This window comes from Paenibacillus sp. FSL R5-0914, assembly GCF_038004525.1.
Lineage (GTDB): Bacteria > Bacillota > Bacilli > Paenibacillales > Paenibacillaceae > Paenibacillus_AQ.
Genome location: NZ_JBBORH010000006.1, coordinates 57,672 through 102,759, shown reverse-complemented (window position 1 = coordinate 102,759; position 45,088 = coordinate 57,672). Strand labels below are relative to the sequence as shown.

The 45,088-nt window shown below is 42.8% G+C and carries 41 protein-coding genes (1 of these 41 running past the window's edge); 10 read left to right on the top strand and 31 right to left on the bottom strand.

Annotated features, from left to right (window positions below; genetic code table 11):
* Window positions 1–248 precede the first annotated feature (248 nt).
* The 5 genes from MKX60_RS31455 to MKX60_RS31435 all read right to left on the bottom strand — a co-directional run bounded on the left by MKX60_RS31455 (window position 249) and on the right by MKX60_RS31435 (window position 4,449).
* The gene (locus tag MKX60_RS31455; protein ID WP_076286188.1) at window positions 249–428 is read right to left on the bottom strand and encodes a hypothetical protein; all 180 of its coding nucleotides are present in this window, start codon (window positions 426–428) and stop codon (window positions 249–251) included.
* Window positions 429–453: 25 nt separating this feature from the next.
* Window positions 454–1,920 (bottom strand): amidase family protein, encoded by a 1,467-nt coding sequence (locus MKX60_RS31450; protein WP_341062089.1) that lies wholly within the window; start codon window positions 1,918–1,920, stop codon window positions 454–456.
* Window positions 1,921–2,154: 234 nt separating this feature from the next.
* Window positions 2,155–2,604 (bottom strand): hypothetical protein, encoded by a 450-nt coding sequence (locus MKX60_RS31445; protein ID WP_341062086.1) that lies wholly within the window; start codon window positions 2,602–2,604, stop codon window positions 2,155–2,157.
* 243 nt (window positions 2,605–2,847) lie between these two features.
* The gene (locus MKX60_RS31440) at window positions 2,848–3,330 is read right to left on the bottom strand and encodes an NUDIX hydrolase (protein ID WP_341062085.1); all 483 of its coding nucleotides are present in this window, start codon (window positions 3,328–3,330) and stop codon (window positions 2,848–2,850) included.
* A gap of 126 nt (window positions 3,331–3,456) precedes the next feature.
* Window positions 3,457–4,449: a phosphotransferase enzyme family protein gene (locus MKX60_RS31435; protein WP_341062083.1), complete on the bottom strand. Its 993-nt coding sequence runs from the start codon at window positions 4,447–4,449 to the stop codon at window positions 3,457–3,459.
* A 667-nt stretch (window positions 4,450–5,116) separates the two neighbouring features.
* On the opposite strand from MKX60_RS31435, the gene rsgA reads away from it, so the two are divergent.
* Both rsgA and MKX60_RS31425 read left to right on the top strand, forming a co-directional pair.
* Window positions 5,117–6,190, top strand: coding sequence for a ribosome small subunit-dependent GTPase A (gene rsgA, locus MKX60_RS31430; protein ID WP_341062082.1), 1,074 nt, complete (start codon window positions 5,117–5,119; stop codon window positions 6,188–6,190).
* Complete coding sequence (locus MKX60_RS31425; protein ID WP_341062081.1) at window positions 6,187–7,203, top strand: phosphotransferase; 1,017 nt, start codon at window positions 6,187–6,189, stop codon at window positions 7,201–7,203. Before rsgA ends, MKX60_RS31425 begins: the two co-directional genes overlap by 4 nt.
* A 188-nt stretch (window positions 7,204–7,391) precedes the next feature.
* Here the strand turns inward: MKX60_RS31425 and MKX60_RS31420 are convergent, their stop codons facing one another.
* The 9 genes from MKX60_RS31420 to MKX60_RS31380 form a co-directional block, all read right to left on the bottom strand.
* Window positions 7,392–7,775 (bottom strand): aminoglycoside adenylyltransferase domain-containing protein, encoded by a 384-nt coding sequence (locus tag MKX60_RS31420; RefSeq protein WP_341062079.1) that lies wholly within the window; start codon window positions 7,773–7,775, stop codon window positions 7,392–7,394.
* 432 nt (window positions 7,776–8,207) lie between these two features.
* Complete coding sequence (locus MKX60_RS31415) at window positions 8,208–9,008, bottom strand: aminoglycoside 6-adenylyltransferase (RefSeq protein ID WP_341062078.1); 801 nt, start codon at window positions 9,006–9,008, stop codon at window positions 8,208–8,210.
* Window positions 9,009–9,101: 93 nt separating this feature from the next.
* Window positions 9,102–9,959, bottom strand: coding sequence for a GNAT family N-acetyltransferase (locus MKX60_RS31410; protein WP_341062077.1), 858 nt, complete (start codon window positions 9,957–9,959; stop codon window positions 9,102–9,104).
* A 124-nt stretch (window positions 9,960–10,083) separates the two neighbouring features.
* The gene (locus MKX60_RS31405) at window positions 10,084–10,605 is read right to left on the bottom strand and encodes a phosphotransferase-like protein (protein ID WP_076286196.1); all 522 of its coding nucleotides are present in this window, start codon (window positions 10,603–10,605) and stop codon (window positions 10,084–10,086) included.
* A 216-nt stretch (window positions 10,606–10,821) separates the two neighbouring features.
* Window positions 10,822–11,271 (bottom strand): DUF1569 domain-containing protein, encoded by a 450-nt coding sequence (locus tag MKX60_RS31400; protein WP_042189271.1) that lies wholly within the window; start codon window positions 11,269–11,271, stop codon window positions 10,822–10,824.
* A gap of 241 nt (window positions 11,272–11,512) precedes the next feature.
* Entirely contained in the window at window positions 11,513–11,923 is a 411-nt protein-coding gene (locus MKX60_RS31395) for a hypothetical protein (RefSeq protein WP_218640896.1), read from the bottom strand.
* 573 nt (window positions 11,924–12,496) lie between these two features.
* Window positions 12,497–13,978, bottom strand: coding sequence for a DUF4179 domain-containing protein (locus tag MKX60_RS31390; RefSeq protein WP_341062074.1), 1,482 nt, complete (start codon window positions 13,976–13,978; stop codon window positions 12,497–12,499).
* Window positions 13,971–14,540, bottom strand: coding sequence for an RNA polymerase sigma factor (locus MKX60_RS31385; protein ID WP_341062073.1), 570 nt, complete (start codon window positions 14,538–14,540; stop codon window positions 13,971–13,973). Before MKX60_RS31385 ends, MKX60_RS31390 begins: the two co-directional genes overlap by 8 nt.
* Window positions 14,541–15,008: 468 nt before the next feature.
* On the bottom strand, window positions 15,009–16,628 hold the full coding sequence (locus tag MKX60_RS31380; RefSeq protein WP_076286200.1) for an RNA polymerase sigma factor: 1,620 nt from the start codon (window positions 16,626–16,628) through the stop codon (window positions 15,009–15,011).
* 259 nt (window positions 16,629–16,887) lie between these two features.
* On the opposite strand from MKX60_RS31380, the gene MKX60_RS31375 reads away from it, so the two are divergent.
* Window positions 16,888–17,640, top strand: a complete 753-nt coding sequence (locus MKX60_RS31375) for a YdcF family protein (protein ID WP_076286201.1) — start codon at window positions 16,888–16,890, stop codon at window positions 17,638–17,640.
* Here the strand turns inward: MKX60_RS31375 and ybaK are convergent.
* The 5 genes from ybaK to MKX60_RS31350 all read right to left on the bottom strand — a co-directional run bounded on the left by ybaK (window position 17,629) and on the right by MKX60_RS31350 (window position 20,495).
* Entirely contained in the window at window positions 17,629–18,102 is a 474-nt protein-coding gene (gene ybaK, locus MKX60_RS31370) for a Cys-tRNA(Pro) deacylase (protein WP_076286202.1), read from the bottom strand. The two genes, MKX60_RS31375 and ybaK, sit on opposite strands and share 12 nt — an antisense overlap.
* Before the next feature lie 96 nt (window positions 18,103–18,198).
* Window positions 18,199–18,450: a YolD-like family protein gene (locus MKX60_RS31365; RefSeq protein WP_042189285.1), complete on the bottom strand. Its 252-nt coding sequence runs from the start codon at window positions 18,448–18,450 to the stop codon at window positions 18,199–18,201.
* Between the two features lie 86 nt (window positions 18,451–18,536).
* Window positions 18,537–19,355 carry an SPL family radical SAM protein gene (locus MKX60_RS31360; protein WP_341062070.1) on the bottom strand — a complete coding sequence of 273 codons (819 nt, stop codon included), beginning with the start codon at window positions 19,353–19,355 and terminating at the stop codon, window positions 18,537–18,539.
* Entirely contained in the window at window positions 19,352–19,885 is a 534-nt protein-coding gene (locus tag MKX60_RS31355; RefSeq protein WP_076300618.1) for a methylated-DNA--[protein]-cysteine S-methyltransferase, read from the bottom strand. Before MKX60_RS31355 ends, MKX60_RS31360 begins: the two co-directional genes overlap by 4 nt.
* Complete coding sequence (locus MKX60_RS31350; protein ID WP_341062069.1) at window positions 19,875–20,495, bottom strand: bifunctional transcriptional activator/DNA repair enzyme AdaA; 621 nt, start codon at window positions 20,493–20,495, stop codon at window positions 19,875–19,877. The genes MKX60_RS31355 and MKX60_RS31350 overlap by 11 nt, the downstream gene beginning before the upstream one ends.
* Window positions 20,496–20,707: 212 nt before the next feature.
* Between MKX60_RS31350 and MKX60_RS31345 the strand changes: the two genes are divergently transcribed.
* Window positions 20,708–21,247, top strand: a complete 540-nt coding sequence (locus MKX60_RS31345) for a MerR family transcriptional regulator (protein WP_076286206.1) — start codon at window positions 20,708–20,710, stop codon at window positions 21,245–21,247.
* A gap of 107 nt (window positions 21,248–21,354) precedes the next feature.
* On the opposite strand, the gene aspA is transcribed toward MKX60_RS31345, so the two are convergent.
* Window positions 21,355–22,779: an aspartate ammonia-lyase gene (aspA, locus tag MKX60_RS31340; protein ID WP_042128747.1), complete on the bottom strand. Its 1,425-nt coding sequence runs from the start codon at window positions 22,777–22,779 to the stop codon at window positions 21,355–21,357.
* Between the two features lie 297 nt (window positions 22,780–23,076).
* On the bottom strand, window positions 23,077–24,753 hold the full coding sequence (locus tag MKX60_RS31335) for a hypothetical protein (protein WP_341062068.1): 1,677 nt from the start codon (window positions 24,751–24,753) through the stop codon (window positions 23,077–23,079).
* A gap of 235 nt (window positions 24,754–24,988) precedes the next feature.
* On the opposite strand from MKX60_RS31335, the gene kduI reads away from it, so the two are divergent.
* The 3 genes from kduI to kduD all read left to right on the top strand — a co-directional run bounded on the left by kduI (window position 24,989) and on the right by kduD (window position 27,512).
* Window positions 24,989–25,822, top strand: a complete 834-nt coding sequence (gene kduI, locus MKX60_RS31330; protein ID WP_076300614.1) for a 5-dehydro-4-deoxy-D-glucuronate isomerase — start codon at window positions 24,989–24,991, stop codon at window positions 25,820–25,822.
* Window positions 25,823–25,954: 132 nt separating this feature from the next.
* Window positions 25,955–26,710: a DeoR/GlpR family DNA-binding transcription regulator gene (locus MKX60_RS31325; RefSeq protein WP_076286209.1), complete on the top strand. Its 756-nt coding sequence runs from the start codon at window positions 25,955–25,957 to the stop codon at window positions 26,708–26,710.
* A 43-nt stretch (window positions 26,711–26,753) separates the two neighbouring features.
* Window positions 26,754–27,512, top strand: coding sequence for a 2-dehydro-3-deoxy-D-gluconate 5-dehydrogenase KduD (gene kduD, locus MKX60_RS31320; protein ID WP_042189303.1), 759 nt, complete (start codon window positions 26,754–26,756; stop codon window positions 27,510–27,512).
* A 45-nt stretch (window positions 27,513–27,557) separates the two neighbouring features.
* Here the strand turns inward: kduD and MKX60_RS31315 are convergent, their stop codons facing one another.
* Both MKX60_RS31315 and MKX60_RS31310 read right to left on the bottom strand, forming a co-directional pair.
* Window positions 27,558–27,992, bottom strand: a complete 435-nt coding sequence (locus tag MKX60_RS31315) for a DUF5301 domain-containing protein (RefSeq protein WP_076300612.1) — start codon at window positions 27,990–27,992, stop codon at window positions 27,558–27,560.
* Between the two features lie 5 nt (window positions 27,993–27,997).
* On the bottom strand, window positions 27,998–28,519 hold the full coding sequence (locus MKX60_RS31310) for a hypothetical protein (protein ID WP_341062067.1): 522 nt from the start codon (window positions 28,517–28,519) through the stop codon (window positions 27,998–28,000).
* Between the two features lie 142 nt (window positions 28,520–28,661).
* Between MKX60_RS31310 and MKX60_RS31305 the strand changes: the two genes are divergently transcribed.
* A complete protein-coding gene (locus tag MKX60_RS31305) occupies window positions 28,662–29,312 on the top strand; it encodes an NUDIX hydrolase (RefSeq protein WP_341062066.1) in 651 nt (216 codons plus the stop codon).
* On the top strand, window positions 29,309–29,854 hold the full coding sequence (locus MKX60_RS31300) for a GNAT family N-acetyltransferase (RefSeq protein WP_076286213.1): 546 nt from the start codon (window positions 29,309–29,311) through the stop codon (window positions 29,852–29,854). Before MKX60_RS31305 ends, MKX60_RS31300 begins: the two co-directional genes overlap by 4 nt.
* 44 nt (window positions 29,855–29,898) lie before the next feature.
* Here MKX60_RS31300 and MKX60_RS31295 read toward each other — a convergent pair whose 3' ends face one another.
* Window positions 29,899–31,974: a beta-galactosidase gene (locus tag MKX60_RS31295; protein WP_341062065.1), complete on the bottom strand. Its 2,076-nt coding sequence runs from the start codon at window positions 31,972–31,974 to the stop codon at window positions 29,899–29,901.
* 183 nt (window positions 31,975–32,157) lie between these two features.
* Here MKX60_RS31295 and MKX60_RS31290 point away from each other — a divergent pair, with 183 nt between their 5' ends.
* Window positions 32,158–33,027, top strand: coding sequence for an AraC family transcriptional regulator (locus MKX60_RS31290; protein WP_341062088.1), 870 nt, complete (start codon window positions 32,158–32,160; stop codon window positions 33,025–33,027).
* A gap of 49 nt (window positions 33,028–33,076) precedes the next feature.
* Here the strand turns inward: MKX60_RS31290 and MKX60_RS31285 are convergent, their stop codons facing one another.
* The 7 genes from MKX60_RS31285 to MKX60_RS31255 form a co-directional block, all read right to left on the bottom strand.
* Complete coding sequence (locus tag MKX60_RS31285) at window positions 33,077–33,628, bottom strand: NADAR family protein (RefSeq protein WP_341062063.1); 552 nt, start codon at window positions 33,626–33,628, stop codon at window positions 33,077–33,079.
* A complete protein-coding gene (locus MKX60_RS31280; RefSeq protein ID WP_341062062.1) occupies window positions 33,625–34,518 on the bottom strand; it encodes an NUDIX hydrolase in 894 nt (297 codons plus the stop codon). Before MKX60_RS31280 ends, MKX60_RS31285 begins: the two co-directional genes overlap by 4 nt.
* A gap of 27 nt (window positions 34,519–34,545) precedes the next feature.
* On the bottom strand, window positions 34,546–35,556 hold the full coding sequence (locus tag MKX60_RS31275; RefSeq protein ID WP_341062061.1) for an AAA family ATPase: 1,011 nt from the start codon (window positions 35,554–35,556) through the stop codon (window positions 34,546–34,548).
* Window positions 35,553–36,230, bottom strand: coding sequence for a nicotinamide riboside transporter PnuC (gene pnuC / locus MKX60_RS31270; RefSeq protein ID WP_256721747.1), 678 nt, complete (start codon window positions 36,228–36,230; stop codon window positions 35,553–35,555). The genes MKX60_RS31275 and pnuC overlap by 4 nt, the downstream gene beginning before the upstream one ends.
* Window positions 36,231–36,630: 400 nt before the next feature.
* Window positions 36,631–38,046, bottom strand: a complete 1,416-nt coding sequence (locus MKX60_RS31265) for an alpha-L-fucosidase (RefSeq protein WP_341062060.1) — start codon at window positions 38,044–38,046, stop codon at window positions 36,631–36,633.
* Window positions 38,047–38,133: 87 nt separating this feature from the next.
* Window positions 38,134–43,578 carry a glycoside hydrolase domain-containing protein gene (locus tag MKX60_RS31260; protein ID WP_341062059.1) on the bottom strand — a complete coding sequence of 1,815 codons (5,445 nt, stop codon included), beginning with the start codon at window positions 43,576–43,578 and terminating at the stop codon, window positions 38,134–38,136.
* A 174-nt stretch (window positions 43,579–43,752) separates the two neighbouring features.
* Window positions 43,753–45,088, bottom strand: the 3' portion of a protein-coding gene (locus tag MKX60_RS31255) for a cache domain-containing sensor histidine kinase (RefSeq protein WP_341062057.1). The gene runs 380 nt beyond the window's last position; the window shows 1,336 of its 1,716 coding nt (coding positions 381–1,716); its start codon lies off the right edge, out of view — the gene reads right to left on this strand; it ends in the stop codon at window positions 43,753–43,755.

Sequence of the window (45,088 nt, the reverse complement as noted above, 5' to 3'; positions counted from 1 at the left end):
CTTCACTTGCTTCGATGACAGCTGAGGGAATTGTCTGCCGATCAGCGTCCGCGCCTGCTCTTCGTTAACCTCCCACTCCGCATCCCATACATTCGTTCCTCCCATGAATTGTCTGCCTCCTCGTTCCTTACGTTATTTAGATGTTTACATTCCCTGGAAGTTACGTATAACTGCCCGTTAGTTCAATGATAAAAGCAGGATACCTAGCTCCTGCTCTTCAATTTGTATTATTCAACTATCGTGTCCCGTTAGTTCAACAACTTTTTCATTTGAGCATATACAAATGCGTCAATCGATCTTCTATCTGGGTCATAAACCCTGGATGCTTTTAATTCATCATCGCTCAATGTTTTTATGTATTCGTTCAGTTGATATTGTTCTTCAAAATCTAAGGAACCGCTCTGAGTTACCAGAGACCATATCCACATTATTTTCACCTCTGTCTCGTACCCGTTAGTTAAATACAGGCTTTTTGCGATGTTTCGTTATTTGTTCAAAAGAATAAGCTATACGAATTAAAGTAGGTTCGGTAAATGCTTTTCCGGCAAAAGTAACGCCGAATGGTCTGCCATCCGCCCCATACCCCGCGGGGATAGCAATCGATGGATAACCAGCTTTGGCACATATATCCGCTCCAATATAAGCAGGAAACATGATCGCATCTAACTGATGACTATTTATCGCATAATCAATTCCTTCGTTCTGGGCTAGATATAAATCCATAAGTGATTCCAAGATATAGTCCTTATTTTTCAACGGCTCGGTTAAGCCCTCCCGGAATTTCAACATATCTTGACCGTATTTTAGAGCTTCGTCAGCATGCTTTTCATTCCAATCGATAAGCTCGGACAATGAATGAATCGGCATGTGTGCCGGAAGGCGCTGCAAATAATTTTCCACCCCATGTTTGAATTCAAAATTCATCTTGTTCCACTGCCATGGCCCATGGAACGAAGGAATCTCGATATTTTCTACCACTGTGGCTCCTGCTTTTTTCAATTCGGAGACTGCTTGATCAAATAACTCCTTATTATATTCACCAGACTCACGTACGTAATCCGGTACTTCACAAAAGACCCCAATCCTCGCTACTTGTAGTCTTTCCTTGTCCAAAAATGCAGTGTAATCTTGTATACCATGGTCATTACGCCAGGTTGCTGGATCGTGCTCATCCCTCCCAACCAATGCACTAAGCAGAGCTGCCGCATCTGAAACCGTCCTTGCCATCGGCCCTGCTGTATCTTGTGAATAAGAGAAAGGAATAATTCCTGAGCGGCTGATTAAGCCGACGGTCGGTTTAATGCCGACGATAGACATTTGTATGGCCGGACTTAGAATTGAAGCAGAAGTTTCTGTGCCTATCGCCGCCCCCGCAAAGCTCATGGCAGCTGCAGCTGCCGACCCAGTACTGGATCCGCCTACGAAAAAATCACCATACGGGTGCGCGACCTGCCCTCCCTTTGAACTATAACCCGCCCACATCGTCGAGGAAATACCATTGGCCCATTCTGTCATGTTCGTCTTTCCTAATATGATGGCCCCGGATTCTCTTAGTCGGCTAATCAGGAAAGCATCCTTCGAACTTACATGCTGCGCCAGTGCCAAGGCCCCCGCACTAGTGCGCATCTTGTCACTGGTCTCGATATTATCCTTCACGAGAATCGGAATGCCATGAAGAGGTCCTCTACTCCCCTTGCGCTGACGTTCTATGTCGAGTGCTTCGGCAATGAAAATGGCATCGGGGTTAATTTCCATAATGGAATTTATGTGGGGACCATCCTGATCATATTTTGCGATACGTGATAAATAGCAGAACACTAATTCTTTTGAAGTCAATCTACCTTGCTCCATCGCGTTTTGTAATTCGTATATACTTGCTTCTTCTACGTCAAAGTGATTCAGCTTAAAGGGATCTTTCATATTCATGTACACGACCCATCACAAGTTTTATATTGTTTATTACGTTCAATAGTATCACGTTGTGAAGACATCACTACCAGGATAGAACAAATATAATAAAACTATCCTGCCCGTTAGCGTAATGATGATCTGTCATCTATGGTACGGTTCTACTTAATGGGGCGGCGAATTAATTTCATAAAGCACCCTCAATGCTTATAATATTCTAGCAAGTGATCTTGCTTGTGCAGAGTGTTAATGCCCACGGATGTCAAGATCACTTAATGGATAGTTACTACTGCCCCAAGTATAAACAATATAATAGTTAATTAGTTTTTCATCTGCTTTCAATGCTTTGAATTTCAAGTTACCATTAAGAAAATCAATGTTATTACTCACTTGTTTTTCAACGATATAACTCCACTCATTCTCGCGATACTTTGAATAAAAATGATTTAATTCTTCTAAAGTTAGTTCCGATTTGATTAAAATAGCGCCAAAAAATTGCATTCCATTTCCATTCCCAATTAATTTTCCAGCTGATGATAAATCATCTATCAATTCAGTTTTGTCTGGCAAAGATACTTCTACTAGATCTTTTTTTATGGAATATGCAATATAATTGTTAATAAATGGAGTGGATACGACTAGTAAAACAAGAGCACCTACTGCAATTATTAAAATGATTATGAATGTTTTCTTCAAGTTAACACCTCTCTCAAAAAATATAAATATCCTACCGAACCACACAGGTTCAATACACTTAGAAACCCCTTTTTTATTACGCTATGACAGTATAGACGTTAGACATTTTTTAAATTTCAATTTAATGGTATATAATCCAATATCAATATTTCTGTTACTCAGCTAACCTGCCCGTTAGTTGAACAAATAAAAAACGGCTGCCGAAGCAACCGCTATTGCACTAACGTGTCCCGCTAGGTTAAATCAAGCCCCTTTAAAAGCCAATAAATCTTTTGTGTTAATATGTTTAATATCAGAAATTTGCCCACTTGTAAGCATCTCATAAAGACCGTCAGGAACAAGTTTATACTGAAGGTTTTCTTCAAAATCATCTAAGTTCTTCCAAACAGCTATAAACTTTTTTTCCCCCTCAATCCCTTCAAATTCATTCTTGTTATAGTTATCCATTCGACTAAAGCTCGCTTCATAAATAAAATCATATTCATGTCCAATTTCTCCATACCAAGGGAAGATGTGCTCGATAATCCCTATCAATTTTGGTTCAATAATATCAATATTAATTTCCTCTTTTACTTCTCGTATTACAGCTGATTTGCTATCTTCCCCATACTCAATCGTGCCACCAACTGGGCGAAATATAATGATACCATCTTCTTCCGGGAATTGTTCAAGTAATATTGATTCTCTTCTTTTAATAATGCAAAGTGAACAAGCTCTATATCGCAAATTTTTCACTCCTCATAGTATCTTATTTTTCAAATATATTCCATATAAGCTTTGCGTTATCCTGCCCGTTAGTTGAGAAACAGCAGCCCATCAACTTGGCTGCCGTTTATTCATGTTATTGCTCTTTTAAGTTATAAAATTTAAAATATCATCGGGTTCAATTAGTGAAATATTGTTTTCCATATTATATCGGGCACGCTTCAAGAACTCCCTAGACCAACCATCGAGTGCTTCAATATTTCCGTTTCGATAGAGAGCTGAGTAAAGGATAGCTTGTCTCAAATCCATAAATAGTAGTAAGTCTCTTAATAATCTTATATCAATCGTATTTTCCTTTTCGTAACCTTCCAAGAACGAAATTAGATACCTTTTCACAAAAGTTGAAACATCTTCATCAGGACTAGGCACTGCAATACCATAGAATAAGTTAATAGAAATATCTTGCGTGAACCATCCGTATTGACATTCATCAAAGTCAAATACAGTGATGCTTCCATTTGGTTGAACTGTATAGTTACCAAAGCAAAAATCACCATGAATAAGTCCGAAATTTTCACTATCACGTGATAATTTATGGATACTCTGCATCAAGGATTCAAAATGAGCGATTACAAGGCTCTGGGAAGAAGGAATATATGTTATGAATTCTTGAAGATAACTATTTTCATGCCAGTCGTATCGTGTTATCTCGGCTGTACTAGGAACATATTTTTTAGCTAGTGCGTGCATTCTCCCTGCAATTTCTCCCAATTTATTAAACTCTTCATTTTGAGATATTTCATCACTCCATGAGGCACCAAGCCCTTTTTGGAATGCTACAACAAAAAAACCATCCATCTTTTCAATTAGCTCGCCGTTACTTGATTTCACTGGAGTGGATACTGGAACACCGTTTTTCGCAAGATATTGTATCCATTCTAATTCACCATGTATAAGCTCCAGCGTCCTGTGAGATTCATGTATTATCCGAATGATGAGATTACGTGCTTTGTTTTTACTACCATAGGTAAAGTTTTGATTCTTCCCCAATAAAATTAACTCTTCAGGTATGAACCCATACCTTTTTGCTGCTTCAACTACAATCTTATCCGTAAAAAAGGCTTCAATTGTTGGATTCATATTTCACCTCATTATTTTTAATTCAAAGTGTTATCTCCATTCTAGTTCATTCTCTATTAGCACTTCTTTCCTCGAAGATTTTTCACGATAGTATTTTCCATTTTTCTACCTATTTCCATATATGCATAAAAAGAAGATAGACATTAGGTTTTATTTGTAAATAACTGCCACGTAACCTGCCGATTAGTTCAATGATTAATTACTAGTATTCAATGAGTTTCTTGTCAATTCCTGCAATTTCGCCGATCTTTCATATACCCTCCCATAGATTATTGACTTAACATCAGTAGGTACTTTCTTTCGTACTCCACTACGATTTGGAGAAAAGTAAGAATTGATTTTTTTTCCAAAATAGGTTATTTTATAGACAGCTTAGCGATAAGCAAGTTCCTGACACGAAGGGAGATGTGTTTTAGTGGCAACTACTTATATGGTGGTTTGGTCTTAAAACTTAATAGTTGGCATACACGAAAAAAGCGGGGAAACTCCCCTATTATTTGGTATGCCATCCAAAGTAACCTTTCGTGAATATTGCTGTTTGCAAGATACGATGAAGGTCGTGTCTTTTTCGCGTCCTGATGCCGCGTGACAGCAGCTTCTTTAGAGGCTGCTTGTCCGTGGCATTTTTGCGTCCAAAAACAACATTAAAGGAGCTAACAAAAAAACTATGATGAATTTGAAAACCTATGGCTACACAGAAATAGAAGCAATCCCCGACGGATTATTGCCCGGCAGGGTGACGGAGCTTCGGCGCGAGCGCTTCACGGTCATGACCGAGCGCGGCGACGTAACGGCGGTGCTCAAAGGAGCATTCTATCACAGCGTGGAAACACGCGTAGATTTTCCATGCGTCGGAGATTTCGTCTTGCTGCAATACAACGAGAGCGGAGATTCGCTCATCGTTACGGTACTGCCCCGCCGTTCCAAGTTCTCACGCGCAGATTACTCAGGGCATGCCGTAGGCTACGCCAAAACCGTGCGGGAACAGGTCGTTGCAACCAACTTTGACTATGTGTTTATTCTTTCTTCTTTGAATTGGGATTTCAACGTTACCCGCCTCATGCGGTACCTGACACAAGTCAGACAGAGCGGAAGTCAGCCAGTCGTCATTCTGACCAAGGCTGATCTCGTTGAAGATTATAATCTCCCGCTCGCAGAAGTTACACAAAGCATCCCTGATGTGCCAGTTCATGTGGTCTGCAGTCATACTGGCCTGGGGCTGAACGAACTCGCCCCCTACTTGATGCCTGGTAAAACAGTCGTCTTTCTCGGCATGTCCGGCGTCGGTAAATCATCTCTGCTCAATGCATTGATAGAACAGGACGTAATGAGGGTTCAGGCGATCCGAGAGGTTGATAGCCGGGGGCGGCATACGACAACGCACCGTCAGCTGTTCATGCTCCCCTCCGGTACGATGGTCATCGATACGCCGGGAATGCGTGAGCTTGGGCTTTTTGATGCCGGCGAAGGCATACGTGCAAGCTTTACCGATGTGGAGGAATGGTTCCCGCAATGCCGGTTTGCAGATTGCCGCCATCAGGGCGAGCCGGGCTGTGCCGTTCTCGCCGCGCTTGCCGACGGTTCGTTGCCGCGTGAACGGTGGGAGTATTATGTTGCCCAGCAGCATGAGCACAAGTATGTCCAGGATAAAACAAGCTACCTCATCGACAAGAGGGCTCGAAATAAAACGATAGCTATGTCAAGCAAGCAAACGAAGAAAAACGGAGGATGGAAGAAATGAATATTAAATTTGAAACGCTGATCTATGCCTTAAGCCGACAGTTCAAGAAGGATATTATCTCGGCTGACTGCCAAACTATGCCGTTACAGGGCGGAACTGTGGGAAATGTGCACCTGGTAAACGGGATCGCCGAAACCGCGGATGGTGAAAAAATGCCGTACCGTATCGTGCTGAAAATTCAAAAGAAATGGGAACGTTACAACGATCCGGATTCCTGGCGCCGGGAATATGATCTCTATATGTCTGACTTGGGAATGACGTTCTCGGATATCTTCCGCTGGCCAACATGTTACCATGCGGAGATGAATACCGAAGAAAATGAATTCCAGCTGTGGCTGGAATATATCGATGGCGTAACCGGTTTAGACTTAACCGGTGACATGTATGAACAGGCGGCGCTGGAGTTAGGACGCTATCAAGGCAAGCTGTATGCGGAAAAGCCCGCTGTGCTGCAGAGCCTGACAAACCTGAGTCATGCGGATCTCATGAAGAATACGTATCTGCATTACCGGTCGTGGCCAGTCGTCTACGATTATATACGCTCGGAGGACTGTGAATTCCCGCAGCACATGCGGCAAATGCTCATCGACATCGATGAGCACGCAGATGAGATACTCGCCCGCATCGAGCAATTGCCCCTAGTGCTATGCCACCGGGACTTCTGGGTGACCAATCTGATCTATGCCGACGGGAAAATCGCGCTCATCGACTGGGATACATGCGGATGGGGCTACATGGGTGAGGATCTCGCAAGCTTGATTGCGGATGAAGCGGATATCGATCACATGGTCGAATACTACCAACGATGTGTCCCTGCGTATTACAAAGGTTTTTCGGAGTATGCAGATGCATCCCCTATCGCCGATCATTGCGTCTTCGAATTGATCCTTCTCATATTCGGGTACAGGCTTGTAGAGTGGTATCTCCACACAGAGGACGATGACGAGAAAACAAAGTGTCTTCATACGCTCCAAAAAATCCATGAAATGAAGAGCAGCCCTGCGCAGGGTTGACTCTAAAAAAAGAACTCCGAAACCCCTTGAATATAGTGGGTTTTCGGAGTTTCTTTCATTACTTTCATTCGGTCGATCGACAATGGAAATAAAGTTCTAGACTGTCGCTATTTCACTTAACTAACGTGTTCTGTTAGCGAAAAATCTATTATTAACAGTCTTTTTTATAGGACTAAAAAGATTCTAGTTTAATGAATTGTTGTTTCGAGAACTCTGTCCAGATCATTTGATGCTTCAATAATGGCTGGCTCCAAATTACTCAACCATTCGGAATACTCTAAACGTGTTACCATGGATGGATCCTTCCTTAGCTCCTTGCATCTCTTCAAATTCTCTTTCCATCCGCTACTAAGATGTAAAAGCCCCCAGTCTGCTGCATGGCTTTTAGACAAGATGACACCTTCCTGCCACCAAGCAATAAATTTAGAAGCTAATAAGAGCCAGTCGACGGAATATAGACTATTCCCCTTGCCAAACTTCCGCATGCAATTGGCATATTCCATAAAAAAACTAATGAACTCTTCCTTCGAGTACGATGGAATATTGTCTAGATGGGACTCACCATACAACAAGATACTCTGCTCCTTAATCGTGTACAGGGTGAACAGGTCTAATTTATTTTCCGTCCAGACGGATTCGCGCTTTGTTCCCCACCATAAGCCACTGCCCTTTTCACCATTCAGCATATTAATCGTAAGAAAGGCATCCTCAAGCATATCGGTATAGAGGTTGGGGATTTGTCTATCGACGGATCTTCTAAGAAGGGATGATCTATAATTGGATCTTTGTTTGTTTAAAAGTTCGATTTCATTTTGGTTAAGGTCCTCTCCAATTACGACGAGAAAATCTAAATCCCCGTATCCACAAATATGGACAAAGATTGCTCAAGTGTTTCGTCTTCAAATGATTGGATAAACAATTCAATCGCTCCATTTTGAATTTCTATTTTTAGTAGGGTTCCCGTAGTTATGTATCTGCGATCACTCACAATAACCCAGTAATGCTTATGAGTTGGTATCCGCTAAATTCTCGCTTTCTTTAGATTGTAATAGCATGACATGAGCCTCTGCTACGGCATTACGAAACAACTTGTCTATCAATTCGATGCGATCTACTATATCTTCTACGGTTCTTACACCATATAGCTTTTCCAAGGTTAGTACCACTTCGACAGGAAAATCCCGAGACGCATGAACCAAGAAGCTGTCAGATTGGAATGGTGTATAGATTATCCGAAGTACATCTACAAGTGGATTCACAACAAACTTATGATAGTAAATCAACGACTCTAAAAAAAGTCCGCGTTTTGTATATTTGACAGCTCGGTTCCTTTGACTGTAAATACCCTGAGCACGTATCAATTGTGATTGAAGTTGTGAATGGTGAGTCGTGTGATCAACGTTTTGATACTTCACGATACCTGTCTTATCTATCAATATAACTGGTACGACAGTTTTGTCTTCGTTAATGAATAAAACAGGGACACTCTCACTTTGGATCGTCACGTCAACTAAGAGACTATCTGATGACTCCTGTAGGTGGTAAACCTTGTAGCGGTTATTTGTGGGTCGACCAGTTTCTTCATAGGCAATATCTACTTTTCCTAATCGATGCATACAGGCATCCAACCGGGTGAATGCAGCATCTATGCAGCCTTCTTTTGTATAGCACACCAAATCGATATCAGAATACTCGTCCAAAGTTTTAGTACCATCTGAACCCTCTAGCCAGATAGCTAAAATATAATTTTCAATTCCAAGGTCTGATACAATTGCGTTTAGAATGGTCTCACGGTTAATCGTCATAGCTAAACCTCCCATGTATTTTCATATAATAATAGTTTTATCACCGGTTTACTCCTGTCATTTTGGAAAGTTTTCGTTTTAAACTCTCTTTTTTTAATAATTGAATCTTTTCAAATAATCACTAATTATACTCTGATCCTGATGCCACCATAACATTGGAAAATCATATTTTTTTGCAAACCCTAACTTTTTCGCTAGCTGTATCGATCGTTCATTGCCAGCGTCACAATTATAATTCGGCACTAGATTATGGTTCAGACAATGTTCGATAAATGCTACACCCGTGAGTGTTGCTAGCCCTTTATTCTGGTATTCATCCACGGTTACGATATCGATATCTGCATACCCTCCACCTACAAAATAAGAATTACAAACACTTACAAAATCATCATTCACCATAAGACAGTAACCAAATCCTCGATCCGAAAAGTGTTGTGCCGAACTCCATAGCGAATCATAAGAAGCGTCCATTTCATTTTTGTATTTATCGAATAGCGCTTTATCCATCTGTTTCATAACAAATTGTTCTTGCAATGCGTTAGGTTTTTTTAGATGTTGGAATTTTGATAGATCGAATGTAAAAGAAGAACGGTGCAATAATAGAGTCTTTCCCGCTAAGCTTTCGCTAATTTGAAACAGTAGTTCAGGTGTTGAAGCATAAAGATCGTAGTATTTTGAATGATTTTGATTATTTCGCAAAAATTCAACTACATCGCTCATGAAGCACTCATTGTCGCCCCTCTTAACCAAAAGATACTGTCCATATGAATTGATAATAAGACTGCAGGTAGGATTTTCGTTGTGATCAACGAACACTTTTCCAGATTGATTTCGCTCAATTACGGAATATGCAAACACAGGTTCATATGCTAGATTTTTCAACAGTGGCAGAACGTGAGCGTAGTTTTCTTTAGATAATTCTATCATTTCATCTCTCCCTTCAAATTTCATCTTTATATAAGTTCCTTGTTAAATTAACCTGGACGACAGTTGAACAAATAAAAACGGCTGCCGAAGCAACCGCTATTATACTAACCTTCCCCGTTACCGGAATGTGTCATCTCGAGCATGTAATTCAAACTTCATCTTCAAATATACTTTTTAAAATCAAATCTGCACATTCTTCGGAAGTGTTTAAATGTGTGTTGACTTTACAATTATACCGGATATCTTTTGCCATGATTTTGTGTTGCCAATCAGATTGGTCCTCGGTTCTATTTTCTCGTGCAATATTTCTCTGACGGCAAATGTCTAAAGGGCAAAACACTTCAACAATGTATAATGGGTAACCAGAAAATATATTGTTCACTTTTTCATAATGCGGTTTCAACTCAGGCCTTTCTACCATAATGCCATCAATAAGTACATTTTTACCATGGTCAGAAAATAATTTGGCTGTATGATACATCATGATAATTGCTTCACTTAAATACTTCCAATAATCTTCACGAAGATAACGTTCACCTACCATTTCTTCAAAAAGGTCATTGGCAACAACATAAAAAAATTCATGCGATTTTAACTGTAAAGCATCTACTATTGATGTTTTTCCAGAGCTCGTAACACCGTTCAAAAATACGATTCTACCCTTGTTCATCCTGATAAGCCCCTTATTAATTCAATTAATCTCATTTTAATATTTAAACTGTAAGTCTGGAAATAAAAAACAACTATAATTGAACTATACTACCGTTAGTGAACAAATAAAAAACGGCTGCCGAAGCAACCGCTATTCCTCTATCGAGTCCCGTTAGTACAGCGAAGCCGTGTTACTGCACAAAACTGAACATTTATTAATCATTGCGAAAAAATACTAAGCACCAAATTGTCTTAAATGATGGTCTAGATGTTTATAAATCCCTTTACCCCATTGCTCAGGAGTAAACTTGCCGAAAAAAGGATGCGGATGGGATGAACATTTCTCCGGACCGTTTCTTTGGAAAGTTAAAATCTTTTGTTTCAGTTTTTCTTTTTCTGTCATAAAGTCTCTTTCATCTACAATAAGTATGGTCGGAATTGTTGACATATTGTGTGGTACCGGCTTGTCATTATAGAAAATAGAATTCACAAACCTTCCTATTAACCTTCCTAGCCAATATCTAGGGGGAAAGGAATTTCCCAATGCGATATCTTGAAATGCTGAGCAGTGAGCCAACATTTGAGCAACATTCATTGTTCCCCATTGTGGTTTTGAATTTGGACTTAAATTCTCGATACGGTTCAGTATTTCTGCTGTATGCAATTCATTGTATATATTCTCCATTGATACACTCCATTAATTTTTCTGAGGAAGTTTACATATGGTGTAGTCCAATACGATTTCCTGCATAATCTAGAACCTTCTGGTTTGTCTATTATATTCATAATTGCTTCAGTACAATTCGACAGCATGCTGTCAATCTAATATTTACCATTTTCCATCAATCTATCCTTGGCTCACTAACCTGCCCATTAGTTGAACAAATAATAAACAGCTGCCTAAGCAACCGCTATTCTACTAACGTTTACCTATGTCGTCCCTCATCAACCCTATTCTTCGCCAGTACTCTTATATCTTCGTCATCATCGTTCAATAAAATAGTTAAAACTCGAAATGTCGCTTTTTTGTTATAGACAATTCGTTTTCTAACTGAGCTATCTAAATCTTTTGCCAGTTTCATTTGTAAACTTTCTGGTAGTCGATTTTTTGTAGCAACATTAAATCTAACCCTTTCATCTGCATCGTCAGCTAGAATTTCCATAATCTCAATAGGAATTGATTTATTATGTGCTACCCATTCACGCATTTCAGGGTACGTTTCAATTACTTGTAACCAAACCTCAAAAGGTGCTTCATCCCATGCAGCCTTCAGATATTCCTCCATGTTATCACTAAGCCTTAACCTTACAAATTCTTCAGCCGAATTAATCATCATTCAACCCCGATAAACAGATTTATTCACATTTTAACATAAAAATTTAGTTCAACTAACCTGCCGTTAGTTGAACAAATAAAAAACGGCTGCCGAAGCAACCGCTATCGGTTAACTTTCATCTTTGAAATGAAAATGTTCATGATGGATCGTATCCATTCCAAGCAACTTACTACTCTTTCTATGGTAATATGCGAAGTTATTATTTAGCGGCATTCGAAGTAATTGATAATTGTGATCTCTTGGCAATGCTTCGACTTCATTAATGGCTAACTCACGTGTGGTATAAATACCGATTGGAATGAAATTCGGAAAATCAGTTGAAACATCAGCAACGAAAATCCCTCAAACATAATCATTTGGCATATAATTCACCCGTCTCCTTTATCGCTCAATAAGACAAAGAGCAGCTGCCGCGGCGATCTGCTCCTTGTTTTAAGTAACTATAGTTCCCCGTTAGTTGAAGAGACTCGATTAAGACATTACAAAATTCAAGATTTTGTGCAGATGTACCCGCGGCTGCTACCAGACACTGTTAAACGATTAAAAGGCCATGATTTTCCGCTTTCGCTTTTCTTATTTATCTTCTTTTGGCATTGGCAATGGTACTTTCCAATCCAGGTCATAGCTCTTTTTTGCCAATTCTGAAGTAAGACTGAGCTTTTGAGGGAGTTCTTTCATTTCATCACTTTGCAGTTTTATTCGGATATGGTTTCTGCCTTGTTCATCCTTTCCAATCATTTTAAAATCTCCACCTGTTACATTGTATATTTTGTCCTTTTCATCCTTTATAGTCCAACCAAAACGATTAATAATTTTATCTGTGTCATCATCCACTAAGATCGTATCTGCTAGATTAATATATGATATATCCTTTAAATAAGCCTCTAGTAAAATAGTAGCGTGCTTCTCATTCTTTGGAGATGCTTCATTTAATGGTTCGTCAAAGGTTACGGACATGATCTCAATCGTTTTGCCATCCTCATCTACTCTTACAGGTTTTTCAGCAAGCTGTTTTGGCTCAAATGATACGCCTAGCGCATACGGTTCTGTTTTTTCTAAAGAATCCAATACTAGTGTATATTGATGATCAGGAGACAGGGGAGCAAATCCATACTTCCGATTAGAATGACCGTATTCTCCCACGGCCTTGCGTGAAATATCAAGCGCCCTAGTTAAATCTTTTACTTTCTCTCCTTTTTCATTTTCAACATGAAAATTCAGTTTATAATCATCATAGCGAACATAAGGATCAACTGAATCTAGTTTTCCTTTCACTTGTTTACTTTCCTCTACTAATCTTTTCTTTGCCTCTTCCGTCCATTTCGTTTCATAATCCACACGGGCAGCAGTCGGTGAATGCATAATGCTATTTAGATTGATTTGCAGTCCCTGTGGTGTGGTATACGTCTTATCGATTGGTAGCACCTTGGATGCCTTAATTGCTTTTTCTAAATCAATAGGAATCTTTAAGGCCCAATTTCCTTTAACAGAGTCGATCTGATTCCCCTCGAACTGTAATAAAAGGTTTTGTTCTTCTGTTTCCCCCGGTTTTTTTAGAGTGAGATATCCGTAATTTTCTTGGATTTCTACCATATAAGTTTTAGTTTCTTTAATTACATTCCCTTTCAAATCTGTTACCTCTACGTTACTTATGTGAAGCTTATCCGGATGAATAAAGTTCTTTTGCTGATCCTTGATCGAATAAACAGCCACAATTCTCATCGGATCAGCTAATATCTCCTCTATTTCAAGAGTATAGCCCCGATCAGTAACAGAGGCATTTACCTTCTGTGAAAAACCTTCCTGTGCTGCATATTGCAGTTCTTTATCAGAACCATTAAATAGCGATTTAACATAGGCCGCAAAGGTAGGACTCACCGATATCGTTAAAAGCAAAGCGCAGCTGATTAAGACAGGAAGTACCAAAGTGCCTAGTAAACGCGACCTTTTTCTTTTATAGGCTACCACTTGGTCAGGAATCACAAAACTAGGCTGATCCAATTCTCCAGCAACATTTTTTAGAGTTTGTGCAATTTGTTTGTCAAGATTAGTCATGCATGTTCACTCCCATCTCGGTAAATACCTGTGTTTCTTTGTTAACTTGTATTTTTTCAGCAATTAAGTTTCTGGCCTTATGTAGCCTTGATTTTACCGTTCCCTCAAATACACCAAGGATTTTTGCAATTTCAGCTATACTAAACTCCTCATAATAGTAAAGGATAACTACTGAGCGATGTTTCAGCGTCATCATCTGAATCGCTCGCCAAATCTGTTGCTCTTTCTCCTTTTGAAGAATACTCTCCAATGGGTTTTGCCCAGGGTCAATAGAGTCCAAATATTCTTCCGTATTTTTCTTTCTACGCACCATATTAAGTGCACGATGTGTCACAATTTTTATAAACCAAGCTCGAAACAATGTCCCTTTTCGTTTATCATATCGATAAAGTGATTTATACGCTTCCCATAGTGCTTCTTGAACGGCATCCTGAGCTAGATGATAATCATGAACGATCAAAAAAGCGACTCGAAATGCACTAGTTAAGTGAGGTTGAACAAGTGTTTCAAAATCAACTGGACCTCCTTCCTTGGGTATTGGAAAATGATGATTTTCTTTCACTTAAAAGACCTCCTCGTTTTTCCTTTCACTTCTTATTCACCAGTTCTCGTATTTTGGTTCATAAAAAGAGAAAAAACTTTTCCCTCACTTGGGTGAACTGCTACTTGCGAGGTTATCAATAAATTTTCTGGTTTGAATTTCTTTTCAGACTTTTTTGGCGTTAGTTCATTACGAAAGCTATTAGAGAAATCACCCATCTTTTCATAATAACCGTTCTGCTGAAGAAGTTTTTAGCCTACATTATCCAGATTTATACTTAAACTATCCTGCCCGTTAGTTGAACAAAGGGCTACCTCTCGGCAGCCCTCTCATTATTGAACTATAGTTCTCAGTTTGTTGAGCAACTTGTAACTGCAATCATCTTAATCGCCTTTTATTAAATCGTTCTTAGCTAAATCGAAGGCTACTGCGAGATATCTTCACATTGCTGCATTAAAGAATATTTCATTTTCTTCAATTAATTTGAAGCTAGCTTTGATTCATGAACATGATTGTGGAAATGCCTTTTTTTCGATGTGGATCAGGCACTTTTAACATGCCAATGTCGACTAAATGTTTGAGTACGAAGGCGAGTGTGGTTCCCGACGCCATGCAGTTCTGTGACCAGTAACGCACATATTTATGTGCATGATCTGGTTGTCCATCGAGATTCACTTGATAAACAGCTTGATCCAATTTTGTAGCAGCTTCTTTGATTCGTTCGGACGGTTGCGGAATCGCCGCATGCAGACGTTCTCCTGTTTGCTTATCCTTGCAATAAACAATGTTAACTTCAAGGTCAGATTCCGTTCGCAGCAAATATTGTTTATCGAAAAGACGGCGATAGGCGTCAATGTTCACATCGTTTTGCGGTAAGTCTCCATTGATTACATGCATCAGGCTGATGAAATCCGAACCTAGATTGTCTCGCCAGCTGTCCTGCCTGCCGCACCACCACGTATCGACCTGCCATGCCTTTAGTGCAAACTCATCGGAATCCCGATTCATATCGCCACAATAATAATATTGTTTAGGATCAAAACTGAGGTCAAAATCTCTCTGGATCGTTGCATGAGCGGCGTAATGGCCGCCATCTTTGCGGCTGACGGAAATCTCATCATGGCTAACCCTATTGAGTTCTTTGAAGCTCAATTGATTACCTGCATACGGAATGAGGCTCCACAACAGTAGATTGACATCGCCGCCTGGAATGTAGACACCCGTCTCTTGGAACACTTCACCCATCGAGAAAAACGTCTTGAAATAATGCTCGACCGCAATCTCCGCATATTCTTTGAACAATGGATACAGTACCTCGCTTTTCATTGGAGACGGATCATCAATATACATATTGGTACGATACTTTCTACCCGGTAATTTATCCATAAAACCATATTCTTCTAGTAATTCGATTTCATCCTCGATAAATACAGGTGAAATGCCCAGTTCTTCTGCAATTTCATTAATCGTGAGCGGCTTGTGATACGTTGAGAAAGCGATGTTTTGTCTGATCGCTGTCGCTAAAAAGTCGGCGGTGTCGCCTTTGTTTCCTGGAGATCCGTTATGCCCTAATCCTGTCATGCGAATGGGATTGATACCGAGATTACCCATCGATCGAATTGTGTTCATCTTGTGTTTCAGCTCCTTTTTCGCTTCGAATAAATGCCATTTGATCGTACCGCTAGAAAGACCCATCTCAGCCGCGATTTCGCTAATTTTCATTCCACCGTAATAGTACTTAACAACGATTTCCCTTTGCTGATGAGATAAAAAAGCTATTTCCCGCCGCAATGCGCCAGCCGTTTCTTGACGGATGATCTCGTCGAAGCCCTCGTCTCTGGTCATCACCTCATAGTCATCAATCCGCATTTGGTTGGAAGCTTTCACTTTCTCGCCTACGAATTTCGCCCACACATAATGTGCAATCTTAAAGACGTAGCTGTTCAGATCCAGTAACTCCGTCTTTTTGAGAAGCGCTTGGTATACTTCCAGCGTAATTCTTCCCGCAAGCTCCTCGGCTTCAGCGATCTTCCCCGTTTTGTTCAAAGCAAAACCATATAGCGGCTTGATGTAATCCTTGATGACACGGTCAGCATGTTGTTTATTCATGTTCTAAAAGCTCCTTCTATCGAATGGCACTCAAATATATACTGCAGCGAAAACTAAAAAGGTTGGGTAGTTTAGAAAAATATTATTTAACTATCTTACCCAATAGATTAAAGCTGTTAAAGCTGTTCCCGATCTAGTTCTAGATTAGATTTCTCATCAAATAAAAAAAGACCGTTTCGGTCTTTTGTGCAACTTCGAACCCCCCAACTCATGTTACAATACAACCTGAACTCATACTTTACGAAGGCGGTTGATACTGTTGATTTACATCATCAAATTTGTATACAGCTTTGTGCTTCCTCCAGGACTTTTCATCCTACTTCTGCTCGGTCTTGTCATTTGGTTATGGAAAAAGAACCGTCGTCCTGCGCTTGTCCTGCTTGGCGTTACACTGCTTATGTATTTCTCCATGACTTCCTTAGTCAGCGATGCGTTAATCGGAGGTTTAGAACGAAAATATCCTCAACCGGATACATTGCAAGGAGATGTCATCGTTGTGCTTGGTGGAGGTGCAAGCTCTGGGACACCGGATATTGATGGCGAGGGCAACTTATATGGATCAGCAGCGAATCGGCTAATTACAGCTGTACGACTACATAATGCAAGTGGTTTACCCATCCTATTCTCTGGTGGACAAGTCTTCTCCGACAGCGGCAATGAAGCGGATATCGCCAAAAGACAACTCCTTGGACTCGGTGTCCCCGAAGAGGATATCCTGACCGACAATCAATCTCTTAACACGGAGCAGAATGCTGTAAATACCGCCGCAATCCTACAAGAGATGGGACTTAAGCGTCCTGTACTAGTCACATCAGGGTTTCATATGCCCCGCTCGATGCAGCACTTCAAGAATGCAGGGCTAACAGCGCAAGCTTTTCCTACAGATTATATCGCCAGCGCTGAATTTTCGTTGCAACCCTCAAAGTTCACTCCTTCGCCAGGTGCCATCTCGACTACAGGCACAGCCTTGAAGGAGTATTTAGGTCTTCTTGTTGCTCATCTATTTAATTAGATCTGTGAATTTTGCATTTGTTACCCCTGCAAGAAGCTGCGGTGATACATCCATTTGTTGACCAATTTTTCCGGCGCTAACGGCTATCGTTTCCTGACTTTCTGCGTTGCTATCAATGAACGTTGGATATAGCTTTTTCATACCGACTGGTGAACATCCACCACGGATATAACCCGTCCACTTCTGCAAGTCCTTCACTGGCAACATCTCAATCTTTTTCTCTCCGGCGGCCTTGGCCGCCTTTTTGAGATCCAGCTCCTCAGCAACCGGTATAACAAATACATAAAGATTTGCTCCGCTATGAGCAACCAAAGTTTTAAAAACCGTCTCTGCCGCCTTTCCAATCTTCTCCGCAACTGCCGTACCATGGATTAGTCCATCCTCGTTGTCATAAACAAACACTTCATATCCAATTTTCTTCGCATCTAGCATTCGCATCGCGTTGGTTTTGGTTACTGCCATATCTGATCTACCTCTCTTTAATCTATTCGATACTATATGGTCAAAGAGGCCCCAAAGCCAACATGGCTCACAGGACCTCTTATTGCTGCGTTCCCATTAATCTCTGGGATAATTAACTTGCATAATATCCATAAACGGAACTTTTTCGATACCTTCGTTTTTACTGATGTGTACTTTTCCTGTCCGCGAGTCCATTTCTACAATCGTTCCGCGCACCTGTTCTTCTTTTCCCCATACAGTCAATAAAATCTCAGAACCTTCTTGCTTGGCTTCAACTAACTGATTGCCTAGCTCCTCAAGTACAAATTCATCTCTTGTGGGCCGCTTGGCCACTTTTGCTTTTGCCACTCTACTCCTCCAATAAGCGATTACAGGTATTAAGTATTTTAAAATACTAAGTATGAATGCTCTCGTTTATTATATCATGTTTCAGTTTAAGGCTCGAACCCCTTCTGGCTCAAGAAAAGCTCATCTTCATTAAAAACACTCTGGAGTCCATCGTACACCCTGCGATAAGCCGCCGGATCGTACCATTCTTCCAATTGCAGCTCTTCATAAAGGGAATAAATACCTAATCTCCGTGTCCGTTTGCCCCCACTGCCATCTCCCATAAAATAATCGTCGATACAGACCCTATCCACCAAACCCCTTAGGATCTCTGGAAAAGAAGTGCTGCTTGGCAATACCGGAGCGATGGTTGCTTGAACAGGAATGCCCGCTTCACGCAGTAATTTCAGTGTCTTTAATCTTGCTGAAATGGGCGGAGCACTTGGTGTGAATTTTTTGCGAATATCTTCACGATCCGTCTCTACAGTCATACTCACGCGAACCTTGTCTTCTAAGCGTAATAATAAATCTATATCTCTGCGTACGAGCGGACTGCGCGTCTGCACGAACAGAAAATCGGGCGGGGTCTCCACCATAACCTCCAGCAAAGCCCTGGTTACCTGCTCCTTGTGCTCTATCGGTTGGTATGGATCTGTACTAGAGGACATAAAGATGGAGACCGTTCCTTTGGACTTTGCTTTCAGGAGTTCTTTGCGTAAGATAGCTGCAGCTTCTTGTTTGACATCTACCCACGTTCCCCATTCCTCTTGGCGAAACAGTGAAACAGGCATTTGACGCACATAACAATAAGAACAGCCATAAGTACAGCCGGTATATGGGTTTAAAGAATGACTATATCCGTTCAGATAACCCGTCCCTTTATTTAGTAAGGTCTTTGGGGTTTTGTACTGGATCTCAATATTCATAATTCTAGAGCACTCTTTCCACTTTCCAAATTAAGCAGCCTAGTCTTCATCTCTAATCCCCCGCGGTAGCCAGTTAATGTTCCATTCTTGCCAATGACTCGGTGGCAGGGCACCGTAATTAGTATCGGATTTGCACCTATGGCCGTCCCTACCGCGCGTACTGCAGCAGGCTTTTGAATATGTGTGGCGATGTCCGAATAAGACCACGTTTGTCCATATGGGATTTCACATAACGCTTTCCACACCGCGAGTTGAAATGGAGTCCCACGATAGTCAAAAGGAATGCTGAATGCCTGCCGTACCCCTTGCAAATATTCGATCAGTTCCTGTACAAATGGAACCATTTTCTCATCGTCCTGCACCAGTTTACTTTCAGGAAATCTACGGCTGATCCAGTCACTCATTTCTTCGAATGGCTTCTGCTGCGACCCCACATAACTTAATCCTTTCTCCGACGCTGCGATATAGAAACTCCATTCCTTATAAGCTAGCAATGTCCAGTATATGATTGCACTTGGTCTACTCTCCATTTTTCTGTACCTCCAAGAATAATTCAGAATGATTCGTTAATTCTAATTTGTTAAGCTGTCGATACTTCATTGGGGTAAGCCCCGTCTTTTTCTTAAATAAGGTAATAAAATACGACGTATTTGGCAGACCCACATGTAATCCAATATCAGCTACATCCCGATCCGTGGTAACCAAATATTCAGATGCCTGATCGATTCTCTTTTGCTGTATATAATCCACTGGAGTGATTCCCGTTACTTTCTTGAAGGTTCGATGCAGATGATAAGGGCTTCCATGACAGACTTCTGCCAGCGTTTCAAGAGTAAGAGGTTCATGATAATGTTTGTCGATATATTCAGTCATTACAGCCACCCATTCCTTATCCGGCAGCCGCTCACCCGTTGGTTTGCATCTTTTACAGGGACGAAATCCAGATTCTAATGCTTGTTCTGCATTTTGAAAGATACGTGTATTCTCTCGATTAGGTGCTTTGGACTTGCAGGAAGGTCGGCAAAAGATTCCCGTAGTCTTCACTGCATAAAAGAATTTTTCGTTATAAGCTGCATCATTTTGCAAAATAGCCTGCCATTGCTCCTCAGTCATCTTTTCCACTTCTCCACTCTTATCCATACGATTCACCTCTAAACCAAGTATACCCCGCTACTGGGTCATCTGTACTCATTCTAGAATGTAAAAGCAAGATAGTGAAATACAAGAATGGTGAGATTGCTCGTAATTACACTTTGTTTATCGAATCCGCACTTCCTTTGTCAACCTTGCAGGGAGCAGCAATTGAACAACGAATTACTCATAACATGACTACCTGAACTGGAGGAATCAAAATGGAAATTCTGAAAACAAAGGATGCCGCAGAGCTGCTGTCCGTTAGCCAGACTACGATCAAACGTTGGGCTGCTATGTTCCCTGATTTTTTCCCAAAAGACCGGTTTGGCCACTATACATTCTCAGAGCAGCAAATCAGCTTGCTTAGTCATATTAAAGACCGCATTAATCACGGAGAACCACTAGAGAGTATTCAATTAACTGACTCGAATGAAAAGCAGATGTCCACGTCACCGCAAGATCCACTTCATCCCACAGACGCTGAGCCTATGCAAGATATATTATCCCGGATTCATTATATTGAACGTACACTCGATCAAAAAGCCGACGAAGTAGTCATGATACAGTTGCTTCAGCAGCGTGAGGAGCTTGAGGATCTGCGGATAATGATCAAACAATTAGCGGCAACCCTAGAACCCATGCAAGTTTCAAAAGGCAACGCCTTCACATCTAATGAAGCTTCCCATCCCGTTACTACTGCAAGGTTACCCTCTCCACCAAGAAAACGTGGTCTATTACGCTCATTCTTTTTCCTGTAAGCCTGAAACACAAAAAGAACCTACTTCTAACTAACGTTGAAGTAGGTTCTTTTTAAATATCGTTGGACATGGATGACAAAGTCAGCGATTAACGGTTAGGTAATCCCCTATTGCTTCTGCAATAAAGCTGAGCCTGCGATTCCTGGATGCGTCATTTCGTATGGGTCCAGAATCAGATTGAGCTCTTCCTCGGATAACACATTATACTTAAGGCACAATTCACGAACAGATTCTCCTGTCAAAATCGCCTCACGAGCAATACGTGAAACCACTTCGTAGCCCAAATGTGGGTTAACCGCAGTAATGATTCCGACACTCCGCTCCACATCCCGCTCTAGCTTCTCTTTATTGGCTTCAATACCAGCCAGACAGAAATCTGTGAAGACTTGGAAGGAGTTGTTCATGATGCTGATGGACTGAATGAGATTAAACACTAGAACTGGCTCCATAACATTCAGTTCCAGTTGACCCGCTTGGGAAGCCAGACAGATTGTATGGTCATTTCCTATCACTTGAAAAGCTACCTGATTGATGACCTCTGCCATAACCGGATTAACTTTACCTGGCATAATGGAGGAACCAGGCTGGCGAGCAGGTAGTGAAATTTCATTAAACCCTGTCCGCGGGCCGGAGGCCATGAGTCGAAGATCATTAGCAATCTTTGACATGTTCATCATGCAGACTTTTAAGGCAGCAGATACTTCTGTGTATGCATCTGTATTTTGCGTAGCATCCACAAGATGATCTGCAGTAACTAGCGGCAATCCACTTATTTCAGCCAAATGCTCTACAACCACTTCGATATATCGAGGGTCAGCATTTAATCCAGTTCCTACAGCCGTTGCCCCCATATTCACTTCATACAAATGATGACGTGTATGTTCAATACGTTTGATATCTCTCTCAAGTACTCTGCGATAAGCCTCGAACTCTTGGCCCAGACGAATCGGCACCGCATCTTGTAGATGCGTGCGTCCCATTTTTATAACCGGATCGAATTCCTTGGCTTTGTCTGCAAACACCTCATGCATTCTGCGCATTGTAACAAGCAGTTGTTCCAGAAGAGAAAGCGTCGCAATATGAATAGCCGTCGGGAATGCATCATTTGTAGACTGCGCCATATTCACATGAGAGTTGGGACTTAAATGACGATAGTCTCCTTTTTCATGACCAAGCAGCTCTAATGCTCGGTTAGCAATGACTTCATTGGCATTCATATTTAACGAGGTACCTGCACCACCCTGTATAGGGTCTACAATAAATTGTTCGTGCCATTGACCTTCGATGATCTCATCTGCTGCTTTCACAACAACTTCTCCAAGCCCACGATAGAGCCTGCCGATTTCCATATTTGCAAGCGCAGCGGCTTTCTTTACGATCCCCATCGCTTTGATTAATTCATTGTGCACTCTATAACCCGTAATTGGAAAATTCTCTACTGCGCGTAATGTCTGAATCCCATAGTATGCGTTCTTATCTACTTGTTTGCTGCCTAGAAAATCATTTTCTACACGAAATTCAGTTCCTGTCACAGTAAATCCCTCGCATTCTTTGAGTTAGGTTTGAACGGATTTAAGAAAGCGCATTCATTCATATGTCTCACTTAGATATTAACCTTTATTGTGATAAATGTCTCTCATAAAATTAGAGATTAATGTAATTAATTTCAAATAAGATTACGAAAGCCTTGCCCATAAAGGAAAGCTGGTTTTTATTAGGAGTAAATTTCCAATTGAAGCTATAGCATAGTATGCGCATTTATAATATAAAAAAGCCGACCTTTAGGTCGACTCCATCCAAACTTAACTCACAACTATGTTGAGTTCTTATTAAACCGTATAGTTCTCCAAAGAGATCTTCACACCATTCAGCAAAGCTCGCGGTTGCTCTGACTCGCTCTTCATACTCAAATGCAATCTATCGCCATTACTGGTCGTATAATGAGCCGCCAAGCCGCCTTCCATCTCAAATTGGGGTTCATTATGGGCCATTGCTATTACGAATGCATCCAGTCCGATGATGCCACGCTCTGCAGACTCCTTAACACCGATCGCCTCAACGATCACCCCACCCGGCATCCCTTGAACGGTTACCTCAATGTATCCCGGACGTTCCTGTAGCTGGTACGATTGAGATAAATATATTGCGAAATAGACATCCCCAACCTGACCGAATAAGGCGTTCGGGTCTTGCATCCACTCCCCATGAGGAAGAACACCGATGATCGTATTCTTTTCCCCCTGAGGAATGGGAAATAAAGAAATAACTACATTCTTGTGATAGAGGACCTCCATATAACGGCTCTGATGGCGAGGATCTCCCTCATTGTAGCCTTGACCTGGATGGAAGAAAAATAGCTGGTTGGACCCTCCTTCTCCATTCACAGGCAGAGAGAAAGTCCAACGGAGCTGTTCATTATCAAATTCCTCTACTCGTTCCCACATCCCGCCTGCTGCAAAATCCTCTGTAATATAGGCATAGGAATGAAGCAACGGTTGAGCGTTCGGATCTGCTGGGACTACCTTCTGTGTAATCTTGGTGGTTTCCACTGGCGTCCGCCGATTCATTGCAGCTGTTAAAGCCTCATCTGGTGCTTTATAGAATAGGAGTCCAGCGTATTCCGTGCGTGGCATTGCCTCTGAAAGCTTGAAGTCCCCGAACTGAACATAGTCATGAAGCACATTAGCATCCCCTGGTACATCATGTGGCCAACCTCTAGAATGTGCACCCACCCAAGCACCATGTAAATAAAACTCTGCTCTTACCTTCCAAAGATGATCAAGCATGTCTTTAAGAGTAGTTATTAAATCCGTATCCTCTGTTGGGACAAGCTCCAAAGCGCAGGTAAACGCTTGTATCCAATGCCAGAACCACGGGAGACTGCCGTATTCTGGCATACCCTTAGAGCGGATGTATGTCAATGTGTCCTTCAAACTTTGCCGACCATCCTCAACGAGCACATCATCTGCAAACATAGTGCCAAAAATCAGCTTTGCTGCTGTATATTTCGCTTCATGATGTCCAAAAGTGATTACCGGCTTACGGTAGAAATCACTCCGATAAATGTGTCCAAATGCTGTATTCAGGACAATGCGAAGTTGAGCGTTTAGTGCTCCACCATATCTTTTGCAAAAGTAGGCCATCAGACTGCCCATAATTTCCACAGGCAATTCATGCGGCGAAGCCTCACGTGGAACCGGATTCAATCCAAGCGGCCAGTGCCCGTATAGCTCCGTGCCAGGTTGACGATTCTGTAGCATTAATGTCTCTAGTAACACATCCTGTGCCTTCTGTTTCGCTTCTTCCCGGTCAAAAGGCAACGACAAAGAATCATCTACTGCAGCTGCAAAAAGATATGAGGCATAATAAAAGTTATTTCGCACATCATCGTGGAACCAGAGTCCACTCTCAAGCAGAGGCCGTCTCTGCGCTTCCAGCGCTATACTTATAATGATTTCTTGTTGACGGTCCTGATAAGTACTCTGAATACCATTCGACTCCAGCATTCAAGTTCAACCTCCCACATCTCAATTTTCAATAGTATGATAACAATCCTATAAATGAGAACTAAGCATTTTAGATCTATTGTGCACACTTTTCGTTCATTTGGCAATTATTAAAACTTAAAAATAAACTAAAATGAACCAACATATAAAAACAAACACTTGTAATATGAACATAAATGGAGTAAATTGTACTTATACGAACGAAAATATGCTTGTGAAGGAGATTGAATATTCCATGGAAAGACGTTTTGCATCCCACCCTAATGAAGTTAAGCAGTTTGACACTGATCGCCTCCGTAAGGAATTCCACATTCCTGTCATTTTTGCACCAGATGAACTGAAACTTGTACTTACCCATGAGGATCGCATGATCGTTGGCGGTGCTAATCCTGTTAAGGAAGAAGTTGCACTTACAACTGACCTTAAAGAACTTGGAGTTACTTACTTCTTGGAACGCCGTGAGCTGGGGATCATCAATGTTGGCGGTAAAGGTTCGGTTATTGTCGATGGTACAGAATATGAAGTAGATTTCAAAGAATGTCTGTATGTCGGTCAAGGTTCTAAAGATGTTATCTTCAAAAGTGCAGACGCTTCCAAGCCCGCTAAATTCTATTTGAATTCTGCGCCTGCTCACCAGTCCTATCCAACTACCAAAACCACTCTGGCTGAATCCGAATCTGGTGCGATGGGCGGTTTGGAGAACTCCAACGAGCGTACCATTCACCGGTTCATTCATACAAACGGCGTGCAAAGTGCTCAGCTAGTTATGGGTATGACTCAACTGAAGCCAGGTAGCATGTGGAATACGATGCCAGCACATACACATCCACGCCGGATGGAAGCTTATTTCTATTTCGATCTACCGGACGATTCCGTTGTGTTCCACTTGATGGGAGAGCCTAATGAAACTCGCCATATCGTAATGCAAAACGAACAAGCGGTTATTTCTCCAAGTTGGTCCATCCACAGTGGTGTTGGTACTCATAACTATACTTTTATCTGGAGTATGGCTGGCGATAATAAAAGATATGATGATATGGACCCCGTATCCATGAAAGAACTACAATAGAGACAAGCTAAAACGCCTTCGGCGTCCTTTTAAGGACGATAAGCGTTTGTGCGAGAATTATAAGGAAGAGTCTAGCGTGAAACTTAAACTTTCTTATAATTTTAATCAATTACGGAAAGCTGAGGCAAGCGGATGAACCCGATACGACGACATGAGATGATTATGGAAGTTATGCTGAACCAAAAAGATGTAACGGTGAATGAACTGAGCGATAAGCTACAAGTTACGGGAAAAACAATTCGTGAGGATTTAAGCAAGCTGGAGGAGCAAGGACTGATCGTACGTGTACATGGCGGAGCTGTGCTGGCACAAAGCGACCAGTTTGGTATTTTGCCCTCTAAGGATCCATTGGATAAGTATTCCGACGAAAAAACAGAGATCGCCTTGCGCGCGCTTGCTCATATTGAACAGGACGATATTATAGCTCTTGATGGCGGGAGCACAACGCTTGAAATTGCCCGACGCCTGGACAATATGCCTCTAACGGTAGTCACCAATGATGTATACATCATCAGCGAACTGGTTCCCAAAGATCATATTCGTCTCGTCGTTCCCGGAGGTTACCGTGTCCGCAATATGTTGGCCGGCCCTGAAGCCGTCTCCTATGTGCAACAACTTAATATTCAAAAAGCATTTCTGTCCTCGACAGCTGTTCATATCGAACATGGACTTTCTATTTATACAGGAGATTTAATTGAGTTTAAGCAAGCCCTTGTGTCTACTGCCCGTAAAGTGTTCGCGGTTGTGGATCATCATAAATTCGGCCAAACTGCGCTGCGTACATTCGCTTCTCTGCAGGAAGTTGACGTTATCTTGACAGATAAAGGACTCTCTCCCGAAACGGCAGAACAGTTCCGCAGCGCAGGCATTGCCATTGAATGTGAGTAATAACGGAATCAAATTCATTTAAATCAAAGGGGCGTAATTTATAATGTCATCATCATTATTCAGCTTGGCAGGTAAAACAGCACTCGTAACCGGTGCTGCTCAAGGTCTTGGACAAGGCATTGCCCTTGCCTTCGCAGAAGCAGGTGCGGATATTGCATCCGTATCGCTTAATACAAGTCAAGAAACCGTAAACGCTGCAAAAGCTTTTGGTGTAAAAGCAGTTAGCATCGAATCTGACTTAAGTGATCATAGCAACCTGCAAAACACATTTGACCAAGCACTTGAACTGACTGGTCATGTTGACATTCTCGTGAACTGTGCAGGAATGATCCGCCGTACTCCTGCAAAAGACCATAGTGAAAAAGACTGGTTCGATGTTATTAACCTGAACTTGAACACAGTGTTCCTTCTGTCTCAGATCGCTGGCCGCCACTTCCTGGAAAGAGGATCCGGCAAAATCATTAACATCGCCTCTATGCTCTCCTATCAAGGCGGAATCAATGTCCCTGGCTACACCGCGAGTAAGCATGGGGTTGCAGGTCTTACTAAAGCTTTTGCCAATGAATGGGCAGGCTCCGGTCTGAACATCAATGCGATTGCACCAGGCTACATGGCGACTGAAAATACAGCGCCGATCCGTGCTGACCAAAGCCGCTCGGATGCTATCTTAGATCGTATTCCAGCTGCACGTTGGGGAACACCTGATGACCTTAAAGGTCCTGCTGTATTCTTAGCTTCCGCAGCATCCGACTATTTGAATGGTCATATTCTTAATGTTGACGGCGGATGGATGGCTAGATAAATAACCTGAAATATTTAACCCGCTGCCTGTGGCAGCGGGTTATTTTTACTTAAACAAGCTTGTAATGGATTCCCCATCAAATTTACTAGTAATCTTAAAATTTCCAGAGTGATACTTACTATTACTAGATCGATCGCTGAAATACAAGTAATCTGTGCCATAGAGTGTCATTCCAAAGCGCTGATCTTTATTTACATATATTCTTATCCAATAGGTCTCCGCAGGTCGTTCTGATGCATCACTTCTTTTTAATTTCACGTCAGAAAACTCATGTATGATCTTTTCAATTTCTTTCGGGTCATCCACTTTAATTTCTTGTTCATTAGAACTCTTAAGAACTCTAATGGAGGTGATTTGAGTAGCATCGATTCGATCCAGTACAAGATTTTGAAATGAATTATAACTGTGATATAAGGGAACTCCATAAAGAAGCAGATTTATTACTATAAGAAACAATAAAAATAATTTACTTTTTTTCATAATTATTAGCCTTCTATCTCCACAAATTCTCCCGGATGTGCCCGAATATACTCGCCAATCAACCTGTGGCTATCTTCGGCTATGTTCTTAAATCGTTCAAATAAACCACTCATCTCATTCAACAACTCAGGATCTCGATCGAGATCCGTGATGGTAGCATCAACCCACTGTATTCCTAATCGATTGTTTCTTTCTTCGAGAAATGCCTTTGTTTCCTGAAGCAAAAGAATCATCGGATCGTCGCCAAAAAATCGTATGCCTCCCATCACCCCTGTCCAATACCCCGGCAGGTCTTGCATGTAAGAAATCCAAGCATAGTACTCCCCTTCGGAATTACGGCTGTGATCATGCATTACTCTGAACATACAAAGTGCTTTCTGTCCATCTGTGAGCTTTGAGATCACTTCGGATTTGATCGATGGTGATTTTGCGCGAATCTGCTGAAAGGTAGGCTCCATACAGGCCCATCCTAATCTTTCATCACTTAAAGTGTCCAAATCCTTCTGCTTCATGGTTACTAAATTCATTTAACTCCTCCTTTGATTAACATCCAAAAATATACATTTCATTCTAGCGGTTGTCAATAAGAACCTCCCTAACATTTAGGGTAATTCGAACGTTTTTATGATAGGCTTTAGAAAGAAGAAATCATCACAAAGGAGCTTTTCTATGCATAATGAGATACTTACCATTTTTGATGAAGCAGGCAACCGAACAGGTACGGCTCCACGTGAAGAGGTACATCGGTTAGGACATTGGCATGAGACTTTCCACTGCTGGTTTATAAGCAAAGATCAGGAAATACCCTATATCTATTTACAACTTCGGAGTGAACAGAAACAAGATTATGCGGGACTACTGGACATCACGGCCGCCGGACATTTGCTAGCAAACGAAACTGTAGAAGATGGAACACGCGAGGTTCATGAAGAGCTGGGACTGGATTTATCCTTAAAAGACCTGATCCCGCTAGGAACAATTCCTTACAGTATGAAAAAAGAAAACCTTATCGATAATGAACGAGCGCATGTCTTTGTTTATAACAATCCCTATCGCCTAGAAGATTTTCAGCTACAAAAAGAAGAGGTCGCCGGCATTGTCAAAGCAAAGTTCTCTGATTTCCGCAAATTTTGGCAGGGAGAAATACATAGTCTACAAGTCAACGGTTTTCAAATCGATCCGCATGGACATAGAATTACCATTGAGCAGGATGTAGACATGACCCATTTTGTACCCCATGAAGTGGGTTATTATACTCGTATTATCGAGGGTATCGAAGCTATATTTCTAAAATCACCAGTAGTAACGGAGGACAAATGATTATTGATCAACGAACATTTACCGTGAAAGGCATCCATTACACCATAAGATCTGCAATCACTACGGATGCTATGACATTGTCCAAATTAAGAGTACAAATTGATGGTGAGACCGAGAATTTAGACAGAGAACCAGGGGAGGCTTTTATAGACGAAATAGAGTTTCAGCAGCTTATCCTATCTGATTCAGAGAAACTAAGAAACTTATTTCTAATCGCGGTAGTTAATAATCAAATCGTTGGGTTCTCTAGATGCGAAGGCCATTCATTAGCAAGATTCGCTCATAAAGTCGAGTTCGGAGTATGTGTGCTGCAGGATTATTGGGGTTATGGAATTGGAAAAAATCTTTTAGCAGAATCGATTGCTTGGGCCGACGCTAACGGTATCCAAAAAATCACTTTAAATGTCCTCGAAACGAACGACAAAGCTATCACCCTTTATCAGAAGCTTGGCTTTGAGATCGAGGGAATATTAAAAAATGATAAGATTCTTGCTGACGGAAAATTCTATAACACTATTATGATGGGACGATTTATGGATTGATAGTAAAAAGGCAGAACCTGAATCCCTCAGGTCCTGCCTTCTTTTTATACTAACGATTTACGCTTCAACATTGCGAGATCATTTACAGCTAGATTTAACACAGACGGAGCAGCAGTGCCTGAGCACAAATCCGTATAATCCGCTCCATCTAATTTAACCGCTTGCGGACTGCCGCTGTAGTTTTGCACAAAAATATAATCACTCTCTCCATCCGTACGAAGCTGCGCTGTCACACCAGTTGGAAGCTCACTATCAAGCGCACGAGTAATTCCCGCTTTTGCAGTGATTGCAGCATACAATTCAACGTAGAAAGAGGTATCTTTTACACGAGTAGCGAGATGATACGCATTTCCTTCACAGAAACGATTTACCGTAAGCGCTGGACGGCCAGCATAGAAATCGCTGCGATAAGTGCCTAATGCTTCCGCACCTTCCAAGTGGATCAGCTCAGCAATTTCATGCGCATCATAATCTCCACTAAGATTAAGTGCATTGCTCGCCTGCATTACAACACCATTCAAATCACGGCTATGCAGCCCTTCGGTCTCTTCTGCCCAAATGCCGAGCGTTCTACGTAGCGGTCCTGGGAATCCACCCAAATGACATAAATCCGTTTCGTTAACGACACCAGACCAATAGGTTGCAAGGAAAGTTCCGCCTTGCTCAACAAACTTCTCGATACGCTTTCCATTCTCTTCACTGATCAGATATAACATAGGTGCGATCACCAGCTTGTAAGCGGACAGATCATCCCCCGATCCGATCATATCAACTGGAATGCCTAGCTCCCAAAGGGCACGATAATGCTGTAGTACAGTCTCCTCATAACGCAATCCGGAATTACGAATGCCTTGCGCATCCTTGATCGCCCAGCGGTTGTCCCAATCGAAAATAATCGCTGTTTTTACTGGAGTTGATGTACCTACTACTTCTGTCATTCCCGCCAGCGTCTTTCCTACCTCTGTAACGTCTTTAAACACACGAGTCTCGGAGTGGCCGCTATGGTCAACAACTGCACCGTGGAACTTCTCACTAGAGCCCCGGCTTTTACGCCATTGGAAGTATTGTACAGAATCCGAACCATGTGCTACCGCTTGAAGCGAAGACAGCTTGTGCATGCCTGGACGCTTCAGCTTACTGACCGATTGCCAGTTCGTAAGAGATGGCGTGCTTTCCATGAGCAGGAACGGTTTCTTTTTAAAAGAACGCATTAAATCGTAGTGCATTGCCGTCCATGCCGCCAGTCTAGCATCGTCACCATCTTCGGTATAATGCCATTCTGGATAAGCATCCCATGAGACAACATCCAGAATTTTAGCCAGTTCGCGGTAATCAATGCCATCGATCATATGCATATTCGTTGTAATAGGCAGTGTAGGATTGTAAGGACGAACAACATTGATCTCATGCTGACAGAAGTCAATCGTCCGTTCACTGACAAACCGCCGCCAGTCGAGGTTCAAGCCGTGAACTTGTGTCTCTCCATGTGGAGCCGGGGATTCAATCTGTGTCCAAGAAGTGTAGGTATGACTCCAAAAAGTAGCCCACCAAGCATGATTTACCTCATCCAGACTGTTATTGTATTTGACCTTTAACCAATCTCTAAAAGCATTCTGACAAAGATCACAGTGGCATTCGCCACCGAACTCATTCGAAATATGCCAACCAATAACCGCAGGATGCTGGCTATAACGTTCTGCTAGCTTCGCATTTAAAATCGCAGTCTTTTCCCGATATACAGGCGAGGTGAAGCAATGATTATGACGGAAGCCATGTAAATTGTGAACACGATTACGTTCCACTCTTAGAACTTCAGGGTACTTCTCAGACATCCAAGCAGGTCGTGCTCCACTAGGAGTTGCCAGGAAAGCATAAATCCCATTCTCTGCAAAAGAATCCAAAACACTATCGAGCCAATCGAAAGTGAACACACCTTCTTCAGGCTCTAGGGATACCCAAGAAAAAATTCCGACAGACATCACATTGCAATTCGCAAGCTTCATCAGACGAATATCCTCACGCAAAATTTCTGGGTACTTCAGCCATTGCTCAGGATTATAATCGGCACCGTGCAGCATCACTGGAGCTTTGCTGCTAATCGGGGAGTATTTTTTAGTCATAATGTAAGATCATCCTCTCAATTCTGCCCATTTTTTGAATGGGACTATTCTCTGATGAGACGCTAGATGCTTAAGCTATCAAATTCACGAATCATCATTTATACTATTTATAATATAAGAAAATTCATCCCGATCAGTAGGAATATACTCTCGAAGTGATAGTACAAAATGAATATGAGGTGAATCATCCTGCTTCCTTTTTCACTGATAGAACTACCGCGCGACGCTGAGACGCTTCCCTTATATCCCTACTCTGTAGGTCGTCATATACAATTTCATCATGTGCGCCCTACAGGTTTTCCTGTTCATCAAGTTTTTCTGATTCGTACCGGAACTGGGTTGTTTCGTGATCTGGAGACCGGTTCTGAAACCATACTAGAACCTGGAATGGCTTTCGCCTTCCCACTGGATCGAGGACACGAATATTATCCTACCTCACATGAACCATGGCATGTGGGTTTCATCGGAATCGAAGGGAGTCAATCGCAAGGAATGCTGGAGGGGATTGGCCTTCTCCCTTCTCTCCCCTATCATCCTGCTCGTTTTGAACAATGTTGGGAGGAAATCGGAAAGATCTGGCATACGCAGACGGCTAGTCGTCAAGACGAGCAAGGGATGGAGGATCTATCTATAACCCTATATCGATTACTTCTGATGTTACGTCGTTCTGAATCCATACACTCCTCAGGCAGTCGTTTAGAACTTGAGTCTGTGCGTAATGAAGCGTTGGCTAAAGCGGTTGAACTTATTAACGAACATTATACTGAGCCACTCCTTATCTCCAATCTAGCAGCTGCTGTGGGGTATTCCGTCCAGCATTTCCAGCGTCTATTCGTACAGGAATATGCCGTAACTCCACATAAATATCTTCAGAATCTGCGACTAGAACGTGCGATACAGTTAATGACAGAGAATGCTGATATTCTCGTTCAGGATATTGCGATTCAACTGGGAATGGAGACGAATTATTTTATCCGAATCTTCCGAAATACTTATGGCTGTACACCTGGGGTGATGAAGCTTCGGCTTTTAGAGGGTGAACAAAAAAGATAACGAAATCCAAAGGGATATCGTTATCTTTTCATTTAAATATAGGATGAAGTTAATCCCGTAGCAATTCGTCCCTCACTTCGGTCAGCACGAATCCAAGTAGGTTCCTACCCCGCCATTTTACGGGATTCTCCGCATCCGGATTGGACTGGCTCATGCCTATTCCCCAAATGCGATCCTGTGGGCTAGCTTCGACGAGAATACGGTTTTTCGTTGACTTGAGGTATTCGCCAAGCTTCGGATTCTGCGAAAATTTGGCTATATTTCCTCTTTTGACAATGTCATAGCATTCTTTATCCCAAGTGTCATTTTCGAAGTTTCTTACTGCACGCCCGTAGGCTTTCATCTCCTTGGGATGCTTAGCTTTAAGGATCGCGTCCAACATATCGTCATCTCCAAACAGTCTTGCTTTCTCGGACATCATAAACTGCTCGACACAGGAATACTCGATCCCCTCTACCACGAAAGGACTCATCCACCATTGGCTGAAGCAGCTTTTGTCGACGCCGTCGTGCTTTGGCGGTGTATGCCCCCAGAAGAACACAAACTTGAACGTTTTGCCCCCGATATAAGCTTTTCTTAACTGCTCTATATTGTATATCATTGATATTCCTCCATATTTCTCCGATATAAGCGGGAAGGACGGTGTCCCGCATTTTCAGTATAATGATCGGTCTCCGCTACGAGATCCGCTACTTTACGCCGGAATGCGGCTTTCAGCAGCTCTTTGTCTAAGATCACCTCATAAACCTGCTGTAGATCCGTCAAAGTGAAGAGACCCGGCATCAAGTTTAGCGCAATATCGGTGTAATTCACTTTTCCCCGCAGTCTCTCAATAGCGCAAGCTATAATCTTCGCATGATCAAAAGCCAATCCGTCATTTGATACAATGGAGTATGCGGTTGACGTAGAGGCCGACTTTGATGTCATCGTCCGACCCACAACTGCCATAAACTCTTCTTCATCGCTACTTAGCTTGAGCTCGTATTCCTTCGTTTTCACATACCCATCCTCAATAATCTCTTTCCGCTCACGCAGAAGCCGATAGGTTACCTTGAACCAGGCAGCATGGACAGCGTCATCTCCTGCTTTCAGCTGTACCTGATCACTGTTGATTAAGGCCATGTAGCTGCAGCTCATCACCCAGGTACGAGGGTCCCTTCCAACATCGCTGAAGGTGTACAACTGCTCCAAATAAACGTCATCCACACCGGTTTCCTCACTCAGCTCCCTCACCGCCGCCTGCTCTGTCGTCTCGTCCGGCCGGACGAAACCGCCTGGAAGTGCCCAATTGCCCAGGAACGGGTGACCTCCCCGCTGAATGAGCAGAATTCGCAGCTCTTTTTCCGGAAGCTTGCGGTAGCTGTCCGCCTCCGTGTTCGTAACGGTGAAAATGACCATGTCCGCCGCCACCGAAGGCCGCTCGAAATCCCCGGCATGGTACTGCTCTAAAAATTGACGTTCCGTAAGTCCATCGCGATCCAACATATTCATGTATCCTTGCCTCCTTTGTTCTTTATTCTAGCCATTCAACTCTCCGAAATAGTTCCGGTAGGGCTCGAACTTTGCCAAGACCTCACTTACTTTGTGCATTCGTTCCTCTAGGTTTCCTCGCAACGTGATATAGGGAATCCGCCGCTCTTTCAAATCGGCAATGATTTGCTTATGAAAAATATGCCGCTTCTGATCCCCGCTACGGTCCCATGTATTCTCATAAGGAATATCATCGTCACACAGGAAAAACAGATCGTAGCGCTGCGCGTTTTCTAATGCGATCCGGGCTAAGCATTCAGGAGCCCGGCCGTGGTAATCCAAAGCAAACATATATGTGGTAATTGCATTGGTATCGACAAAGAGATATCGGTTAGCTTCCAGCAGCGCCTGCTCCTCACGTTCGATATGGCCCAAAGCGATCTCATCGAACGCTTCTAGGCTGATTCTACGATCCACTTGATGCTCGGTCCAGTAATCACGCCCATATTCGCTCGCAAAGGTTGTGCGATACCGCTGCGCCAGCGCTTCGGTGATTGTAGATTTTCCAGTCGACATCGCTCCCACAAAAACCACTTTCGTGATTAACCCCATATACACGACATCACTTACAAATCTGCGATATTTATAAGGGTCGGCACGTACCATCGTGGCCGAAATCGGCACCCGCTCACGGGCTTCATCCACCCGCCGATCCGCCGCTCCTAATGCGACACTCATATGCTCACCGTAAAACTCACTAGAGTAAAAATGCGTCACTTGCTCGCCCTTCAACAGCCCTAAAATATACTGCTCCTCTCGAATCTCATGCTCCCGATCGTTCGAATACCCGTCTGGACCATCCCAAGCTTCGATTACCCGGACCGTCGGATAGAGCTTGCGGATCCAGTTCGCCCGGTTATGAAGCGGAATCGGGGTCACCGTCGTTTCGTAGATTACCACAATCAATTCGTCGACCTCTTGCAACGCGGTCTCGATCATGAATTGATGTCCTTTATGCAACGGGGCAAACTTCCCCAGCGTTAATCCAAGCGTCTTCATACCGATACCTCCTTAGCACCTTTATTCCAATTGTAATAGCCGTATGCCGCGTTAATCAGATACGCACTCCACATGACGATCATTAGCACCCCTTCGCTACTGCCTTCTAGCATCCGAATTACCCACAGCAGCACAGTAAACATATTCAAAACAATGTAGACCAGCCATTGTTCCTTAAATCTTCTGACCATTAAAAAGGTAGCCACAATGGATAATACCGTTGTAATAGCATCTATATAAGGCGAGTTCTGCCCTGGGATGAACGATAGCCCGATTCCCAGTAACAGGCAGCCTATTACGCAGACCGCTCCAACAAGGAACAGCCACTTAAGATCCATCTGTCGCATGGATAGCTTGCCGTCTTGGCGGTTGTTTTTCCACATATAGAAGCCAATGACATTCATAGGTACAAAGAATAACAAATTCAGCATGACCTCTCCAAACAAACCGTTTATATAAGCCAAGTACGCGTAACCAACGGTATTGTACATTCCGAAAACATAACTCATCAGGTTTCCTTTCGCCGCGAGCACCACACACAGCACCCCGGTCATAAAGACCGTAAATCCGAATAAGGAATCTTTAGAAATAACCGTAAACGCAACAGCAATAGAGGTAAATAAAACTAGCCAGACGATTTCAAACAGATTCCAACCACCCCATGTTTTATCCACTTTCATCCGCTCCCTTTCATTAAATCCCCTAATCTTCACCATTCAGTTTATTGTTAGTAACTTTTTGATAATAACAATTTGTTAATATCAAATATAGCAAAAAGGCGAGGAAGATGCAATAAAAAGGTGAGAATAATTTCCAACTTAAGTCTAGCCCCAGTCCATGGTCGGTATCCTCTTCCTTAGCATAAGCCTATTTCTAGAATCAGCTAACGGTACTTATTCTTGACAATGATTTCTGGCAAGAATATACGCTGACAAAGGAAAAAACCCGCGATTTACGCGGGTTAGCGTTCGAACATGTATTTGTCATCCGGCTACTTCTTCTTCTCACCTCTGCGCTCGCATTATTGCCCACAGACCCCATCGTATAATAACTTAAAGCTAAGAATCTTATCGTTCACTTTGCCTCCTCGCCCTTCTGCATGCGGAAAACATGGGCGATCGGAGCCTGCCCGTTCAATTCGCAATCCGGAAGTGTGATCGAGATTCCTTCCGGCGTACGCTCAACCTGCAGCAAAGCGTCGCTTCCGACAAGCTCGATGCCTGAAACGGGCTCCTTATAAGGAATATGAACGAGCTTAGCTACGGCTTGATCTGCGCTTTCATACAAGTACGTACAGTATACGGTATTTCCTTTCGAGGTGAACGCGCAGGAACCGGCAAAATACGGTCCGCACACGCGTGTGCCGTATACCGCTTCACCGTAAACCTTCATCCATCCGCCCAGCTCATTGATACTCTTAACCGCCCCAGCCGGCAATCGTCCGTCGGGTTGAGGACCTACGTTAAGCGCCAAATTGCCGCCTTTGGATACGACTTCCATCAGAATGCGAACGAGCTCTCTCCCCGATTTATACTGGTCATCGTATTTGAAAGCCCACTGTGTGCCGATCGTAATGCAGCTTTCCCACGGTACGTTCAGCGGACGCTCCGGAATCGTTTGCTCCGGCGTCACGTAATTTTCGTAAGGCCCTCCGACTGTACGATCCGCGGATAACAGCCACGGCTGCGTTTGACGGGCGCGCTCGACAACCTCGCCCAATCGAATGTCCTGCTTTACCTGATCACTATCTTTAACCCAGCCCGCATCCAGCCACAAAATATCGATCCGGCCGTAACGGCTCATCAGCTCCATGATTTGCTCATGGGTGAAATCGACGAATTGCTCCCACAGCCACGGATATTCCTCGGGGGAGTACGAAGGCCCTCTCCATGTATTGCTGCCCCGTTCCATTCCTGGCGCCCAGTAATACGGCGATTGCCAATCCGCCTTCGAGAAATATGCGGCGATCGCAAGCCCCTTGCTGCGGAAAGCGTCAAACACATGCTTGCAAACGTCGGCATAGCGATGTGCATGAAACGGCGTTTCGGAGCCAGTAATTCGGTAATTCGTCGTATGTGTGTCCCACATGCAATATCCGTCGTGATGCTTGGTCGTGAAAATCAAATATTTGAACCCGCCTTCGGCAGCGATTTCCGCCCATAGCTCCGGCTGGAAGCGGAACGGATTGAACGTGCGGTTGAGTCCGAAATATTCGCGCTTCATCTCTTCGTAGTCGCTCGTCCAATCGACATCTTTACGCGCCCAATCACCATCTTCGTCGCTGAGAATCCAGGACTCAACCTCAATCTGCGAATAAGGTCCCCAATGCATCATTAGGGCCAATTTCTGATCCTTGAACCATTCCAACCTTTCCAGCGTAATTGGATTTTCCGGCTTCACCCAATGCGTCTCGCTGCTGTAACCGTGGACGCCTTCTTTCAGTTCCGGCACATCTGCTTGCTGAAGTTCCTTGATTTCCATATCGTTCATCGGGTTGCCTCCTTCAGTTCTCCGCGTCACATCAAAGTAAAATTATTAATTGTAAACCCCCAATATAGAAATTGGGGGTTTACCCGGCTAGTGTATAACTCTATTGAGCAAAGCTGCTGCTTCTGCACGGGAAGTGATCCCGCTCGGAACGAATTTGTTTGCTTCTCGACCGTTAATTAAATGAAGTGCCGCCGCCGCTCTTACTGACTCAAGCGCCCAGGCTGCCACAGCGGATTCGTCGGTAAAGGAAGAAGCCGTTTTTCCGTTCAACTCGACGTCTTTCAAGATAACATACGCCCGCATCATCATAGTGACTATTTCTTCGCGTTTGATGCTAGCATCGGGATTGAAAGACGTTGTGCTAATTCCTTTAATAATGCCTGCTTTGACCGCCATGGAAACAGCTCCCTCGTACCAGGCACCCTTCGATACATCCGTAAATTTCGATTCGCCCACTGATGTCAGGTTCAACGCTTTGACAAGCATCGCCGTAAATTCGGCCCGTGTTATAGAACGCTCTGGCTCGAACATTGCCGCGCTAGTGCCTTCAATAAATTGCTTCGCTGCTAGCTGTTCGATCGCATCGGCCGCCCAGTGAGTGGACTTAACATCGGTAAATAATTTCTTGAATTCGAGCACCGCATATTTACTGAAATGGTGAATATCGGCCACCCATTCTCCGTGTATAAACGTGCCTCGCACATATTCCAGCGTACCGTTGTCTGCCAAATAATAAATGCCAGTCAGATTCGGATTTAAGGAAGGATCCGCTTTAAATCGAATCGTCATCGGTTTATCGAAGCTGTTCAAGCTTGTCACTTTACCATCTTTTCCGACAATCGATAAGCTAAAATTGATCACATTGCCGGAAATTTTAATATTTGCATGCGTGGAAGACTGCCTTATCGCTAGAAGGTTGTTAGCATCGGATTCGGATAAGAGAGTCATGATTAACTCTATCGTACTGTCTCGTTTAGCTTCTGCGGAGTATTTATCCGTCAACTGTTTAAGTAATTCAGCAGGGACCTCCAATGTGAATGAACCCGTTTGAATGACTAATGGATGTAGTCCAAGCAGTTCGGCTGCATTGGCAGGAAGTACAATTTTCTCTTTATCTTTGGCAACAATCGTCACGACTCCGTGGGAGGCTGGAGTGGTAAGGTCCTCCGATTTCACTACAAGTGTATGAGCATCGGTATTCCCATTGACTGTACCACCGGTAGAAGGAATACTACTATTCTCACCACTCGTCGGAGGATTATTATTTTCGCCACCTGTCACCTTTTGCTTAAACGTAACATTGATCGTATGGTCGGCGGTTATGTTTGCAACCGTATACACGCTTCCGGTCACCGACACGGCGGTACCGTCTAACAGTACCTCGTCGACTTCGTATCCATTATTAGGATTTAATGTAAAGGTTTGATCATCACCCTCATTGACTACAACGGCGCCGTTCGGACTGATCGTTCCATTTTCCCCCGCACTCGCCGTGATCGTCTTACTGACCTCGCCACCTGTCTCTTTTTGCTTAAACGTAACATTGATCGTATGGTCGGCGGTTATGTTAGTAACCGTATACACGCTTCCGGTCACCGACACGGCGGTACCGTCTAACAATACCTCGTCGACTTCGTATCCATTGTTCGGATTGAAGGTAAAGGTTTGATCATCACCCTCATTGACTACAACGGCGCCATTTGGACTGATCGTTCCGTTGTCCCCCGCGCTCGCCGTAATCGTATTACTGCTCTCGCCAATTTCTCCGTTCTCCGCGAGATTATAGAGCTCAAGCTCATACATCGCGTACATACCCCATGTCGTATAGTTCGCATCGTTGATCTTTATTCTGAGCTTAAGCGCATCTCGTACTTCAGGAATATTGGCAAAGGTATGCTCCATAACGCCGTCATCTTTGCTGCTTTTCCATTGGATGGGTACCCCCTGTGCTATGGTTTCAAAGTTTATTCCGTCTGTAGAAGCCTGAACATCGATATTGGAAATACCCTGAATTAAACCAGATGTCGTAGCCATGACGATGGTGTTAAAGGTTTGCGGTTGTTCCCAAGTAAGATTAATCTCATGCGGAAACGGATGTTCGGTATTGTATCCTCGCGAACTCGCGAACATGGTATAAATAATACCGTCAACCATTTTTTTGGCACTATAGTCCTCGCCTTCACGTTCTGCCGTTGCTGTAATCTCAGAATAGCTTCTGGCAATATTGGTACCTAGCCCATCCTCATTTCCTTTGAGAAAATTTAACGTGTAGAGCTTTGTAGTTGTCCCGTCGCTTGCAGTGGACCTGATATGAATTACGCTTTTCCCGACTGGAATGTCAAAAGTCTGCGCTGTGTTATTGGCGACAGTCTTTCCGTTGACCTGCAAGGTACCCGCTCCGTCCGAAAGTGTTGGCGTTATCTCGATGGAGTTTAGATCATTCGGGATCATTACTGAGTAGGTCATCGTACTATTGTCAAATGTAAAAGTAGGAACATTAGGGATTGTTAAATTACTAAGCGTTCCGTCTGCTGTAGGGTGAATCTCTCCGTTGTCTGGAAGGTTATAAAGCTCAAGCTCATATAGCGCGTATATGCCCCAATACGTATTGTTAGCGTCATTGACCCGTATCCTCAGCTTCAGCGCGTCATTAACCGTAGGGATATTCGCATAGGTGTATTCCATTTTGTTATCGTCTGTGCTGCTAAACCATTGAATCGGTACTCTCTTTGCAATGGTGGACCAATTCGTTCCATCCGAAGTAGCCTCAACATCTATATCCGTTATCCCTTGTAATAACCCTGATGGCGTGGCCATGACCATCGTATTAAAGGTCTTTTGTTGAGTCCAAGTCAGATTGATCTCATGTGGGAATGGCACAATGCTCGTATACCCGCTTATACTAGCAAACATGGAACCGTAACTTCCATCAACCATATTAGCCACACCATAGCCACTGCTGCCTCCCCTATCAGCAGTGGCTGTAATCGCTGAATAACTTCTCGCAATATTGGTGGTCGGTTGATTTACATTCCCTTTGAGAAAGTTCAACGTATAGAGTCTCGTGGTTTCCCCATCACTTGCGGTAGAGCGAATAAGGATCTTACTTTTGCCTGTAGGGATGTTGAATGTAAGCCTCTCACCGCTGCGGTAAGGTAACCCGTTGATATCCAGGGTGCCATTTGCATCCGTAAGTGTTGGTGTAATCGTGATCACATCTACATCGCTCGGAATAATGGCCTGGTAATTGATATTGTTTTTATTAAAAACAACCGAAGGCACGTTAGTCAGTTCCAAACTTTGCAACGTTCCGTCATAGATCTCCTGTCCTTCATACATACTTACTCTGAAGCCATCAACGAATAAGTTTTTGTTCTCCAGGTTCACTACCTTGATCGTATGCTTGCCTTCTGACAGATTATGATTGCTGTATACCGATATCGAATCGAGTTGAACTTTCTCATATAGGTCTATAATCACTGGCGCGGAATCGTCGATGGATACGGAAATTTTACCAGATCCTTCATTTTTCTCCGCGATAAGATCGATGCCAGCCCCTGTAAAAGTATAGGTCAATTCATCATCCGCTTTTAACGTGCCTTGAACGCCTCCCATATAAGCGTATTTCCGGCTTTTTGCAAACCATTCACCATCAAAAGTGATCTCACCGGTCGCGTTATCGGTCATGTAAGTCATAGGTACATCCTGCCCATCGTAGGGACTAGTTGGCACAGGAATTTCACCCAATGTTTCTCCGGCCGCCGCTTTAACCAGATAATCATGAAGCTTGCTGATATATTCATTATCCAGGGTATATTTTCTCGGATCAGATGGGTTAACAGCGCTATCTACTATACGTTTTGCAAGCCCAGGATTGGTTTGCTTGAGTTGGTGCATCAGTTCGTATTCCTCAAGTCCGTCTCTTTGGGCCTCGTAACGCAGTGAGCTCTTAACCGTCATATGTTCCTTGTCTGGATATACGATCGTAGAATCTCCATAATGAGGGACATACCATACGTTCCATCCCCAATGTAAGTGTCCTTGTACACCTTCTTGACTAAGATTCCAGAATAACAGTCTGCCAGTCAATATGGGCTGCGTCCAGAATCTGTTCAACCACGGAGCCGGATTCGCATCGCAAGTATACACCCATAAGTCTTTGCCTGCCGCCTGCTCCGCTTTATAGAGACTTTTCTTGTCCTCGAAAACTGGGGTTAACGGGACCCACACATCCACATAAGGTTTGATGGTATCGTTCATTAGAGTACCGGCCGCATCAGCATCCAAAGTCTTGAAATCCGGAACGACCTCTTTTATTTTTCTAGCGATATAGGTCATATAGTTTGTAATGCTCGAACCGTTAGGTTCGTCCTTAGTATGCTGATACCAAGTAATACCATTAAGCCAACCTTTTTCCTCTAAATGATCGTGCAATGCTGTCAAGTAGTTCGTAAGATAAGCGTCTGTAACAGGTAGTGAATCGAATTCAGGTACCGACGTTTTCCACGGATCTTGTGGATTATTATTGTTTGGTCTCTCACTTTGTGGCATTTGTTCTAACGCATGGATCAAGTGTATGTTCGCAAAATGAGTAATTCCTCGATCCATAAAGGTTTGAACATATCGATCGAACAAAGACCAGTCGATATTCTCCGGTATCCCGTCTTTAAAAGACACCATTTTTGTACCCTTTTCATTTAATAATAAGTCTGTACGAACCCAAATCATGTTCTGGCGATAGTCCGTCATGGTCTTGGCGAAATTATCCATAAGCTCAAACCACTCATCGCTATACGTCTCCACTCCATAATAGTTCTCGCCAACGTCATAACTAGACTGAGTTAAAGGATCATCTACAATCTCAGGTGGATTACCTCCAATCATAAAACCATTCGTCATCGACCATTGATAATTAACGAAATTAGCCTCAGAGGTTGGAGGGATTGCAGCGTTAGCAACTTCAACGTTAATAGGTACTTGATAATCGCCCAAAGTTGATTTCACCGTAACTATACCGAAATAGAGGCCAGGAACAGCATCGGCAGGGACATAATTCGTAATTAAGATGGGCTGAGTTGAATTTGCTGCTACATTTATAGAGGTATCATTCGAAAGCGGGTCGGGAATTTCGGATAAGGGGTAGATTTGCGTGCCTACCAAATCCGGTCGATATTGATTGGGCTGCACGGTATCCTCAAGTACGTATTCTTCAAAATGATAGCTTAAGTTGCTGTTTGAGATCGTATTTCCAGGAGATACAAGATCGGAAAATTCAATTCCTGTAATCTTAAAATCGCTTGTGCCTCTTACAGCAATTTGCTCACTTTCGTATTCGTTCTTGGCTGAAACAAGATCAATGCTGTTGTCATGATTTGCGGGAATCGTGCTGGTCCTATATACAGCTTTCAATGCATTTTCCACCCACACGTCCAGGTTGTTACTGTCAGCATGGACACTAGGCGCATTGCCCTGGAAAAATGTACTTACTAGAATCATGAAACAGATCATTGTATACATTGTCCGTTTGAACATAGATCAACCATCCTTTCATATTCATTTAATTTTAGAACACATTTAAAGCGCTCACATTATGCATTATAATCTCAATTGAAGTCTTGCTAAATAAGAGTATTTTTTGAAATCTAACAGATTTCGATTGTAAACAAAAAAAGGGCCATGCTTTTATGAGCATTGGCCCTTATGTGATCATGAATCTTCTTCTCTGATGTGACGATACTGCGGTATGCGTACGATAACGGAAGTGCCAATCCCAGGTTGACTATGAATATTGATCCCGTACTGGGATCCAAATAAGAGCTGTAATCTTTCTTGCACATTTTTAATCCCATAGCCGGAACTTTCATGTTCAAGAATACGTGCGATCATATACGGTTCCATACCGACGCCATTATCCTCCACGACAAAAACAATATCCTCACCGTCAAGACTTGCCCGCAGGATGAGTTTACCTCGCCCCTCCCGCTTCAGATCGATGCCATGCATAATCGCATTTTCAACAATCGGCTGTAAAATCAAATGAATCATTTCAAATTGAAATACCTTGTCGTCGGCATCGAATTCTACGTCAAATCTTGAATTGTGCATAGCTAATTGAATATGTATGTATGCTTGAACGTTAGTCCATTCATCTTGAATCGCAATAATTTGCTTCCCTTTATTTAAAGTCGTTCTGTAATAACTAGAAAGGTTATTTACCAAGTCACTAATTTCTTGAGCATCGATTCGCAGCGCTTTGGAATTAATTAAAGATAAAGAATTATATAGAAAGTGGGGATTGATCTGAGCTTGCAGCGCTTTGAGTTCAGCTGACTTTTGCGTGACTTTTGTTTGATATACTTCCGAAATGAGTTGATTAATTTGTTTAAGCATAGAACCGAAACGATCGGTAAGCTGCCCGATTTCATCTTTGGAATTCGTGGAAACAACAACTGTAAGATCACCATCTTCCACCATCTTCATTTTGGTGTTTAATTTCTCGATTCCTCTTAACAGCGTCTCAGAGAACAAGAAGATAATAATACTGAGGAAAACCATACAGATGAGTACAATGATACCCGTGGCGCTTAAAATATTGCGAATGCCTGTATTGTATTGATCATCGGAAACCAAATAATGCAGGACCCAATCGGTTTGCGGAATATCTTTGTTTATAACTAGGTAGGATTCGCCACCTAAGCTTGCTTTTGAAGTACCACTCCTTGAAAGGGATTGAAGCTGAACATCATCCATCTGCGGGGCATGCTCTGTTAACACCGGCTGATTCTTTTGATCGGTAATAATGATGCCCCTACCTTCATTCATCTTGCCAATGAAATCACCGAAGATTTTATTGTAATCAAACCGGACGTAAAGTTCAGCGCTCACGATTTGAAGATCGATATCGCGAATCACTCGAGTGGCAAACAATTCTCCATCCTCGAACCACCACTTCGTTGACTCGCTGCTCTTTGTCGCTTCATACCAATCCTTATCCTTAACTGCTGAAGAAGGCGTAATGAAGTTTCCTAATTCGGATTGCCGA

What these genes read in the sequence shown, in the direction of transcription:
- MKX60_RS31355 (WP_076300618.1), bottom strand. Translation starts at nt 19,885, where the DNA reads ATGGAGAGTAGACCAAGTGCAATCATATACTGGACATTGCTAGCTTAT.
- MKX60_RS31450 (WP_341062089.1), bottom strand. Translation starts at nt 1,920, where the DNA reads ATGAAAGATCCCTTTAAGCTGAATCACTTTGACGTAGAAGAAGCAAGT.
- kduD (WP_042189303.1), top strand. Translation starts at nt 26,754, where the DNA reads ATGTCATCATCATTATTCAGCTTGGCAGGTAAAACAGCACTCGTAACC.
- MKX60_RS31315 (WP_076300612.1), bottom strand. Translation starts at nt 27,992, where the DNA reads ATGAAAAAAAGTAAATTATTTTTATTGTTTCTTATAGTAATAAATCTG.
- MKX60_RS31380 (WP_076286200.1), bottom strand. Translation starts at nt 16,628, where the DNA reads ATGAATAAACAACATGCTGACCGTGTCATCAAGGATTACATCAAGCCG.
- MKX60_RS31295 (WP_341062065.1), bottom strand. Translation starts at nt 31,974, where the DNA reads ATGACTAAAAAATACTCCCCGATTAGCAGCAAAGCTCCAGTGATGCTG.
- MKX60_RS31360 (WP_341062070.1), bottom strand. Translation starts at nt 19,355, where the DNA reads ATGAATATTGAGATCCAGTACAAAACCCCAAAGACCTTACTAAATAAA.
- MKX60_RS31350 (WP_341062069.1), bottom strand. Translation starts at nt 20,495, where the DNA reads ATGGATAAGAGTGGAGAAGTGGAAAAGATGACTGAGGAGCAATGGCAG.
- MKX60_RS31280 (WP_341062062.1), bottom strand. Translation starts at nt 34,518, where the DNA reads ATGAATATGTTGGATCGCGATGGACTTACGGAACGTCAATTTTTAGAG.
- MKX60_RS31390 (WP_341062074.1), bottom strand. Translation starts at nt 13,978, where the DNA reads ATGACTAATCTTGACAAACAAATTGCACAAACTCTAAAAAATGTTGCT.
- MKX60_RS31400 (WP_042189271.1), bottom strand. Translation starts at nt 11,271, where the DNA reads ATGGAGAATATATACAATGAATTGCATACAGCAGAAATACTGAACCGT.
- MKX60_RS31310 (WP_341062067.1), bottom strand. Translation starts at nt 28,519, where the DNA reads ATGAATTTAGTAACCATGAAGCAGAAGGATTTGGACACTTTAAGTGAT.
- MKX60_RS31435 (WP_341062083.1), bottom strand. Translation starts at nt 4,449, where the DNA reads ATGAATCCAACAATTGAAGCCTTTTTTACGGATAAGATTGTAGTTGAA.
- ybaK (WP_076286202.1), bottom strand. Translation starts at nt 18,102, where the DNA reads ATGGCAGTAACCAAAACCAACGCGATGCGAATGCTAGATGCGAAGAAA.
- MKX60_RS31405 (WP_076286196.1), bottom strand. Translation starts at nt 10,605, where the DNA reads ATGAACAAGGGTAGAATCGTATTTTTGAACGGTGTTACGAGCTCTGGA.
- MKX60_RS31345 (WP_076286206.1), top strand. Translation starts at nt 20,708, where the DNA reads ATGGAAATTCTGAAAACAAAGGATGCCGCAGAGCTGCTGTCCGTTAGC.
- MKX60_RS31275 (WP_341062061.1), bottom strand. Translation starts at nt 35,556, where the DNA reads ATGAAGACGCTTGGATTAACGCTGGGGAAGTTTGCCCCGTTGCATAAA.
- kduI (WP_076300614.1), top strand. Translation starts at nt 24,989, where the DNA reads ATGGAAAGACGTTTTGCATCCCACCCTAATGAAGTTAAGCAGTTTGAC.
- MKX60_RS31260 (WP_341062059.1), bottom strand. Translation starts at nt 43,578, where the DNA reads ATGTTCAAACGGACAATGTATACAATGATCTGTTTCATGATTCTAGTA.
- MKX60_RS31395 (WP_218640896.1), bottom strand. Translation starts at nt 11,923, where the DNA reads ATGATGATTAATTCGGCTGAAGAATTTGTAAGGTTAAGGCTTAGTGAT.
- MKX60_RS31410 (WP_341062077.1), bottom strand. Translation starts at nt 9,959, where the DNA reads ATGAAATTTGAAGGGAGAGATGAAATGATAGAATTATCTAAAGAAAAC.
- MKX60_RS31265 (WP_341062060.1), bottom strand. Translation starts at nt 38,046, where the DNA reads ATGAACGATATGGAAATCAAGGAACTTCAGCAAGCAGATGTGCCGGAA.
- MKX60_RS31305 (WP_341062066.1), top strand. Translation starts at nt 28,662, where the DNA reads ATGCATAATGAGATACTTACCATTTTTGATGAAGCAGGCAACCGAACA.
- MKX60_RS31455 (WP_076286188.1), bottom strand. Translation starts at nt 428, where the DNA reads ATGTGGATATGGTCTCTGGTAACTCAGAGCGGTTCCTTAGATTTTGAA.
- MKX60_RS31415 (WP_341062078.1), bottom strand. Translation starts at nt 9,008, where the DNA reads ATGACGATTAACCGTGAGACCATTCTAAACGCAATTGTATCAGACCTT.
- MKX60_RS31300 (WP_076286213.1), top strand. Translation starts at nt 29,309, where the DNA reads ATGATTATTGATCAACGAACATTTACCGTGAAAGGCATCCATTACACC.
- MKX60_RS31325 (WP_076286209.1), top strand. Translation starts at nt 25,955, where the DNA reads ATGAACCCGATACGACGACATGAGATGATTATGGAAGTTATGCTGAAC.
- rsgA (WP_341062082.1), top strand. Translation starts at nt 5,117, where the DNA reads ATGATGAATTTGAAAACCTATGGCTACACAGAAATAGAAGCAATCCCC.
- MKX60_RS31285 (WP_341062063.1), bottom strand. Translation starts at nt 33,628, where the DNA reads ATGATATACAATATAGAGCAGTTAAGAAAAGCTTATATCGGGGGCAAA.
- MKX60_RS31335 (WP_341062068.1), bottom strand. Translation starts at nt 24,753, where the DNA reads ATGCTGGAGTCGAATGGTATTCAGAGTACTTATCAGGACCGTCAACAA.
- MKX60_RS31425 (WP_341062081.1), top strand. Translation starts at nt 6,187, where the DNA reads ATGAATATTAAATTTGAAACGCTGATCTATGCCTTAAGCCGACAGTTC.